At 65.8% G+C, this 41,183-nt stretch carries 35 protein-coding genes, 1 other RNA gene and 1 pseudogene (1 of these 37 cut by a window edge); 29 read left to right on the top strand and 8 right to left on the bottom strand.

Annotation, left to right across the window (positions count from 1 at the left end):
• The first annotated feature begins 380 nt into the window (after positions 1-380).
• The 5 genes from CK489_RS37665 (at position 381) to CK489_RS37645 (ending at position 6,259) form a co-directional block, all read left to right on the top strand.
• Positions 381-1,595: an extensin-like domain-containing protein gene (locus tag CK489_RS37665; RefSeq protein WP_095735876.1), complete on the top strand. Its 1,215-nt coding sequence runs from the start codon at positions 381-383 to the stop codon at positions 1,593-1,595.
• 115 nt (positions 1,596-1,710) lie between these two features.
• The gene (locus CK489_RS37660; RefSeq protein ID WP_050628336.1) at positions 1,711-2,094 is read left to right on the top strand and encodes a response regulator; all 384 of its coding nucleotides are present in this window, start codon (positions 1,711-1,713) and stop codon (positions 2,092-2,094) included.
• A gap of 140 nt (positions 2,095-2,234) precedes the next feature.
• Complete coding sequence (locus CK489_RS37655; RefSeq protein ID WP_050628337.1) at positions 2,235-2,429, top strand: hypothetical protein; 195 nt, start codon at positions 2,235-2,237, stop codon at positions 2,427-2,429.
• A 92-nt stretch (positions 2,430-2,521) separates the two neighbouring features.
• The gene (locus CK489_RS37650; protein ID WP_095735875.1) at positions 2,522-3,226 is read left to right on the top strand and encodes an SDR family oxidoreductase; all 705 of its coding nucleotides are present in this window, start codon (positions 2,522-2,524) and stop codon (positions 3,224-3,226) included.
• Between the two features lie 360 nt (positions 3,227-3,586).
• Positions 3,587-6,259, top strand: coding sequence for a flavin-containing monooxygenase (locus CK489_RS37645; RefSeq protein WP_095735874.1), 2,673 nt, complete (start codon positions 3,587-3,589; stop codon positions 6,257-6,259).
• A gap of 36 nt (positions 6,260-6,295) precedes the next feature.
• Here the strand turns inward: CK489_RS37645 and CK489_RS37640 are convergent, their stop codons facing one another.
• Both CK489_RS37640 and CK489_RS37635 read right to left on the bottom strand, forming a co-directional pair.
• A complete protein-coding gene (locus CK489_RS37640; RefSeq protein ID WP_095735873.1) occupies positions 6,296-7,138 on the bottom strand; it encodes a GNAT family N-acetyltransferase in 843 nt (280 codons plus the stop codon).
• Between the two features lie 195 nt (positions 7,139-7,333).
• On the bottom strand, positions 7,334-7,978 hold the full coding sequence (locus CK489_RS37635) for a TetR/AcrR family transcriptional regulator (protein ID WP_095735872.1): 645 nt from the start codon (positions 7,976-7,978) through the stop codon (positions 7,334-7,336).
• A gap of 191 nt (positions 7,979-8,169) precedes the next feature.
• On the opposite strand from CK489_RS37635, the gene CK489_RS37630 reads away from it, so the two are divergent.
• The 4 genes from CK489_RS37630 (at position 8,170) to CK489_RS37615 (ending at position 14,746) form a co-directional block, all read left to right on the top strand.
• Positions 8,170-9,483, top strand: coding sequence for an HlyD family secretion protein (locus tag CK489_RS37630; protein WP_095735871.1), 1,314 nt, complete (start codon positions 8,170-8,172; stop codon positions 9,481-9,483).
• Positions 9,484-9,531: 48 nt separating this feature from the next.
• Positions 9,532-11,121, top strand: a complete 1,590-nt coding sequence (locus tag CK489_RS37625) for a DHA2 family efflux MFS transporter permease subunit (protein ID WP_095735870.1) — start codon at positions 9,532-9,534, stop codon at positions 11,119-11,121.
• Positions 11,122-11,473: 352 nt separating this feature from the next.
• The gene (locus CK489_RS37620) at positions 11,474-13,276 is read left to right on the top strand and encodes an ABC transporter ATP-binding protein (RefSeq protein WP_095735888.1); all 1,803 of its coding nucleotides are present in this window, start codon (positions 11,474-11,476) and stop codon (positions 13,274-13,276) included.
• A gap of 84 nt (positions 13,277-13,360) precedes the next feature.
• Positions 13,361-14,746, top strand: a complete 1,386-nt coding sequence (locus tag CK489_RS37615; RefSeq protein ID WP_095735869.1) for an MATE family efflux transporter — start codon at positions 13,361-13,363, stop codon at positions 14,744-14,746.
• Between the two features lie 30 nt (positions 14,747-14,776).
• On the opposite strand, the gene CK489_RS37610 is transcribed toward CK489_RS37615, so the two are convergent.
• Positions 14,777-15,520 carry a sulfite exporter TauE/SafE family protein gene (locus CK489_RS37610; protein WP_095735868.1) on the bottom strand — a complete coding sequence of 248 codons (744 nt, stop codon included), beginning with the start codon at positions 15,518-15,520 and terminating at the stop codon, positions 14,777-14,779.
• 106 nt (positions 15,521-15,626) lie between these two features.
• Between CK489_RS37610 and CK489_RS37605 the strand changes: the two genes are divergently transcribed.
• Complete coding sequence (locus tag CK489_RS37605) at positions 15,627-16,343, top strand: alpha/beta fold hydrolase (RefSeq protein WP_050628345.1); 717 nt, start codon at positions 15,627-15,629, stop codon at positions 16,341-16,343.
• Between the two features lie 63 nt (positions 16,344-16,406).
• Here the strand turns inward: CK489_RS37605 and CK489_RS37600 are convergent, their stop codons facing one another.
• The 3 genes from CK489_RS37600 to rnpB form a co-directional block, all read right to left on the bottom strand.
• Positions 16,407-16,934 carry a hypothetical protein gene (locus CK489_RS37600; RefSeq protein ID WP_198961122.1) on the bottom strand — a complete coding sequence of 176 codons (528 nt, stop codon included), beginning with the start codon at positions 16,932-16,934 and terminating at the stop codon, positions 16,407-16,409.
• 67 nt (positions 16,935-17,001) lie between these two features.
• Positions 17,002-17,181 (bottom strand): hypothetical protein, encoded by a 180-nt coding sequence (locus CK489_RS37595; RefSeq protein WP_095735866.1) that lies wholly within the window; start codon positions 17,179-17,181, stop codon positions 17,002-17,004.
• A gap of 103 nt (positions 17,182-17,284) precedes the next feature.
• Positions 17,285-17,697, bottom strand: an RNA gene (gene rnpB, locus CK489_RS37590) — RNase P RNA component class A.
• A gap of 149 nt (positions 17,698-17,846) precedes the next feature.
• Here rnpB and CK489_RS37585 point away from each other — a divergent pair.
• Together CK489_RS37585 and CK489_RS37580 are read left to right on the top strand one after the other, a co-directional pair.
• Positions 17,847-18,206, top strand: a complete 360-nt coding sequence (locus CK489_RS37585) for a YciI family protein (RefSeq protein ID WP_021077249.1) — start codon at positions 17,847-17,849, stop codon at positions 18,204-18,206.
• Positions 18,207-18,275: 69 nt separating this feature from the next.
• Entirely contained in the window at positions 18,276-19,511 is a 1,236-nt protein-coding gene (locus CK489_RS37580; RefSeq protein ID WP_050628348.1) for an RNA polymerase sigma factor, read from the top strand.
• 39 nt (positions 19,512-19,550) lie between these two features.
• Here the strand turns inward: CK489_RS37580 and CK489_RS37575 are convergent, their stop codons facing one another.
• Positions 19,551-19,769 (bottom strand): hypothetical protein, encoded by a 219-nt coding sequence (locus tag CK489_RS37575; protein ID WP_050628349.1) that lies wholly within the window; start codon positions 19,767-19,769, stop codon positions 19,551-19,553.
• Positions 19,770-19,860: 91 nt separating this feature from the next.
• Positions 19,861-20,733 carry an N-acetylmuramoyl-L-alanine amidase gene (locus CK489_RS37570; protein WP_095735864.1) on the bottom strand — a complete coding sequence of 291 codons (873 nt, stop codon included), beginning with the start codon at positions 20,731-20,733 and terminating at the stop codon, positions 19,861-19,863.
• Positions 20,734-21,228: 495 nt separating this feature from the next.
• On the opposite strand from CK489_RS37570, the gene rsmH reads away from it, so the two are divergent.
• The 17 genes and pseudogenes from rsmH to ftsZ form a co-directional block, all read left to right on the top strand.
• A complete protein-coding gene (rsmH, locus tag CK489_RS37565; protein ID WP_095735863.1) occupies positions 21,229-22,224 on the top strand; it encodes a 16S rRNA (cytosine(1402)-N(4))-methyltransferase RsmH in 996 nt (331 codons plus the stop codon).
• 2 nt (positions 22,225-22,226) lie between these two features.
• Positions 22,227-22,676 carry a cell division protein FtsL gene (gene ftsL, locus CK489_RS37560; RefSeq protein ID WP_050628352.1) on the top strand — a complete coding sequence of 150 codons (450 nt, stop codon included), beginning with the start codon at positions 22,227-22,229 and terminating at the stop codon, positions 22,674-22,676.
• Positions 22,673-24,445 (top strand): peptidoglycan D,D-transpeptidase FtsI family protein, encoded by a 1,773-nt coding sequence (locus tag CK489_RS37555; RefSeq protein WP_502694168.1) that lies wholly within the window; start codon positions 22,673-22,675, stop codon positions 24,443-24,445. The genes ftsL and CK489_RS37555 overlap by 4 nt, the downstream gene beginning before the upstream one ends.
• 102 nt (positions 24,446-24,547) lie before the next feature.
• Positions 24,548-26,017 (top strand): UDP-N-acetylmuramoyl-L-alanyl-D-glutamate--2,6-diaminopimelate ligase, encoded by a 1,470-nt coding sequence (locus tag CK489_RS37550; RefSeq protein WP_095735861.1) that lies wholly within the window; start codon positions 24,548-24,550, stop codon positions 26,015-26,017.
• Positions 26,014-27,447, top strand: a complete 1,434-nt coding sequence (locus tag CK489_RS37545) for a UDP-N-acetylmuramoylalanyl-D-glutamyl-2,6-diaminopimelate--D-alanyl-D-alanine ligase (protein WP_095735860.1) — start codon at positions 26,014-26,016, stop codon at positions 27,445-27,447. Before CK489_RS37550 ends, CK489_RS37545 begins: the two co-directional genes overlap by 4 nt.
• A 10-nt stretch (positions 27,448-27,457) precedes the next feature.
• Positions 27,458-28,564, top strand: a complete 1,107-nt coding sequence (gene mraY / locus CK489_RS37540) for a phospho-N-acetylmuramoyl-pentapeptide-transferase (RefSeq protein ID WP_021077241.1) — start codon at positions 27,458-27,460, stop codon at positions 28,562-28,564.
• Positions 28,565-28,572: 8 nt separating this feature from the next.
• Positions 28,573-29,973 (top strand): UDP-N-acetylmuramoyl-L-alanine--D-glutamate ligase, encoded by a 1,401-nt coding sequence (murD, locus tag CK489_RS37535; protein WP_050628354.1) that lies wholly within the window; start codon positions 28,573-28,575, stop codon positions 29,971-29,973.
• 467 nt (positions 29,974-30,440) lie between these two features.
• Positions 30,441-31,592: a putative lipid II flippase FtsW gene (gene ftsW / locus CK489_RS37530; protein ID WP_095735859.1), complete on the top strand. Its 1,152-nt coding sequence runs from the start codon at positions 30,441-30,443 to the stop codon at positions 31,590-31,592.
• A 35-nt stretch (positions 31,593-31,627) separates the two neighbouring features.
• Entirely contained in the window at positions 31,628-32,728 is a 1,101-nt protein-coding gene (gene murG / locus CK489_RS37525) for an undecaprenyldiphospho-muramoylpentapeptide beta-N-acetylglucosaminyltransferase (RefSeq protein WP_095735858.1), read from the top strand.
• Positions 32,729-32,765: 37 nt separating this feature from the next.
• The gene (locus tag CK489_RS37520) at positions 32,766-33,605 is read left to right on the top strand and encodes a class I SAM-dependent methyltransferase (protein WP_050628452.1); all 840 of its coding nucleotides are present in this window, start codon (positions 32,766-32,768) and stop codon (positions 33,603-33,605) included.
• Positions 33,606-33,834: 229 nt separating this feature from the next.
• Entirely contained in the window at positions 33,835-35,238 is a 1,404-nt protein-coding gene (gene murC / locus CK489_RS37515) for a UDP-N-acetylmuramate--L-alanine ligase (protein ID WP_095735857.1), read from the top strand.
• A gap of 2 nt (positions 35,239-35,240) precedes the next feature.
• A complete protein-coding gene (gene murB, locus CK489_RS37510; RefSeq protein WP_095735887.1) occupies positions 35,241-36,158 on the top strand; it encodes a UDP-N-acetylmuramate dehydrogenase in 918 nt (305 codons plus the stop codon).
• On the top strand, positions 36,158-37,144 hold the full coding sequence (locus CK489_RS37505) for a D-alanine--D-alanine ligase family protein (protein WP_050628358.1): 987 nt from the start codon (positions 36,158-36,160) through the stop codon (positions 37,142-37,144). The genes murB and CK489_RS37505 overlap by 1 nt, the downstream gene beginning before the upstream one ends.
• A 71-nt stretch (positions 37,145-37,215) precedes the next feature.
• A pseudogene (locus tag CK489_RS42470) lies at positions 37,216-37,537 on the top strand (D-alanine--D-alanine ligase); the annotation flags it as partial.
• Positions 37,477-38,484 carry a cell division protein FtsQ/DivIB gene (locus CK489_RS37495; protein WP_095735856.1) on the top strand — a complete coding sequence of 336 codons (1,008 nt, stop codon included), beginning with the start codon at positions 37,477-37,479 and terminating at the stop codon, positions 38,482-38,484. The pseudogene CK489_RS42470 and the gene CK489_RS37495, both read left to right, overlap by 61 nt.
• A complete protein-coding gene (ftsA, locus tag CK489_RS37490; RefSeq protein WP_095735855.1) occupies positions 38,481-39,797 on the top strand; it encodes a cell division protein FtsA in 1,317 nt (438 codons plus the stop codon). The genes CK489_RS37495 and ftsA overlap by 4 nt, the downstream gene beginning before the upstream one ends.
• Before the next feature lie 89 nt (positions 39,798-39,886).
• A protein-coding gene (ftsZ, locus tag CK489_RS37485) for a cell division protein FtsZ (protein WP_095735854.1) crosses the window boundary here: on the top strand, positions 39,887-41,183 show its 5' portion. 494 nt of this gene lie beyond the right edge of the window; only the first 1,297 of its 1,791 coding nucleotides appear in the window; it begins with the start codon at positions 39,887-39,889; its stop codon lies beyond the right edge, outside the window.

The following is a 41,183-nucleotide window of genomic DNA, read 5'->3' as shown; positions in this document are numbered from 1 at the left end:
AAACAGACGCCGAATCAAGGCGTTGAAGCGGCCACAAATTTATTCCCGGGCGTTGCATAGGACGTATGTGCCACCAGTACCGGGTACCGTCAGTCAGGCCGCGGTATCGGTTGTGATATTGAAAGTTGCGATCTGAAGGTGAGATTAGCCCAGCATCGATTTTCGAATGCCAATGCATTCGCTCTCACGATATGAGCGCGACCTCATCGTGCCGCTGCGGCGTGATGCGGCGCGTTCTTCAGTTGCCGACCCAACAAGAACTGTGTGGCAAGGTGCGCGCGTTGCGTTGCCGGGTTCCAACGCATGGTTAAGAGCGCCTGAAATCATTCCGTCGAAATGCGTTGAAGAGTCTTTAATCAAATTCGCAGAACCTCCGCGCCATGACGCGTGGAGTTCGTTTGTATCTCGTCGGCTCCCTTGTCCTTGTGTCGCTTGCTGGTTGCGGCCGCGGTCTGTTCCAGACCGCCGAGCGCGAACCGTGGCGGGCCGAGGCCGAGGCCGCTTGCCTGAAATCAGGCGCGGTCAAGGAAGGGCCTGACATCGTCCGCATCGATCCGATTTCCGGCCCCGGTGTCTGCGGCGCCGAGTTCCCGCTCAAGGTTGCCGCGCTCGGCGAAGCCAGCTCGGCTTACGGATTTGCCGACGACAGCCTGCGTCCGCCGGCATCGGTCGGCGGCCAGCCGCGTTGGCCGATCAACCGGCAGCCCAGCCCGCCGCCTGCGCAGGCGCCGTATTCCGATCAGGCCGTCAGCCAGCCGCACTATGGCAGCCAGCCGAACGGACCGGTGTCCTTGTCGGCGCCCGGGGTGCCGCCGCAACAGGGTGAGATCGACCTGCCGCCGGAAGGTTCGCCCGATGCAAGCGGCGAGCGACCTTATTATCCGGGTCTGCCGCGCAATCCGCAGCGCGAGGGCGCCGCCGCACCTTATTCACCTGCGCCTTATTCCCAGCAGCCTCAGGACGCGCCGCCGCCGCGGCTCGGCCCGTCGAACGGCAATCAGGTGATGACGGTCGGCCCGGTCGCGGTGAAGCCGGCGGCAACACTGGCGTGCCCGATCGTCTCGGTGCTCGAACGCTGGCTCGCCGATTCCGTGCAGCCGGCGGCACAGCGCTGGTTCGGCGCGCGCGTCGTCGAGATCAAGCAGATCTCGGCCTATTCGTGCCGCGGCATGAACGGCAATTCGCACGCGCATATTTCCGAGCACGCCTTCGGCAACGCGCTCGATATCGCGGCCTTCATGCTGTCGGACGGCCGCCGCATCTCGGTGAAGGATGGCTGGAAGGGCCTGCCGGAGGAGCAGGGCTTCCTGCGCGATGTCCAGGCCGCCGCCTGCCAGCAATTCACCACCGTGCTGGCGCCGGGTTCCAACGTGTATCACTACGACCACATCCATGTGGACCTGATGCGCCGGGCCAGCCGGCGCCTGATCTGCCAGCCCGCCGCCGTGTCCGGCGAAGAGGTCGCGGCGCGTGCCGGCGGCCGTAACCCCTATGCAACGCGCGAACCTTATGTCACAGGATCGCTTGGCGGCAGAAAGCCGGCTCCGCGGGGTAAGGCGGGGGTCAACGAAGAAGACGAATTCGCCGACGAATAGGGACGCGTCTGATACCCGTATTTTTACTGGGTGACACCGTGCAAACGGTGGCCACTTTTATTCTGCATATGCTTCGGAGCCGGGAGCGCACCCGGCTGATTTCTGGGGGATAGCTTTGCAAGACGCTCCGATCATTCTCGTCATCGAAGACGATCGTGATCTTCAGATGATGGTGGAGGACGCCCTGAGGGATGGCGGCTACGAGCCGGCGATCGCAGGCTCGGGCGAGGAAGCCCTTACGCTGCTGAAGGCCTTCCGCACCAAATACAGTGCACTGGTCACCGACATCCGCCTGCTCGGCCGGCTCGACGGCTGGCGTGTGGCGCGCGGCGCCCGCGAGATCGATCCGTCGTTTCCGGTGCTCTACATCACCGGCGGTGGCGGCGACGAATGGCCGACGCGGGGCGTGCCGGACAGCGTGCTGTTGAACAAGCCGTTCTCGCCGGATGAACTCGTTGCGGCCGTCGCGAAACTGCTGAAGAACGGCGCGGCGGCCTGACGGCTGTTTCGAACGGCTTGCCGCACGCGGTGGGCTGTTCGCGGCAGGCACTTATTCCGTCTTTATAAGATCTCCTCGCGGTTCTTCTCGAATTCATACGCCCTCACGCTCATCTTCGCGGCAGCAGCCGGAGAGCGAAGATGACGACTTATCGCGCGTATATCGTCGGATTGCACAGCCGATCCATCGGCGTGGTCAACATGGATTGCAGCGACGACGATCAGGCCGTCATATCGGCCGGCCGTCTTGTCGACCGCCACGACATCGAGCTGTGGCAGTTGGACCGCCCTGTGGCCAGGTTCGATGCCGGATCGAAGCAGGTGTTCAGGAAGTAGTGCGACATCGCGAGGGCGCGCCGGGTGTCGCGCCGTCCGATCCCTGATGATAGACCTTGCACCAGCTTCGTCATCAACAGGGATATCAAGTCATGGCTTTGGAGAAGGTCGCACTCGTCACCGCGGGCGGCAGCGGCATGGGCGCGGCAGCGGCGCGGCGGTTGGCCGCAGATGGCTATCGAGTGGCGATCCTGTCGTCGTCGGGCAAGGGCGAGGCGCTGGCCAGCGAACTCGGCGGCCTCGGCTTCACCGGCTCGAACCGTTCCAACGACGACCTGAAGCGCACCGTCGACGGCGTGATGGCGCGCTGGGGCCGCATCGACGCGCTGGTCAACAGCGCCGGTCACGGCCCGCGCGCCGGCGTGCTCGAACTGACCGATGAACAGTGGCACACCGGTCTCGACGTCTATCTGATGAACGTGATCCGCCCGACGCGTCTGGTCGCACCTCACATGCAAGCGCAGAAGTCCGGCGCGATCGTCAACATCTCCACCGCCTGGGCCTTCGAGCCGAGCGCGATGTTTCCGACGTCAGCGGTGTTCCGCGCCGGGCTCGCCGCGTTCACAAAACTGTTCACCGACAGCTACGCCGCCAGCAACGTCCGTATGAACAATGTGCTGCCGGGCTGGATCGACAGCCTGCCGGCGACCGACGAGCGCCGCGACAGCGTGCCGATGAAGCGCTACGGCAAGGCGGAGGAGATCGCGGCAACCATCGCCTTCCTCGTCTCCGACGGCGCCGGCTACATCACCGGCCAGAACATCCGTGTCGATGGCGGTCTGATGCGGTCGATCTGAGGCGACCAGCAAACCCGTCATCCCCGGGGCAGCCAGTCTATGATTCATTGGCGGCTCCAAACATTCGAAGTCGTCCCGGCCTAGTGCGCAATTGCGCACTAGGCCGGGACGACACTGGGATGTGCGGCGCCGTTCCTGCCGTCACAGGATGTCGGATCTGGCTTCGCGCACTCGCTTCCTTCGCCGTTGTCGCAGCGTCGCCGCGACCTTGCAGCAAGCGACTTGTGTCTAAGCGCTGCGCGTCTCGTTCCAGGCCGCGCGCGTCACAATTGCGGCGACCTCAGATTGCGTTTGTCGTGATGACAAACCGAAAGCACAGGACTAGCCTTCCGCAAAATCAAAACATACGGGAGGAATGGCATGCCAGACGCAGCAGTTGCAGCACGCGCTTCGGACTCCAAGCACAGCGGAACGACGCAGCAAGTCGACGTCGCGGTCGTCGGCGCCGGTTTCGCCGGTCTTTATTTGCTGCATCGGCTGCGCAAGGCGGGCTTCTCGGCGGTTGCGCTCGAAGAGGGCGCCGATGTCGGCGGCACCTGGTACTGGAACCGATATCCCGGCGCGCGTTGCGACATCCAGACCATCGACTACAGCTACACGTTCGATCCCGAGCTCGATCAGGCATGGACCTGGTCGGAGAAATACGCCACCCAGCCGGAAATCCTGCGCTATCTCGGCTTCGTCGCCGACCGCTACGATCTGCGCCGCGATATCAGGTTCGGCACCAAGGTCACGCAAGCGACCTGGGACGACGCCACCGCACGCTGGCAGATCACGACCAACAACGGCGCCAGCGTCTCCTGCCGCTACTACATCATGGCAACCGGCTGCCTGTCGTCGCCGAAGCCGCCGGAGATCGACGGCGTCAAGGACTTCAAGGGCGAGATCTATTTCACCGGCCGCTGGCCGCATCAGGGCGTCAACCTCAAGGGCAAGCGCGTCGCCGTGATCGGCACGGGATCGTCGGGCATCCAGTCGATCCCGCTGATCGCCGAGCAGGCCGCGCAGCTCACCGTGTTCCAGCGCACGCCGAACTTCGCATTGCCCGCCGGCAACGGTCCGGCGCCGGAGGACCGCAAGACCTATTTTGAAACCGACCGCGCCGCCTATCGCGAGCAGGCGCGCTGGTCGATGGCCGGCGTGCCGTATCCGCAGCAGACCGTGGTGAGCTGGCAATTGAGCGATGCCGAGCGCCGCGAGCGGTTCGAGAAGGCGTGGGCGGCGGGTGACCTCGTCCACATCCTGACCCAGTTGTGGGCGGACCAGGCGGTCGATGTCGACGGCAACAGGCTGGTCGCCGACCTGATCCGCGAGAAGATCGGCGCCGTGGTCAAGGATCCGGAGACCGCCGCGGCGCTGGCCCCGCACGATCATCCGTTCGGCGCCAAGCGGCCCTGCCTCGATACCAATTACTATGCGACCTACAACCGTCCCAACGTGACGCTGGTGAATCTGCGGCAGGAGCCGATCAAGGCGATCACCGCCAGCGGCATCGCGACCGACAAGCGCAGCTTCGATGTCGACGTCATCGTGTTCGCCACCGGCTTCGACGCGATGACCGGCGCGATCATGGCGGTGCATCCGATCACCGGCCGCGGCGGCAAGTCGCTGTCGGATGTCTGGGCGCACGGACCGCAGACCTATCTCGGCGTTACCGTCGCGGGCTTCCCCAATCTGTTCATGATCACCGGTCCCGGCAGCCCGTCGGTGCTGTCGAACATGGCGGTCTCGATCGAGCAGCATGTCGACTGGGTGGTCGAGCGCATCGCCGCGCTGCGCGACGCCGGCTTCACCACGATGGAAGCAACCGACACCGCGCAGGCCGGCTGGGAACGCCACATGGCCGATTGCTCGACGCTGACGCTGCATCGGCTCGCCAACACCTGGTACACGGGCGCCAACGTGCCCGGCAAGCCGCAGGGCGTGATGCCCTATACCGGCGGCGTCGGGCCGTATCGCAGCATCTGCAACGAGGTGGTCGGCCGCGGCATGCTCGGCTTCAGGCTCACGGGTCCCAACATTGCCGAGCAATGCAATGACGGCGAGGTGGTGCGCCTGCAGCCCGACGTGCGGCTGGTGCTCGGCATGCTGGCCGAGATGAACCTGCCGCCGATCGAGACGATGGGCGCGCAGGGCGCGCGCGACTTCCTCACCGAGTTCAACAAGGGCCGTCCGGCGGGACGGCCGGTCGGCGAGGTCGGGACCGGCCTGCTGCAGGGCGCAGACGGCCCGCTGCCTTACAAGCTGTACCGGCCGGCGACGCCGGGGCCACACCCGATCGTGGTGTATTTCCACGGCGGCGGCTGGGTGCTCGGCGACGAGCTGTCGGACGATCCGTTCTGCCGCGATCTGTGCCGGCGCACCGGCATGATCATCGTCAGCGTCGGCTATCGCCACGCGCCCGAGCATCGCTTCCCGGCTGCGGCCGAGGACGGCTATGCGGCGACGCGCTGGATCGCCGCCCATACCGCCGAGCTCGGCGGCAGGGCCGGGCCGGTGCTGGTCGCGGGCTGGAGCGCCGGCGGCAACATCGCGGCCGTCACCTGCCAACTGGCGCGCGATCGCGGCGGGCCGGAGATCGCAGGCCAGCTCCTGATCTGCCCGGTCACAGACTCCTCGTTCGACCGGCAGTCCTATGTCGACAACGCGGCCGGCTACTTCCTGACCCGTGGCCTGATGTTCTGGTTCTGGGACCTGTACTGCTCGCCCGCCGACCGCACCGATCCGCGCGTCGCGCCGCTGCGCGGCAAGCTCGAAGGCCTGCCGCCGGCGTTCATCGCGACCGCGGAGTTCGATCCGCTGCGTGATGAGGGGAATGCCTATGGCGACGCGCTCGCGAAAGCCGGCGTCAAGGTCGAGCAGCTCAAGGGCAACGGCCACTTCCACTCGTCGTTCGTGATGGTCGATGTCATCATCACCGGCGTTGCCGGCCGCGTGAAGATGGCGAAGGCGCTGCGCCGGTTCGCCGGACTGTCCGAGGAGCTGGAGCAAGACAACGTCACTGCGCCGAAGGTCAACGCGGCGGCGAACTAGACTTGGAAGCGCTGCGGTTCGTTCGGAACCGCAGCGCTAGCCGAGCTCGAACGTCGTAACGCCGAACACGCGATCGATCCGCAACGGCGCGATCGCGCCGGTGTACATCCGTGCGGTCTCGAACACCGGTGAGAGCCCGAGGCCTTGCGCCAGCGCGACGGCGTCGCGATTGACCGCGGGGACATCGAGGAAGATGTCGCCGCCGCCTGCGCTCGCGAGCAAAGCTGCCACAATGGCCTCGGCATCCGCGCGGTCGTCGGCAATGAGCGGACCGATCTTGCGGCCGGTGCGGCACGGACGGACCACGCCCCAGCCGGCCAGCCTGCCGTCGCGCAGCAGCGCGCGTCCGACATGTCCTGGTGTGCTGATCCAGGCGCGCAGGAACGCCGGACGCGACGCCGGAAACACGGTGGCGTCATCGGCCTCGACCAGCGCCATCGGCACGTCGGTCAGCGCGACGACACGCCCGCTTGGTGGTGGGGGCGCTGCGACCGTGCCGCCGTAGCGCACATTGGCGTAAGCGAGCGCGAAGCCGGACTTTTGGTAGTTCGCCTGCTGCGTCACCACGCCATCGAGCCCGATCACGCGCGGGCGCGCATGCGCGATGGCCGCATTCCAGATCTTCAGGCCATGGCCACGACCGCGCAGATCCGGACGCACGATGTAGAAGCCGAGGAAGGAAAATTGCGCGCCGTAATTGACGCAGGAGATCACCGCTACGGGCCGCCCCTCGAGCTCGCCGATGAAGAATCCCTGCGGATCCTCGGCGGCGAAGCTGGGCGCATCGGCAAGTCCGGGATTCCACCCCTCCGCTGCTGCCCAGTCGATCGCAAGCGGAATCTGGTCCGGCCGCATCTGTCGGATGGTGAGGTCGTTCATGGCGGATGATCACCTCGAATTGGCGTCGCACTCGCCATGGTAGCGCGCCAATGCATCCCCGTCATTGCGATGAGCGATAGCGACGAAGCAATCCATCTCTGCGCGTATGGATTGCTTCGCGGAGCCTGTCATCGGGCGCGCGTTCGCGCGACCGTTGGCTCGCAATGACGGGCAGGGATGGCCGCGTCTTCTACGTTACCGATCAATCTTCGGCCGATACGCCGCAAAGAACACGCGCGTTGCGCTGTCGACGACGGTCGCGATCCGCTCCGGCGAGGGCGACGGATTGGCCTGGAAGATGAATGCCTGGAACAGCGTCGCCTGGCACATCTGCATGAACTGCCAGGCCGCAAGCTGGGTGTCCTCCATGACGAGTTCACCGAGCGCGGCGCGCGCCTCCAGATAGGCGGCGAAGCGGTCGACGGTGTGGGCGATCACGTGAGTGTAGAACCGGCTGCCGAGCTCGGGCATCCGCTCGGCGATCGCCATCACGGTGCGGATCGCCGAGCCGCCGCCCGGCCGGCACAGCAAGGCAACATAGGCGCGGCCGAATTCGGGGAGGGTGGTGTCGACGTCGCGCGCCGGATCGAAGTTGAAGGCGACCTTGCCCTGCTCGAGCTTCTCCTCCTCGACGATCGCCGCGAACAGTCCGGCCTTGTCGGGGAAGTACACGTAGAGCGTGCCCTTGGAGACGGCGGCGGCGCGGGCGATCTCGCCCATGCTGGCGCCATCGAAGCCGAGCTCCAGGAATACCTTACGGGCGCCGTCCAGGATCTGGCGGCGTTTCGACGATTCTTCCTCGCCGACGGCCTGGAGCGAGGTTCGGGGGGCTGCAACCATTGATTTAGCTTCTCGCGAAAGAACTCAACCCGGAATGAACCAACGGGAGAATCGAACCATTATAATCCGCCGGGTGGGAATATAGATTGACCGAACCGTTCGGTCAATGGTATTGGAGGGAGTGACGATGCGCCGCACGGCCCTCTTTCAGCCATTGCGGGCATCAACATTAATTGTGGGGAGCCTCGGCTATGGCCGCAGCACGGGATCAGGCTGCACGCATTGTTCGTTCCGGGCCTGAGGTCGCCGGGGACGCGATGGCGCGCGACGCATCGGCCGATCCCGGCGAGCAGGCGTGGGGCGACGAAGCCAAAGGGCTTGAAGCCAAAGGTCCCGCCGACAAGCGTCCCGCTGAAACGCCGCCCGCGTCTGCACCCGAGCAGCCGGCGGCCTCGCCCACCACCGCTGCGCCGAAATCCGGCAAGCGCAGATTCGTGTTGATGGGCATTGTCGGCCTGCTCGCGATCGCGGCCGCAAGCTATGCCGCCTATTACCTGATGGTCGGTCGCTTCTACATTTCGACCGACGACGCCTATGTCCGCGCCAACAACACCATGCTCGGCGCGCGCGTCGCGGGCCACATCGCGGCGATCCTGCCGGGCGACAATGCGCTGGTGCGCGCCGGCGATGTGATCTTCCGGATCGATGACGGCGACTATCGCATCGCGGTCGATGCCGCCCGCACCCGGATCGGGACGCAGCAGGCGACCATCGAGCGCATCGGCCGCCAGGTTGCGGCCGCGGTCAGCTCGGTCGAGCAGGCGCAGGCGCAGCTCGTCTCCGCCCAGGCCGGCCTGAAGCGCGCCGATCTCGATTACGATCGTCAGCAGGCGCTCAGCACCAAGGGCTTTGCCTCGCGTGCCACCTTCGAAGTGTCCGAAGCCGGCCGTGACCAGGGCGCGGCAGCGGTGCGCTCGGCGCAGGCGGCCTATGACGCCGCCAAGGACAATGTCGAGGTGACCAAGGCGCAGCAGGCCGAGGCCCGCGCCCAGCTCGCCGAATTGCAGACCCAGCTTGCCAAGGCCGAGCGTGACCTCGATTTCACCCAGGTGCGCGCGCCGGTCGACGGCACCTTCTCCAACCGCCTCGTCAACACCGGCGATTACATCAATGTCGGTCAGCGGCTCGGCAACGTGGTGCCGCTCGATGGTGTCTTCATCGACGCCAACTATAAAGAGACCCAGCTCAAGCGCATTCGCACCGGGCAGCGGGTGACGATCAAGGTCGACGCCTACGGTTTCCGCAAGTTCACCGGCATCGTCGACAGCATTTCGCCGGCGGCAGGCTCGGTTTTCACGCTGCTGCCGCCCGACAACGCGACCGGCAACTTCACCAAGATCGTGCAGCGCCTGCCGGTCCGCATCCGCGTGCCGAACAGCGTCGCCAGGCAGGGCCTGCTGCGCGCTGGCATGTCGGTCTACACCACGGTCGACACCCGCGAAGGTGCGGCCGATGCCGACGCCGATACCGACCTCGACTCGCCGATGATGATCCATCCGCAGTGATGTCTTGCAGCCTCGGACGCTGTCCAAGGCTCGGAGCCTGATGAGCCCATGGCCGACGCGACCACTGCTTCGCCTTCGATGATGACCGGCGCTTCGGAGACCGAGCGGCTCCAGCCCAAGCGGGTGGTCGCCTTCATCATCATGGTGTTCGGGATGTTCATGTCGATCCTGGACATCCAGATCGTCTCGGCCTCGCTCACCGAGATCCAGGCCGGCCTGTCGGCGTCGTCGACCGAAGTGTCGTGGGTGCAGACCGCCTATCTGATCGCCGAGGTGATCGCGATCCCGCTGTCCGGCTTCCTGTCGCGCGCGCTCGGCACAAGGCTGTTGTTTGCGATCTCTGCTTTCGGTTTTACCGTGTCGAGCCTGCTGTGCGGCTTTGCCTCCTCGATCGAGCAGATGATCCTGTGGCGCGCGCTGCAGGGCTTCCTCGGCGCCGGCATGATCCCGACCGTGTTCGCCTCGGCATACACCATCTTCCCGCGCTCCAAGTTCTACATCGTGGCGCCGATCATCGGGCTGGTCGCGACGCTGGCGCCGACCGTGGGCCCGACCGTCGGCGGCTACATCACCGATCTGATGTCGTGGCACTGGCTGTTCTTCATCAACATCGTGCCCGGCGTCATCATCACGACCGGTGTGCTGATATTGGTCGATTTCGACCAGCCGAACTTCGCGCTGCTCGATCGCTTCGACTGGTGGGGCCTGATCTTCATGGGCGGCTTCCTCGGCTCGCTCGAATATGTACTGGAGGAAGGCCCGCAATATGAATGGCTGCAGGACACCTCGGTGGCGGTCTGCGCCGCGATCGGCTTCGTCTCGGCGGTCGCCTTCTTCTGGCGGGTGCTGACTGCGGAGGAGCCGATCGTCGATCTCTATGCCTTCTCCAACCGCAACTTCGCGGTCGGCTGCGTGCTGCAGTTCTGCATCGGCATCGGGTTATATGGCCTGACCTACGTCTATCCGCGCTATCTCGCCGAGATCCGCGGCTACAGCGCGCTGATGATCGGCGAGACCATGTTCATCTCCGGCATGACGATGTTCTTCATGGCGCCGGTGGTCGGCCGGCTGATGCAGAAGGTCGATCTGCGCTACATCATCGCCTTCGGCCTCGTTACCTTCGCGCTCGGCTCCTGGCAGATGACCTGGATCACCCGCGAGTACGATTTCTACGAGCTGCTGGTGCCGCAGATCCTGCGCGGCATCGGCATGATGTGCGCGATGGTGCCGACCAACAACATCGCACTCGCGACGCTGCCGCAGGACCGCGTCAAGAACGCCTCCGGGCTGTTCAACCTGATGCGCAATCTCGGCGGCGCGGTCGGGCTCGCTGTGATCAACGAAGCGCTCAACGACCGCACCGACCTGCACATCTCGCGGCTGCAGGATCGTGTCACCTGGGGCAATGCGACCGCGGTCGAAACCCTCAACAATTTCGCCCAGCGCCTGCAGGGCATGGGCGATGCCACCACCATGGCGATGAAGCAGCTGTCGCAGCTCGTGCACCGCCAGGCGCAGGTGATGAGCTATGGCGACGCCTTCTTCATGCTGTCGCTGTTCTATGTCGGGCTCAGCCTGCTGGTGCTGTTCGTCAACAAGCCGCCGTCGATGACCGCAGGCGGCGGCGACGCGCATTGAGCCCATCTGCTTCGCCCGTTCGCGTGCAGAGCGTTGCATCGCCGACACATTGCCGCACTCACGCGCTTGTCATCTTGCCAATCGCGCGTGATGCATTTATAAGCAGCGCCATCCTTTCACGAACCGGGGAGATGCACATGATGTCGTTTGTTTCGCAGACCGTGCGCCCGCGTTCGATTTTGCTGGGCGCCCTCGCGCATTAGGTCCCAGCGCTGATCGGGCTTAATGCCCGATCATCCAAACTTCCCAACACGTTACCGATTGTTTTCAGCGACGCCTGCGGCCGGATTCCGTCCGCGCGTTGCCCCAGATGGAGCCGGCCGGCGCAGCGTATGCGTGGCCGGGATGTGCCATGAGCTCTCTAACGACCAAGCGACCGGCCGCGATCCGGATCGTGCTTCCCTTCGTGTTTCGCCATTGGCTGGAACAGCCGTTCCGCGCGTCGATCGTGACGGCGGGCTTCCTCGGCGCCACCGCGGCCGACCTGTTCATGCCGGTATTTTCAGGCCATCTGGTCGACGCGCTGACCGCGGGCGCCACCGACGCCGTCGCACGCCATGCGGCGATGCTGGCGTTCGGCGCCATCGTCGGCCTCGGTGCGCTATCGGTGCTGCTGCGGCTGATCGGCATCGAGACCATCGTGCCGTTCACGTTGAAGATGATGTCCGATATCGGGCAGCAGGCCTTCATGCGCGTGCAGCGCTTCTCGACCGACTGGCACGCCAATTCGTTCGCCGGCTCCACCGTGCGCAAGATCACGCGCGGCATGTGGGCGCTCGACCTGTTGAACGACACCATCCTGATGGCGCTGTTGCCGTCGCTCGTCGTGCTGGTCGGCTCGATGATCCTGCTGGGGCTGCACTGGCCGCAGCTCGGTGCGGTGATTGCCATCGGTTCAGTGATCTATGTCGCGATGACCATGGTGTTCCAGGTGCGCTACGTCGCGCCGGCCGCGCGCGTCTCCAATGCGTGGGACACCAAGGTCGGCGGCACGCTGGCCGACGCCTTGACCTGCAACCCGGTGGTGAAGTCGTTCGGAGCGGAAACGCGCGAGGACATGCGACTGGACGGCGTGATCAGCCGCTGGGGCCGGCGGGTGCAGCGGACCTGGTTCCGCTACAACCGCACCTCGACGGCGCAGCTGCTGGTGCTGTTGTGCTTCCGCGCCTCGGTGGTCGGCGGCGCGATCCTGCTGTGGGCGCAGGGTGCCGCCACGCCGGGCGACGTCACCTATGTGCTGACCAGCTACTACATTATCCACGCGTATTTGCGGGATGTCGGGATGCACATCAACAACCTGCAGCGTTCGGTGAACGACATGGAGGAGCTGGTGCAGATCCATGGCGAGCCGCTCGGCATCATCGATGCCGAGGATGCCAGGACGATCGATATCCAGGGCGGCCGCATCGTGTTCGACGACGTCACGTTCCACTATGGCGGCCATCGCCGGCCGCTCTATGACGGACTGTCGATCGACATCGACGCCGGCGAACGCGTCGGCCTGGTCGGGCGCTCCGGCTCCGGCAAGACGACCTTCGTCAAGCTGGTGCAGCGGCTCTACGACGTCACGGGCGGCAAGATCCTGATCGATGGTCAGGATATCGCCAAGGCGACGCAGCAATCGCTGCGCAGCCAGATCGCGATCGTGCAGCAGGAGCCGATCCTGTTTCACCGCACGCTGGCGGAGAACATCGCCTATGGCCGGCCCGGTGCCGGCATGGAGGCGATCGAGCAGGCAGCGCGGCTCGCCAATGCGCACGACTTCATCATGCGGCTGCCGAAAGGCTACGGCACGCTGGTGGGCGAGCGCGGCGTCAAGCTGTCGGGCGGCGAGCGGCAGCGCGTGGCGCTGGCGCGCGCCTTCCTGGCGGATGCGCCGATCCTGATCCTGGACGAGGCGACCTCGAGCCTGGATTCGGAATCCGAGGCGCTGATCCAGCAGGCGATGGAGCGGCTGATGAAGGGCCGCACCTCGATCGTGATCGCGCACCGGCTGTCGACCGTGCGCAGCATGGATCGCATCCTGGTGTTCGATCGCGGCGAGATCGTCGAGCAGGGCACGCATGAGGTGCTGGCGGCGCGTCCGGGCGGCATCTACCGCGGCCTGTTCGAGCGGCAGGCGACCGAGTTCGGCGAGGTCGCGGCGGCGGAGTAGAGCGATGGCGCGTGGCTGACGGGAGGTGTCTGCCAGCCACGCGCCGGAATCGATACGACAATCGATTTTGAGAATGGAATTGATATGAAGGACCTTACGCGCGGCTCCGTCGTGGGCCACATATTGACCATGGCGCCCCCGATCGTGGTCGGCATGATCACGATCATGATCTGCCAATTGGTCGACCTCTACTTCGTGGCGGGTCTTGGCGATGCCGCCGTTGCGGGCGTGGCGGCAGCGGGCAATGCGGGCTTTCTCGTCAACGCGCTGATGCAGGTGCTGGGCGTCGGTACCGTCGCGCTGATCGCGCATGCCGTCGGCCGCAAGGACCGCGCCGACGCCAACCTGGTGTTCAATCAGTCGATCGTGCTCTCGGTGCTGTGCGGCCTGTTGACGCTCGGCGCCGGCGCTGTGCTGTCGCGCCCCTATATGCGTTCGATCGCGGCCGACCAGGCCACTGTCGATGCGGGCACCACTTATCTGTTGTGGTTCATGCCGGCGCTGGCGCTGCAATTCCTCATTCAGGTGATGGCGTCAGCGCTGCGGGCGACCGGGATCGTGCGGCCCAGCATGCTGGTGCAGGCGGTCGCGGTCATCATCAACATCGCGCTGGCGCCGGTGCTGATCGCGGGCTGGGGCACCGGTCATGCGTTCGGGGTTGCCGGGGCAGGTCTGGCAAGTTCGATCGCCGTCCTCATCGGCGTGCTGATGTTGTTCGCGTATTTCCGCAAGCTGGAGCGCTATGTCGGGTTCGATCCCGCGCAGTGGCGCCCGCGACTCCGCCAGTGGACGCGCATCTTCAATGTCGGCCTGCCTGCCGGCGGCGAGTTCGCACTGATCTTTGCCTGGATGGGCGTGATCTACTACGTGCTGCGCGATTTCGGCCCGGCGGCCCAGGCCGGCTTCGGCATCGGGACGCGCGTGCTCGGCCTGATCCAGATGCCGGCATTGGCGGTCGCGCTCGCCGCCGGCCCGATCGCCGGTCAGAATTTCGGCGCCGGCAATGCTGGGCGCGTGCGGGAGACCTTCATCAAGGCGGTGTCGATTGGCACCGTCGTCATGATCGCGATCACGATCCTCGCGCAGTGGAAGCCGGGGCTGTTGCTCGACGGCTTCTCGAACGATCGCGAGACCATGGCGGTCGCTGCCCAGTTCCTGCACTTCGTCTCCATGAATCTGGTGGCGCAGGGCCTGGTCTTTACTTGCAACAGCATGTTCCAGGGCCTCGGCAACACCCGGCCAGTGCTGCTGAGCTCGTTCGTGCGCCTCTTCGCCTATGCGGTGCCGGTGATCTGGCTCTCGACGCGGCGCGGCTTCCGGATCGAGCACGTGTGGTATCTGTCGATCGTGTCGACGTGGCTGCAGGCTGGTCTGAGCTTGTGGTTGCTGCGTCGCGAATTCAGCAGGCGGCTCGCGCCGCCGGCGCGGGAAGCCACTCCGGAGCGCGTTGGTCTCGAGCCGGTCGGATGACCGGCTCAGCCAATGTGCGACGGCGGCTGATCATCGCGGCGCCAGCCCATTCCACACCAGCGCCACGCCGGACAGGAACAGCAGCACCAGCACGACGTCGGAGAAATTGCGGTCGCTGAGCGCGTGATAGAGTCGCGAGCCGAGCCACGCGCCGAGCAGCGTTCCCGGAAACGCACAGGCCACGAGCCAGATCAGCTCAGGTTTCACCAGGCCGCTTGCGATCTGGACCAGCAGCGCGGCGGCCAGAATGGTGAAGTTGAAGATCTGGAACACGCCGCGGCGCTGCTGCTTGCCCCAGCCGCGCACGCTCGCCCACAGGATCGGCAGCGGGCCGGACAGTCCGGCGAGGCCGCCGAGGATGCCGCCGGCAAATCCGATTGCGCCGTCGGCCCATTTGCCGCCGAACGAAATCGACATCGGCTTGCGCTGCAGGAACAGCAAGGTCGGAAACACCAGCAGGAAGACGCCGATCGTCAGCTTGAACACCTCGGGGTCGGCGCGGGCGATCAGCAGGATGCCGATCGGCACGCCGGCGAGGCCGCAGATGACGAACGGCCAGACTAGGCGGAAATCGATCGTCTTCCAGATCGACGGCAGCGTGGAAATCTGCGCGATGACCGAGCACACCAGCACCAGCGGCACCGCAAGCGTCGGCGGCAGCACATAGAGCCAGATGCCGAGCGCCATCAGCGCGGTGCCGAAGCCGGCGAGACCGGAGACGAAACCGCCCGCAAGCGCGCCGAAGAACAGGATGGCGTAGCTCGCCGGGGTCATCCTCATCTCGTTCTTATGATCGTTGCCGGGACGTTTACACGACGATGGCTGTGGGTACACTTCAAAATCGCGGCTCATCAACGATAATCGGAATGGAAGCGTGGCCATGACTGCGAATTCGCGAAAAACCTTTCTGGTCTGTCACGGCGCCTGGTCGGCAGGGTGGGCGTGGAAGAAGATGCATCCCTTGATGCAGGCCGCCGGGCATCGGCTCGTCACGCCGAGCTACACTGGGCTCGGCGATCGCGCGCACCTCGCGCATCAAGGGCTCGACCTGGATGCCCATATCAACGACATGCTCAACGTCATTTCATACGAAGACCTGCGCGACATCGTGCTGGTCGGCCATTCCTATGGCGGCATGGTCGCGACCGGCGTCGCCGACCGGGTGCGCGAGCGCGTCGCGCAGATGATCTACATCGACGCCTTCGTGCCGCGCGACGGCCAGTCGCTGTTCGATCTCAACGAAGTCGCTATCGCGAGCATGCGCGAGGCTGCGCGCACTGGCGATGGCTGGCGCATTCCACCGATGCAGACGCCACCGGATACGTCCCCCGCGGACGTCGAGTGGCTCAGCGCGCGCCGCGTCGCGATGCCGATCAAATGCTTCGAGCAGAAATTGCTGTTGAATCGCGGCGAGACCAATCTGCCGCGCAGCTACATCTACGCCACCCGCATCCCACCGGCGGATACGTTCGGCCAGTTTGCTGAACGCACGAAGCATGAGGCCGGCTGGCGCTACTTTGAGATCGATGCCAGCCACTCGCCGAACGTCACCGCGCCCGAGGCGCTGATGGCGTTGCTGCAAGAGATCGTTTCCTGACGAGCCGCCATTCCGGGACATGCGAAACATCGTCCCGGAATCAATCAGGTCCGCTTGTTCAGGTCATGCCCCCCGCGCGTCGCGCACGGCCTGAGCGACCTTCGTCGACTGCGACACCCGCCCGATTTTCGCGCCTGCAATGATTTTTCTACGGCGTTCGCTCGGCTTCGGCGCCATGCCTTCGCTCGCGGTGGCTCCGGCCGGTGGATGGGTCGTGAAGTTCGCGGCCCGGTGCAGCGCGAGGGCTTTTCGGGCCGCTTCGACATGCGCGGTCCGGGCCGCCAGATTGTGCTGACGCCTGAGCTCCGTGTTTACCCGCTTCAGCGCAGCCGCGAAGACCTGCTTTCGCTCGGACGCATGCGCGGCGGTTCCCGGAAAGCTCGTCCCGCGCGCGTCGGCCTTGCCGCGGCTCTCGCGCTGCTTGTGCCGGCCGACCGTTCGCTCCTTGTCACGCATCTTGCGCAAGCGGGGCCGCATCGCCTCGAGCTCAGCCACCTCGACGCCATAGATGGCGGGATGATGCGTCAGGCGGATTGCTTCATATTCTTCGTGGTTGAGAATGCTGCGCTCGAACTTGCAGGCGACCGACATTACCATTCCTCCCTTTGATTTTCTTGAATCCTGGGCAGAAGCACACGTCCGGTTCCAGCGAGCGGCCCTACTTTCCTGCTTCGTCGTCCTTGAGGCGAATCCCCTCAGTCCGCAAAGCCGCAAAGAGAGCCGCGATATCTTCGGGCTCCATATTGTTGGGACACATCCCGTTGAGTTGTTCGGTCGTGATCGTGCCGCTGCTCTTGGCGACGTCTCGGGCCTTCGCCATGATCTTCTGAAGATCCATCTGCGATCCTCCACGAAGCAGGCAGTCTAGCAGATGAGGCGCGATTGTGGTGCCGGATATGGCGAGGGGCCCGGCGTGCTGCGCCGAGCCCCTCATACTCCAAAATATCAGCCGGCCTGTAAGCCGGGTTCTGTAGGGCACCATTCTTTCGAATGGTACGCGACGGCCATTCCTCTGGGACAAGGTTTGCACCTTGCCTCGAGCAACCTACCCGGACAGCGGGCCTGACATCGCCCTGCGGTGTTATCGCGCATGCGCGAACTAACCGCGTTGCCGTCCCTATTCGGTTTTGCTCCCGGTGTGGTTTGCCATGCCGTCTCCGTTGCCGGAAACGCGGTGCGCTCTTACCGCACCTTTTCACCCTTACCTCGCCGAAGCGGGGCGGTTCGTTCTCTGTGGCACTTTCCCTGGGGTCGCCCCCGCCGGACGTTATCCGGCACCGCATGTCGATGGAGCCCGGACTTTCCTCCCCCGCGGCCTTTCGGCACCAGCGGGAGCGGCCGTCCGGCCGACTGACGTCCATGGCATGGGCGTTTCGGGCTGTCCCGTCAAGCCGGATTAGCCCCGCCAAGCCAGCCAAAATAATTTATCCTGAAGATGTCGTCCCGCCTGCCGCCCGTTCGACTGGGTGTTGGCGATCCAGCCGATCAAAGAGGAGAGATGAGATGCAGTACCTTTTGCTGATCTACCGGAGCGACGCGGAATATGGCCGCATGAATGCCGACGACCGCAAGGCGGTGACGGCGGAGTACGGCGCCTACACCCAGTCCATCATCCAGAGCGGGCACTTCAAGGCCGGCGACGGGCTGCAGCCGGTGTCGACCGCGACCACGGTGCGGGTCCGTGACGGCAAGACGCTGACGACCGACGGGCCGTTCGCCGAAACCCGCGAACAGCTCGGCGGCTACTATCTGGTCGAGGCCAAGGATCTCGACACTGCGCTCGGCCTCGCGGCACGGATTCCCGGCGCCAAGACCGGCTCGATCGAAGTCAGGCCTGTCATGATCTACGATAATCCGCGATAGCGCCGTCATCTCTGATGGACACAGCGGCCGCTGTCGCCCGGCGCAGCCGCTGTGCAATGATCGATGGTCATGACCCCGAGCCAGATCGAAAGAGTGTTTCGCGACGAGGCGGGCCGGGCGCTCGCCACGCTGATCCGCCTCGTCGGCGATTTCGATCTGGCCGAGGATGCGCTTCAGGATGCCTTCGCGGTCGCGTTGCAGCGCTGGCCGATCGGTGATTTCCCCGCCAATCCGCGCGCCTGGCTGGTCAATGTCGGGCGCAACAAGGCGATCGACCGCGTCCGCCGCGCGGTGACGTTTCGCGGCAAGCAGCAGGAGCTTACGCATCAATTGTTGCTGGATGCGGAGGCATCGCCCGAGCCGGCCGATGCGACGCTCGACGACGACATGCTGCGGCTGATCTTCACCTGCTGCCATCCGTCCTTTGCCGCCGAGGTGCAGGTTGCGCTGACCCTGCGCACGGTGTGCGGGCTGACGACGGCTGAGGTCGCGCGCGCCTTCCTGGTGAGCGAGGATGCCATGGCGCAGCGCCTGTTGCGCGCCAAGCAGAAGATCAAGCTCGCCGGCATTCCCTATGAGGTGCCGGAGCGCGAGGCACTAGAGCCGCGCCTCACCGGCGTGCTCGCGGTGATCTATCTCGTCTTCACCGAAGGCTATGCCGCGACCGCCGGCGAGGATCTGATGCGGCCCGATCTTGCGCGCGAGGCGATCCGGCTGGCGCGGCTGCTCGATGGGCTGATTCCGGCGCGCGGCGAGATCAAAGGCCTGTTGGCGCTGATGCTGCTGCACGATGCGCGCCGCGCCGGCCGGCAGACCGCCGGCGGCGACATCGTGCTGCTCGAGGAGCAGAACCGTTCGCTGTGGGATGTAAGGCAGATCGCCGACGGTGTCAGGCTGGTCGAGGAGGCGCTGCAAATGCCGGGCCGGCCGCAATCCTATGCGGTGCAGGCGGCGATCGCCGCGCTGCATGCACGTGCGCCGAGCTATGAGGATACCGATTGGCCGCAGATCGCCGGTCTCTATGAGGTGCTGCTGCGCATCAGCCCGTCGCCGGTGATCGAGCTCAATCACGCCGCTGCGGTGTCGATGGTCGACGGCCCGGCGCGCGCGCTCGATCTGATCGATGCGCTCGACGCGCGCGGAACCCTGAAGGGATACGACCAGCTGCCCGCGGTGCGCGCCGACCTGCTACGCCGCCTCGGCCGCAACGACGAAGCGCGGCAGGCGTATCTTGCGGCCACCGCCGCGACACAACTGGAGCCGCTGCGGCGGCTCTATGCGCGCCGCATCGCCGAGATGGGGTGACGTCACCTCATCTCGTGCGCTGCTCGTAAAGGAACGTGCTCAGTACCCGGTCTTGGCCTTGGCGCCACCGGTCGATTGCCCGGTCGTCGTTCCACTCGACATGCCGGTTGTGGTGCCGGGTGCCATCTTCTTCTGTGCGTGATGGACCTTGTGGGTCTTGTGCATGGACGACGTGGACTTGCCTTGGGTCGTCATAGCGGCTGCCGGCGCGGCGATCAGGCCAACGGCGACAGCTCCCGCGATGAGTGCTTTGAACATGGACGAATCTCCACTCAGAGCGCCCCAACGAAGAAAACCGCACGTGGCGAAAAGTTCCTGTTTGCGCGCTGCAATCAGGGAAAAATCGGCGCTATTTCGATGCGGCCGCGGCAGCCTTCGCTGCGTCCGGCGGCAGGGACTCGAGCAGCGCGTACAACGTCGCCATGGTGGAACGGTCGGCGATCCCGTCGACGCGCTCGGGGCGGAAGTGGCGCTGGAAGGCGGTGACGACCTCCATGGTCGGGCCGTCGAACTTGCCGTTGGTCGGGATGTTGTAGCCGTAACGGCGGAACGCGGCCTGCATGTTGGAGACGGCATCGCTGATCGTACCGAGCTGCAGCGCGTCGCCGCGCACGATCGGCGCCGGCTGCACCCAGTGCCCGACGCCGGAATTGGCCAGCGAGTGCCACGGGAATTTCTCGCCGGGATCCTTCTTGCGCCCCGGCGCCACGTCGGAATGGCCGAGCACGCGATGCGAGACCACATTGCGACGAAGCATGATGCCGCGGCACAGCGCGATGACGGCCGCGATCTGGCGCAGCGGGAAGTCGGGATAACCCCAATCGTGGCCACGATTGACGATCTCGACGCCGATCGAGCAGGAATTGATGTCCTCCTCGCCGGCCCAGGCCGAGACGCCGGCGTGCCAGGCGCGCTTGCTCTCCGGTACGCACTGCACGATGCGGCCGTCCTCGAGCACGATGTAGTGCGCCGAGACCTCGGTGCCGGCGGTGCAGAGCTGGGCGATCGCGCCCTCCACATCGGGCATGCCGGTGTAATGCAGCAAGATCATGTCGGGCTGCCGGTCGCCCGCGCGGTCGCCGAAATTGACCGACGGGATCACGTCGGAGGCAACAGAGGAATCCGGTGTGAACGTCTTCACGTCGGCCACGCCCTTCGGAACAGGAAGGACGCGCTGACGCTTCGGATCAGCGTTGCCGGACGAGGACGAACCAGAAGCCATACGAATCACTCAAACCCAAACCTGGAGAAAGCATTTTGACATATGGATAAACAAATAGGCGTTTACTATTCCTTTACCGTGCGGGGCCGCGCAATCGGCCTCTCGGGTTCCATCGGCTGCAAGATGCCCGTGCGATGATGCCCGAAGCAAAAGCCGAGGCTACCACTCGAAAGCGGATCAAAGTCGCGCGATTCTGCTAACCGATCGTCAACGTTTTCTTAACGTTAAGTGCCGTTACTGAGAGGTGAAGTGCCGAACCGGTTTCGGGGGACGGCCACAGGACGCTGAGCCCCGCTGTTTGCGCGAAATCCCATGGAAACCCTCCAAATTCCGGTCGGATATCAGGATTTGCGGCCGAGGAGGGGAGTTGGCGCTGTCATCACGCGGAGGCATTTTCGCCGGAACGGCACGGGCTCCAGCGAGGATTCGAGACGCAATGGATCGGCGCGCAGCCAGCTTGCATGCCAGTTACGCGGCCCTGCCTGGGGACCGCGCATGAGCGAGCGCGCGCCGCGTCACATTTCGGTGCTGGGCCGCGAGGCGGTCGCGTATCTCGCGCCCCGCGCCGGCGGCATCTATGTCGACGCGACTTTCGGCGCCGGCGGCTACAGCCGCATGATTCTCGATGTCGCTGAGGCGCGCGTGATCGGCATCGACCGCGACCGTACGGCGATTGCGGGCGGCTTCGATCTGGTCGACGGTGCCGGCGGCCGGCTGACGCTGGTCGAGGACCGCTTCTCCGAACTCGCCGAGGTCTGTGCCGCGCAGGGCGTGGATAGGGTCGACGGCGTCGTGATGGATGTCGGCGTCTCTTCGATGCAGCTCGATCAGGCCGAGCGCGGCTTTTCGTTTCGTCTGGGCGGACCGCTCGACATGCGGATGGGCCAGAGCGGCCCGACCGCGGCCGAGGTGGTCGCGACCGCGACCGAAAAGCAGCTCGCCGACATCATCTACATCTTCGGCGAGGAGCGCCATTCGCGCGGCGTTGCGCGCGCCATCGTCGCCGCGCGGAAGGATGCGCCGATCACGACGACGGATGCGCTTGCCGACATCGTTGCGAAAGTCGTGCGCGCCAAGCCGAACGAGATCCATCCGGCGACGCGGACCTTTCAGGCGCTGCGCATCTTCGTCAATGAAGAGCTCGACGAGCTCTATTTGGCGCTCGCGGCGGCCGAGCGCGTGCTGAAGCCGGGCGGCCGGCTCGCCGTGGTCTCGTTCCATTCGCTGGAAGACCGCATCGTGAAGAATTTCCTCAGCGAGCGCGGCAAGGTCGCGGCCGGGTCGCGGCATCTGCCCGAGGTCGCGCAGGCCGCGCCGAGCTTTCAAATCCTGACCAAGCGCCCGGTTGTGCCCGGAGAGGCCGAGATATCGGCCAATCCGCGCGCGCGCTCGGCCAAGCTGCGCGCCGCCGAACGCACCGCAGCGCCCGCGCATGCGGACGACGATTTGCCGTCCTGGCCGCGTCTCGCCGACCTGAAGCGGGGAGGCTGACGATGCGCCTTCTCCATCTCCTCGTCATCGGCATGCTGATCTTCGCGGCGTCCTATGTCTACCGCATCAAGATGGAATCGACCGCGCGGGTCGAGCGCGTGCTGCAGCTCAATGCCGAGATCCGCGAGCAGCGCAACGCGATCGCCACCCTGCGCGCCGAATGGGCCAAGCTCGATGCGCCGCTGCGACTGCAGGGGCTTGCCGAACGCCACCTGCCGCTGAAGCCGCTCAACGCCAATCAGTATGATTCCCTGAAGAACCTGCCGGAGCGGCCGCCGAGCTTCACGCGGCCCGGTTCGCGCGATCCGATCGGCGCGATGATCGACACCATCGAGGCCGCAGCCGCGCCCGACAGCACGACCGGATCGATCGACAAGGCGGCGACCGACCAGCCGGCCGCCGACCAGCCCGCGTCCGACGATTCCGGGCAAGGCGGGGGAGACCAGCAATGACGGGACCAGCCATGACCGATCCGGCGCCCGCCAACAAGCCGGCAGCGAAATCCTCCGAGCCGCTGCGCCAGCGGTTGATCCGCTCGCTGTTGTACGGAAGCAATGTCGACCGTGCCGCCAAGGCGCGCGCGCGTGTCGGTCTTGCGATCCTCGCGTTCGCCGCGGTCTATTGCGTGCTGGCCGGACGGCTCGTGCTGTTCGCCGTCGGCGCCGACAGCCACGGCGCGCGGCGCACCGCCTCGCAGGACGCGATTGCAACCGCCAGGCCCGACATCACCGATCGCAACGGCGAAATTCTCGCGACCGACGTCAAGGCGCCGAGCCTGTTCGCCGAGCCGCGCCGCCTGATCGACAAGGACGAGGCAATCGAGCTCTTGACCGGGGCCTTGCCCGATCTCGACACCAGCGAGGTGCGCGACCGCCTGTCGTCGCGCAAGGGCTTCGTCTGGCTGAAGCGCGAGATCACGCCGAAGCAGCAGCTCGATATCCATCGCCTCGGCCTTCCCGGCGTCGGCTTCCTGCGTGAGAACAAGCGTGTCTATCCGACCGGCAACGAGGTCGCCCACCTGATCGGCCTGGTCAATATCGACAACCAGGGCATCGCCGGCATGGAGAAGTGGCTGGACAATAACGGTCTGGCCGATCTGCATCGCGCGGGCTTCGCCACCGACCGGCTGCAGAAGCCGGTGGAATTGTCGATCGACCTGCGCGTCGAGCACGCGCTGCGCGACGAGCTGATCAAGGCCAAGGAGAAGTTCAAGGCCAAGGCGGCCTCGGGTCTCGTCTCCAACGTGCGCACCGGCGAGATCGTCGCGATGGTGTCGCTGCCGGATTTCGATCCGAACAATCCGAAGGAGGCGCACGATCCCGACCGCATCAACCGCCTGACCACCGGCGTCTACGAGATGGGCTCGACCTTCAAGGCGTTCACGCTGGCGATGGCGCTGGATAGCGGCCGGTTCGACCTCAACTCGATGTGGGACGCGCGCGGCCCGCTGCATTACGGCAAGTTCGCGATCCATGACGATCACAACCTGGGCCGCATGATCAACATGAAGGAGGTGTTCTACTATTCCTCCAACATCGGCGCCGGGCGCATTGCGCTTGCGATGGGCGTCGACGCCCACAAGGCCTTCCTGCGCAAGATGGGGCAACTCGAGCGGCTGCGCACCGAATTGCCGGAGAGCGCCTCGCCGATCGTGCCGAAGAAGTGGGGCGAATTGAACACCGTCACCATCTCGTTCGGTCACGGCATCGCGGTGGCGCCGCTGCAGGCGGTGATGGGCATCGACGCGTTGGTCAATGGCGGCTATCTGATCCCGCCGACCTTCCTGAAGCGCACCGAGCAGGAGGCGATGGCGATGGCCAAGCGGGTCATCAAGCCCGAGACCTCAGACAAGATGCGCTATCTGATGCGGCTCAACGCCGAGGTGGGCACCGCGAAGAAGGCCGACGTCAAGGGCTACTATATCGGCGGCAAGACCGGCACCGCGGAAAAGGTGATCAACGGCCGCTATGCCAAGAAGCGTGTGCTCAACGCCTTCACCGCGATCCTGCCCGCCGACAATCCGAAATACCAGCTGCTGATCATGCTCGACGAGCCGCAGCCGCTGAAGGAGACCTATGGATTCATCACCTCGGGCTGGAACGCGGTGCCGACCGGTGGCAATGTGATCGCCCGAATTGCGCCGCTTTTGGGCGTCGAGCCGCGCTTCGACCTGCCGCCGTCCGACCGCCTTATTCTTGCGGCATCGAGAGCAACCCAGTAAGGCGTATATTCACAGCATGATCCGGAGAAGTGCACAGCGATTCTCCGGGCAGATCGTGCTCAAATAGCGGCGCCAGAACGGCGCTGGCCAGACTGGAAGATCATGAGACTTCGCGACCTCTTCAGCGCCGATGCGACGATCGATCCAGAAATCGATCCAAGTGTCGATGCCACAGTCGTCGGCGGGCTTGCGGTCGACAGCCGCGCGGTGAAGCCGGGCGACCTGTTCTTCGCGTTGGCCGGCAGCAAGACCGACGGCGCGCGCTTCATCGATGCGGCGATCGCCGCAGGCGCGGTCGCGATTGCCGGCGACCATCCGCCGCAGGTGCCGCTTCGTGTTCCGTTTGTCGCAACGCCCAATCCGCGCCGTACGCTGGCGCTTGCCGCCGCCAGATTCTACCCACGCCAGCCGGCGACGATCGCGGCGGTGACCGGCACCAGCGGCAAGACCTCGGTCGCCGCCTTCACGCGTCAGATCTGGCAGCGGCTCGGGCACTCCTCGGCGAGCATCGGCACCATCGGCCTCGTCTCCGACAAGCGCACCGTCTACGGCTCGCTGACGACACCCGATCCGATCGCGCTGCATCGCCAGCTCGACGAGATCGCACGAGACGGCGTCACGCATCTGGCGTTCGAAGCTTCCTCGCATGGGCTCGACCAGTATCGTCTCGACGGCGTGCGCATCGCGGCCGGCGGCTTCACCAACCTGTCGCGCGACCACATGGATTATCATCCCGACGTCGCGCATTACCTGAACGCAAAACTCCGACTGTTCCGCGATCTCGTCGCCGATGGCGGTGCTGCGGTGATCTCCGCCGATCACGACTGCTCGGCCGAAGTGATCGATGCCGCGCGCGTGCGCGGCCTGCGCATCATCACGGTCGGCCGCAAGGGCGATGCGGACGAGGGCATCAAGCTCATCGATGCTGCGATCGAAGGCTTCGCCCAGAAGCTCGTCATCGCGCATCGCGGGCGCAACTGCGCGATCCGGCTGCCGCTGGTCGGCGAATTCCAGATCGAAAATGCGCTGGTCGCGGCGGGTCTCGCGATCGGCACCGGCAGCGCTGCCGATGATGTGTTCGGCTCCCTCGAACATCTCGAAGGCGCCAAGGGCCGGCTGGAGTTCGTCGGCGAGCGCAATGGGGCGCCGATCTTCGTCGACTACGCCCACAAGCCGGATGCGCTCGCCAAGGCGCTGCAGGCGCTGCGGCCCTATGCGAAGCGCAGGCTGGTCGTGATCTTCGGCGCCGGCGGCGACCGCGACGCCGGCAAGCGTCCGATCATGGGCGCGATCGCGGCCGAGAATGCCGATCAAATCATCGTCACCGACGACAATCCACGCAGCGAGAAGCCCGAGGCGATCCGTGCCGCGATCATGGCGACCGCAAAAGGCGCGCGCGAGATCGGCGACCGCGCCGAAGCGATCCGAGCCGGGATCGCCGGCCTCGAGCCGGGCGATGCGCTGGTCGTGGCCGGCAAGGGCCACGAGGTCGGGCAGATCGTCGGCGGCATGACGCTGCCGTTCAGCGATCATGAAGCGGTCGCTGTCGCGTTAGCAGCGGAGGGCAAATGAGCACGATGTTGTGGACCTCGGATGCGATGGCGTCGGCGATGCGCGCCGCCACGCAGGGCACGCTGCCGGACGGCGTCACCGGCCTCTCGATAGACAGCCGCACCGTCGCGCCGGGCGAGGCGTATTTCGCGATCAAGGGCGACGTCCATGACGGCCATGCCTTTGTCGAAGCTGCGCTGAAGGCCGGCGCCGGACTCGCCGTGGTCGAGGCCGCGCAACGCGACAAGTTTCCCACCGATGCGCCGCTGCTGGTGGTCGACGACGTGCTCGCCGGCCTCGTCGAGCTCGCGCACGCCTCGCGTGCGCGGCTCAATGCGAAGATCATCGCGGTGACCGGTTCGGTCGGCAAGACCTCGACCAAGGAGGCGCTGCGCCGCGTGCTGTCGGTGCAGGGCGAGACCCATGCCTCGGTCGCCTCCTTCAACAATCACTGGGGCGTGCCGCTGTCGCTGGCGCGCTGCCCGGCGAGCACGCGCTTTGCGGTGTTCGAGATCGGCATGAACCATGCCGGCGAGATCACGCCGCTGGTGAAGATGGTGCGGCCGCACGTCGCCATCATCACCACGATCGAGCCGGTACATCTGGAATTCTTCTCCGGTATCGAGGCGATCGCCGACGCCAAGGCGGAGATCTTTTCCGGACTCGAGCCGAATGGCGCCGTCGTGCTCAACCGCGACAATGGACAATTCGCGCGGCTGCAGAAGCAGGCGAAGAAGGCCGGCATCTCGCGCATCGTCTCGTTCGGCGCCGACAAGCGCGCCGAGGCGCGGCTGATCAACCTCTCGCTGCATGCGACCTGCTCAGCGGTGCACGCCGATATTCTGGATCACGACATCACCTACAAGATCGGCATGCCCGGACGCCACATGGCGATGAACTCGCTCGCGGTGCTCGCGGGGGCCTCGCTGCTCGGCGCCGATATCGCGCGCGCGGCGCTGTCGCTGTCGCAGCTCGAGGCGCCGACCGGCCGCGGCCTTCGCCGCACGCTCGAGGTCGGCCATGGCGAGGCGACGCTGATCGACGAGAGCTACAACGCCAATCCGGCTTCGATGGGCGCCGCGCTCAATGTGCTCGGCCAGGTTCCGACCGGGGCGCATGGCCGGCGCATCGCCGTGCTCGGCGACATGCTCGAACTCGGGCCGACCGGGCCCGAACTGCACCGCGGCCTCAACGAGGCCGTGACCGCCAACCGCATCGACCTCGTATATTGTTGTGGTCCGCTGATGCGGAATTTGTGGGATGCCCTTTCCACCGGCAAGCGGGGAGGCTATGCCGAGAGTTCGGCGGCGCTCGAGGCGCAGGCTGTCGCCGCGGTCCGTGCCGGTGACGTGATCATGGTGAAGGGCTCGCTGGGATCGAAGATGAAGCGCATTGTCAGCGCGCTGGAAAAGCGCTTCCCCGACAAGGCCGCGCACGAAGAAGCGGTATAGGACCCTTTGAATGTTCTACTGGTTGATCGAGCTGTCCAACACCGTTCCGGGGTTTGGCGCATTCCGTAGCGCCCTGAACGTGTTCCGCTACATCACTTTCCGCACCGGCGGTGCGATGGTGACCGGCGCGCTGTTCGTGTTCCTGTTCGGGCCCTGGATCATCGATCATTTGAGGCTGCGGCAGGGCAAGGGCCAGCCGATCCGCACCGACGGTCCGCAGTCGCATCTGATCTCCAAGAAGGGCACGCCCACCATGGGCGGGCTGATGATCCTGTCCGGGCTCGTGGTGTCGACGCTGCTCTGGGCCAACCCGCTCAACCCGTATGTCTGGATCGTGCTGGCGGTGACGCTCGGCTTCGGCTTCGTCGGTTTCTATGACGATTATCTGAAGGTCACAAAGCAGTCACACAGCGGCTTCGCCGGCAAGCTCCGCCTGCTGATCGAGGCGGTGATCGGGCTCGCCGCCACCTATGCGCTGGTCCGGCTCGGCCGCGACGTGTCGTCGACCTCGCTCGTGATTCCGTTCTTCAAGGACCTCGTGATCAACTTCGGCTGGTTCTTCGTCATCTTCGGCGCCTTCGTCATGGTCGGCGCCGGCAATGCGGTGAACCTGACCGACGGCCTCGATGGGCTTGCCATCGTGCCGGTAATGATCGCGGCGGCGAGCTTCGGCATGATCTCGTATCTCACCGGCAACGCGGTGTTCTCGGAATATCTGCAGATCAATTACGTCGCCGGCACCGGCGAACTGGCGGTGTTATGCGGCGCGGTGCTCGGCGCGGGCCTGGGCTTCCTCTGGTTCAATGCGCCGCCGGCCTCGATCTTCATGGGTGACACCGGCTCGCTCGCGCTCGGCGGCATGCTGGGGGCCACCGCGGTTGCGGTGAAGCACGAGATCGTGCTCGCGGTGATCGGCGGCCTGTTCGTGCTGGAAGCGGTTTCGGTCATCGTCCAGGTCACCTCGTTCAAGCTGACCGGCAAGCGCGTGTTCCGGATGGCGCCGCTGCACCATCATTTCGAGCAGAAGGGCTGGACCGAGCCGCAGATCGTGATCCGGTTCTGGATCATCTCGGTGATGCTGGCGCTGGCCGGCCTCTCCACCCTCAAGCTGCGCTGAGCCCCGCCATGATCCCGGTCACCTCCTTCGCAGGCAAGACGGTCGCGGTGTTCGGGCTCGGCGGCTCGGGCCTTGCGAGCTGCCACGCGCTGAAGGCCGGTGGTGCGGAGGTGATCGCGGCCGACGACAATGCCGACAATGTCGCGAGGGCGGCGCAGGCCGGCTTCACCACCGCTGACCTGCGCGCGGTGTCGTGGGCGAACTTCGCCGCGCTGATCCTGACCCCCGGCGCGCCGCTGACCCATCCGGCGCCGCACTGGAGCGTGCTGAAGGCGCGCGAGGCGGGTGTCGAGGTGATCGGCGACGTCGAATTGTTCTGCCGCGAGCGGCGCCGTCACGCGCCGAACGCGCCGTTCGTCGCCATCACCGGCACCAACGGCAAATCGACCACGACGGCGCTGATCGCGCATCTGATGAAGGTCGCCGGCTACGACACCCAGATGGGCGGCAATATCGGCACCGCGATCCTGTCGCTGGAGCCGCCGCGGATGGGCCGTGTCCATGTCATCGAGATGTCGTCCTACCAGATCGATCTCGCACCGTCGCTCGATCCCTCGGTCGGCATCCTGATCAACATCAGCGAGGACCACATCGATCGCCACGGCACGCTGGAGCACTACGCCGCGGTCAAGGAGCGGCTGGTTGCCGGCGTGCAGCAGGGCGGCACCGCGATCACCGGCGTCGACGACATCTGGTGCCGCAACATCGCCGACCGGCTCGATCGCGCCGGCAAGCAGGTGGTGCGCATCTCGGTCAAGAACCCGCTGCCCGACGGCCTCTATGTCGAGCACGAGACCATCGTGCGTGCGTCGGGTGCCGCACGCAGCGAGATCGCGCGGCTCGGGGGCATCGGCTCGCTGCGCGGCCTGCACAATGCGCAGAACGCCGCCTGCGCCTCGGCCTGCGCGCTGGCGATCGGCGTCGCCACCGACGTCTTGCAGGACGGCCTGCGCAGCTTCCCGGGCTTGGCGCACCGCATGGAGCAGGTCGGCCGCCGCGGCAACGTGCTGTTCGTCAACGACTCCAAGGGCACCAACGCGGATGCGGCGGCGCATGCGCTATCATCCTTCGCCGACATCTACTGGATCGCCGGCGGCAAGCCGAAGGCCGGCGGCATCACGGGCCTGACCGAGTATTTCCCGCGCATCCGCAAGGCCTATCTGATCGGCGAGGCGGCGGCCGAATTCTCCGGTACGCTCGGCGAGCGCGTCCCGCACGAGATGTCCGGCACGCTCGACGTCGCGGTATCGAGCGCCGCGCGCGATGCTGAGGCGTCTGGGTTGAGTGAAGCCGTCGTGCTGCTGTCGCCGGCCTGCGCCTCGTTCGACCAGTACCGCAATTTCGAAATCCGCGGCACCGCCTTCCGCGACATTGTCCAGGCGCTGCCCGGCGTCAAGCCGGTGGTGTGAGCACTATTTCGCCGTCATTCCCCGATGCGCAAATGCGCATCTGACGACGCGCGAAGCGCGAGCCCGGAATCCATCGGGCCGCATCCCCATCTGTCATCGCCCGGCTCGACCGGGCGATCCAGTACGCCGCGGGCCCTCGGCTCAAGCACGACCGTCTCTGGAATACTGGACCACCCGCTTTCGCGGGTGATGACACCAGTTGTTTGACATCTTGAATCGCGAACCATCCCCACCGCCGTCCCGGCGAAAGCCGGGACCCATTACCCCAAATGAGAATTGTTGCGCGAGGCTGGGGCCACAATCCCGTTCATCATCGAATGCTGTGGTTATGGGTCCTGGCTTTCGCCGGGACGACGGTGTGCTTGGGACGACAAATCCACCTCCCTCAAAAGTTACCCGACCTGTTAACCCCTTGGAAACCATCCTGCGCCACGAATGGACGTTATCTCTGCCATCTGGGGACGCCCATGCTCGCCCGTGACCAACGCACCCCGTTCTCGGACTGGTGGTGGACCGTCGACAAGTTGCTGCTTGTCGCGATCGCCGCGTTGATGCTGGCCGGCGTCATCCTGTCGCTGGCGGCGAGCCCGCCGGTCGCGACCCGGATCGGGCTCGATCCGTTCCATTTCTTCAACCGCCACGTCATGTTCCTGGTGCCGTCGCTGATCGTGCTGATCGGGGTGTCGTTCATGACGCCGCGGCAGATCCGGCGCACCGCGCTGATCGTGTTCGTGGTCTCGATCGCGCTGATCGTGCTGACGCTCTTGGTCGGACCGGAGGTCAAGGGCTCGCGGCGCTGGATCACGCTGCTCGGCGTCAACATCCAGGCCTCCGAAGCCGCCAAGCCCGCCTTCGTGATCGTCGCAGCCTGGCTGTTTGCGGAATCCACCAAGCGGCCGGAGATGCCGGCGACCTCGATGGCGCTGGTGCTACTGCTGATGCTGGTTACGCTCTTGGTGATGGAGCCCGACTTCGGCCAGACCATGCTGATCCTCACCGTGTGGGGCGCGCTGTTCTTCATCGCGGGCATGCGGATGATCTGGGTGTTCGGACTGGCCGGCGCGGCCGGAGCGGGCCTGTTCGGCGCCTATCTGCTGGTGCCGCACGTCGCCGGGCGCATCAAGCGCTTCATGAATCCGGCCTCCGGCGACACCTTCCAGGTCGACACCGCGATGGAGGCGTTCTGGAACGGCGGCTGGTTCGGGCTCGGTCCGGGCGAGGGCATCGCCAAGCGCAGCCTGCCGGACAGCCACACCGACTTCGTGTTCGCGGTGGCGGCGGAGGAGTTCGGCATCATCCTCTGTTTGATGCTGGTCGCGCTGTTCGGCTTCATCGTGATCCGCACGCTGACCCGCGCCTATGCCACCGAGGACATGTTCTCGCGCTTTGCGGCCTCCGGGCTCGCGATCCTGTTCGGCGTGCAGGCGACGATCAACATGGCGGTCAATCTGCAACTGATCCCGGCCAAGGGCATGACGCTGCCGTTCATCTCCTATGGCGGTTCCTCGTTCGTCTCGCTCGCCTATGGCGTCGGCATGATGCTGGCGCTGACCCGGCAGCGGCCGCGGACCGAGATCGAATCGATGGAGGGCGCCAGCGCGCAGCGCGCCTACGCGTAGGTGACTGTGACTGCGGCGTCGGTTATCTGGAAACCATGGACAACCCGCCCCTGATTCTGCTGGCGGCCGGCGGCACCGGCGGCCACCTGTTCCCGGCCGAAGCGCTCGCCGTGGAATTGATCAGGCGTGGCCTGCGGGTGCGGCTTGCAACCGACGGCCGCGCGCTGCGCTACTCCGGCCTGTTCGGCAAAGAGAGCATCGAGCTGGTGCCGAGCGCGACCGTGCGCAGCCGCAACCCGATCTCGCTGGCGCGGACCGTGCTGATGCTCGGCTACGGCACGCTGGTCGCCGTCAATGTGGTGCGCCGGCTGAAGCCTGCGGCCGTGGTCGGCTTCGGTGGTTACCCGACCTTGCCGCCGCTGGTGGCGGCGCGGCTGCTCGGCGTTCCCGGCATCATTCACGATGCCAATGCGGTGCTCGGCCGTGCCAACCGTTTCCTCTCCAGCCGCGTCAACGCGATCGCGACCTCGCTGCCCGGCGTGCTCGATCGCGATCCCGCGCTCGCCGGCAAGGCCACCACCGTCGGCACGCCGATGCGCCCCGCCATCCTTGCAGCAGCCGCGGTGAAATACACGCCGCCCGAGGTAAACGGGCCGCTGCGCCTGCTGGTCGTCGGCGGCAGCCAGGGCGCGCGGGTGATGAGCGACATCGTGCCGCCGGCGATCGAGAAGCTCGATCCCGCGCTGTGGAGCCGTCTGATCATCACCCAGCAGGTGCGTGAAGAGGACATGGCGCGGGTGCGCGCGGTGTACGACCGGCTCAAAATCAACGCCGAGCTGGCGCCGTTCTTCGCCGACCTGCCGGCTCGCCTGGCCTCGAGCCAGCTCGTGATCTCGCGTTCCGGCGCCGGCACCGTGGCCGAGCTCGCGGCGATCGGCCGGCCCTCGATCCTGGTGCCGCTGCCGGGCGCGATCGATCAGGACCAGTTCGCCAATGCTGGCGTGTTGTCGCAGGCGGGCGGCGCGCTGCGCATCACGCAAAGCGACTTCAAGCCGGAGCGGCTCGCGGCCGAAATCTCGGCCTTCGCCGCCGAGCCCCAAAAATTGACTGCGATGGCGGACGCCGCGCGCAGTGTCGGGCGGCTCGATGCCGCCGAGCGGCTTGCCGATCTGGTTGCCAAGGTGGCAGGGATTTGATGCGCCAATCCGGCAGCAGGCCGGGGGAGACTTGAGCATGACGGGTCTTTTGATTCACTCCGTCTCGGAATTCTCGGACCTGATCCTCGAAGCACTGCGCCTGGCGGATGCGCAAAATATCGTCGAGGTCGGCGCGGAGTATGGCGGCATGTCGGCGCTCCTCGCCGATCACTGCCGGGCCCGCGGCGGCCAGCTCACCAGCGTCGATCCCGCGCCGAAGCGCGAATTCCTTGATTGGGTGGCTGGCAATCAGGACGTGCGCCATGTGGCAAAGCCGAGCCTCGATGCGTTCGGCGAACTCGATGCCGCCGATGCCTGGATCGTCGACGGCGACCACAATTGGTACACGGTCTATCACGAGCTCCGGCAGATCGAGGCCATCAGCCGCCGCGCCGGCAAGCCCGTGCTCGTCTTCCTCCACGATGTCGGCTGGCCCTGCGGGCGACGCGACGCATACTACGCGCCCGAGCAAATTCCCGCCGAGCATCGCCATCCGCACAGTTACGACGCGGGCGCCACGCTGGATCGCGAAAGTCTGGTGCAGGGTCGAGGATTTCGCGGCATGGGGCAGTTCGCGTTTGCAACTCAGGCCGGCGGCGCGCGCAACGGCGTCATGACCGCGATCGACGACTTCCTGGCGGAGGAGCTGGCGCAGGGCAGGGAGTTCGGCTTCGCCGAGATCCCGGCCGTGTTCGGCCTTGGCGTGCTGTTCGACATGAACGCCGCCTGGAGCGCCCGGCTCGCCGAGCTCGTACTGCCCTATCACCAGAACAAGCTGCTGCGCGCGCTCGAGACCAACCGCCTGCGCAATTATCTCCGCGTGATCGACATCCAGGATGAAATTGCCGCGCGCGCTGCGCGATCGGGAGCGGCGTAGCCGCCGGGGTCGACATGGAGACATCCGTGACCTCAGGTCACCAGCACCGGCCGGTAGCTGACAACAGCGACATTTCCACGGCCGCGGGATGGAAAAAGCCCTTGTCACGCGGGGGAAAAGCGGGGCATCCAGTGGTCTGCGCCAGCCATGCGAGGCGTACAGCGAAGCTAAATCAGCCGCCCTGCAGCGCAGTTCGCACAGGGCGGATGACGATATCAGGAACCGGATCATGAGACTGCCGCGCGAGATCGGACCCATTCACTTCGTCGGGATCGGCGGCATCGGCATGAGCGGCATCGCCGAGGTGCTGATCAATCTCGGTTACACCGTGCAGGGCTCCGACGCCTCGGATAATTACAACCTCGATCGCTTGCGCAAGAAGGGTGCGAAAGTCTCGGTCGGCCACGCCGCCGAGAATGTCGACGGCGCCGACGTCGTCGTGGTTTCGACTGCGATCAAGCGCGACAATCCCGAGCTGATGGCGGCGCGTGAGCGGCGCATTCCGGTGGTGCGGCGCGCCGAGATGCTGGCGGAATTGATGCGGCTGAAGAGCTGCGTCGCGATCGCCGGCACCCATGGCAAGACCACCACGACCACGATGGTGGCGACATTGCTCGATGCCGGCGGGCTCGATCCGACCGTGATCAATGGCGGCATCATCAATGCCTACGGCTCCAACGCGCGGCTCGGGGCCGGCGACTGGATGGTGGTCGAGGCCGACGAGAGCGACGGCACCTTCCTGAAGCTGCCGTCCGACGTCGTCATCATCACCAACATCGACCCCGAGCATCTCGATCACTTCAAGACCTTCGAGGCGATCCAGGATGCGTTCCGCAATTTCGTCGAGAACGTTCCGTTCTACGGCTTTGCCGTGATGTGCACCGATCATCCGGTGGTGCAGAGCCTGGTCGGCAAGATCGAGGATCGCCGCATCATCACCTATGGTCAGAATCCGCAGGCCAATGCGCAGCTGCTGGACCTGACGCCGATGGGCGGCGGCTCGAAATTCAAGGTTGCGATCCGCGATCGCAAGACCGGCGCGACGCATGAGATCGCCGACATCACGCTGCCGATGCCGGGACGCCACAACGCGTCCAACGCGACGGCGGCGATCGCGGTTGCGCATCAGCTCGGCGTGTCCGACGACGTGATCCGCCAGGCGATGGCCGGCTTCGGTGGCGTCAAGCGGCGCTTCACCAAGACCGGCGAGACCAATGGCATCACCGTGATCGACGACTACGGTCATCATCCGGTCGAGATCGCAGCCGTGCTGAAGGCCGCGCGGGAATCCACCAACGGCAAGATCGTCGCCGTGGTGCAGCCGCATCGCTACACCCGCCTGCAATCGCTATTCGAGGAATTCTGTACCTGCTTCAACGACGCCGATGCGGTGGTGGTCGCCGAGGTCTATCCGGCCGGCGAGGCGCCGATTGCCGGCATCGACCGCGATCATTTCGCCGCCGGCCTGCGCGCCCACGGCCATCGCAACGTGGTCCCGCTGCCGAGCGCGGATGAGCTCGCCAAGATCGTTCACGGCCTTGCCAAGTCCGGCGACCTCGTGGTCTGCCTCGGTGCCGGCAACATCACGCAATGGGCCTACGCGCTGCCCGGCGAATTGAAGGCGTTGGGGTGATCGTGAGCTTCCCTGACATCACGCCCGACCTGAAAGCCGCGATGCCGGAGCTGCGCGGGCGGCTCCTCGCCAACCAGTCGCTGGCCGAGCTGACCTGGTTTCGTGTCGGCGGCCCGGCGCAGGTGCTGTTCACGCCGGCCGATGAAGACGATCTCGCTTACTTCCTGAAACGCCTGCCGCAGGAGCTGCCGGTCTATGTCGTCGGCGTCGGCTCCAATCTGATCGTGCGCGACGGCGGCATGCCGGGTGTGGTGATCCGGCTGGCGCCGCGTGCGTTCGGCGAGACCAGTGCTGACGGTGATGTCGTCACCGCCGGCGCCGCCGCACTCGACAAGCGCGTCGCGGAGACGGCGGCGGCAGCTGGTATCGGGGGCATGGAATTCTTCTTCGGCATCCCCGGTACGGTCGGCGGCGCGCTGCGCATGAATGCCGGCGCCAATGGCGGCGAGACCAAGGATGTGCTGATGGAGGCGACCGGCGTCAGTCGCGACGGCACCAAGCACACGTTCGGCAATGCCGACATGAAGTTCGTCTATCGCAACAGCGGCGTCGATCCGTCCGTTATCTTCACCTCGGCGCGCTTCCGCGGCCGGATCACCAATGCGGATGCGATCCGCGCTCGCATGAACGAGGTGCAGACCCATCGCGAGACCGCGCAGCCGATCCGCGAAAAGACCGGCGGCTCGACCTTCAAGAATCCGCCCGGCAACAGCGCCTGGAAGCTGATCGACGCGGCAGGTTGCCGCGGCCTCAAGGTCGGCGGCGCGCAGGTGTCGGAGATGCACTGCAATTTCCTGATCAACACCGGCAACGCCACCGGGCACGATATCGAGACGCTCGGCGAGACGGTGCGTGAACGGGTCAAGCAGAGCAGCGGAATCGAGCTGCACTGGGAAATCAAGCGGATCGGAAACAGCTGATGCAGGTGACCATTCTGTTCGGCGGCACCAACAAGGAGCGGCTGGTTTCGGTGGCGAGCGCGCAGGCGCTGCACCGTGCGCTGCCGGGCGCGGAGCTCTGGTTCTGGGACGTCGACGACACCGTGCATGCGGTGACATCCGAACAGTTGCTCGGCCACGCGCGGCCGTTCGAGGTTGATTTCAAGCCGCCCGGTCATGGCATCGCGCTCGACCAGGCGCTCGACAAAGCAAGCGCCGAGCAGCGCGTGCTGGTGCTCGGCCTGCACGGCGGCCGCGCCGAGAATGGCGAATTGCAGGCGATGTGCGAGATGCGCGGCGTCGCGTTCACCGGCTCCGGCTCGGCGTCGTCGCACCTGGCGTTCGACAAGCCGTCGGCGAAGCGCTTTGCTGCGATCGCAGGCATCAACGCGCCGCAGGGGATCGCCGTCGAACAGATCGACGAGGCATTCGCGAAATACGGCAAGCTGATCGCAAAGCCCGCCAAGGACGGATCGAGTTACGGGCTGATCTTCGTCAACGCCAGGCAGGATCTCGACGCGGTCCGCAATGCGGCCAAGCATGAAGACTATCTGATCGAGCCGTTCGTCTCGGGTGTCGAGGCGACCTGCGGCGTGCTGGAGCAATCCGACGGCTCAGTGTTCGCGCTGCCGCCGATCGAGATCGTGCCGGCGGAGGGCGGCTTCGACTACACAGCCAAATACCTCCTGAAATCGACCCAGGAGATTTGCCCCGGCCGTTTCGCGCCCGAAATCAGCGCCGCGATCATGGATCATGCATTGCGGGCGCACCGCGCATTGTCCTGCACCGGCTACTCGCGCAGCGATTTCATCGTGTCGGCCAATGGCCCGGTCTACCTCGAAACCAACACGTTGCCCGGGCTGACCGCGGCATCACTTTACCCTAAGGCCTTGAAAGCACAGGGCATCGCCTTTGCCGACTTCCTGCAGGACCAGATCGAGCTCGGCCGCCGCCGCGCCAAGCGTTAAGGCCGTCCAGGTAGGGAACCCGCACGGCTCGACCGGATGGAACCCGGCGCTGTTGCTAAAATGCTAATGGGTTCGCGGCAAAGTACTCAAAGCGTTGATCAAAATACACTCCAGGCCGAACTCATTTACCGTTTGTTTACCAGGAAGCCCGAAGGTTAACGCTGGCGGCGCATGTAGCGCTTGGCTGCCGGGGCGTGAGCTGTCGCGGATTACCGCTTCGAGGATCGCAACCAGGGAACAGGGGGCCACTCTAATCCCACCGGTCTAGCCGAGACGTGATTTGTGCCGGGACCCGCGGGGTTTGCGGGCACAACATGTGACGAGCTCGTGCAATGGATGGTGCAGGACGCCTCACTCGATCGGTGCGATCGCTGGGGCCTCAAGCTGACCTGAGAGCAGCCGCTATTGGAGCGGCGGTGCTGTTGCGCGAGTATGTCGGCGCCCATCTCGCTCGCCGCCGGCAGCGTCCCGCCAAGCGGCCGCAGGTAATCGATCGCGAGCCGCCGAACCGCTACATCCAGATGGTCGAGCGCTATCTGCCGCGCCGCATCGGGCTGGTCGCGACACTCGCGATCCTGTTCGGCAGCCTCGGCTTCGGCATCGTCCGGGGCGGCCATGTCGAGGAGTTCACCACCGCGCTCAGCGACACCCGCAACGCGCTCGCCAATTCCGCAGGCTTCCGCATCACCACCGTCGGCATCAACGGCCGCAAGCAGCTGAGCCAGGACGAGGTGCTCGCGATCGGCGGCGTCAATGGCCGCTCCTCGCTGCTGTTCCTCGATGCCGATACCGTGCGCGCCAAGCTCAAGGCCAATCCCTGGATCGCGGATGCCACGATCCTGAAACTCTATCCGGGCCGGCTGCAGATCGACATCGTCGAGCGCACCGCCTTCGCGCTGTGGCAACAGAACGGCCGCCTGTCGGTGATCGCCTCCGACGGCGCGGTGCTGGAGCCTTACGTCACGCGCCGCTTCCTCAATCTGCCGCTGGTGGTGGGCAAGGGCGCCGACACACGCGCTCAGGACTTCCTGGCGCTGCTCGACCGCTATCCGCAGGTGCGTTCGGTGACCAAGGCCGCGATCTTCGTCGGTGAGCGGCGCTGGAACCTGCGCCTCAAGGACGGCCTCGACGTTCGCCTGCCGGAGAACGATGTCGGCAATGCGCTGGCCGCGCTCTCCAAGCTCGACAAGGACGAGAAGCTGTTCTCGCGCGACATCGTTGCCGTCGACATGCGGCTGCCCGATCGGCTGATCGTGCAATTGTCGGAGGAAGCCGGCAAGGCGCGCGACGAGCTGTTCAAGGACAAGAAGTCCAAGAAGAAGGCCGGTGACTCCGCATGACCGGCCTCGATCGCAATTTGACCCCGAAGACCCGCCCGATGCAGAAGCGCACCGCGATGGTGGCTTCGCTCGACGTGGGCTCCAGCAAGATCGCCTGCATGATCGCGCGGCTCAAGCCGTCGCCGCCGAACGAGGCGCTGCGCGGGCGCACCCATGCGGTCGAACTGATCGGCTACAGCCAGATCCAGTCGCGCGGCGTCAAGGCCGGCTCCGTCGTCGATCTCGCCGAATGCGAGAAGGCGGTGCGCCATGCCGTGGCGCTGGCCGAGCGCATGGCCAAGGTCCGTGTCGAATCCGTCCTGCTGTCGGTCTCCGGCGGCAGGCAGCATGGCCAGCTGGTCGAGGCCGCGGCCGATATCCGCGGCGGCTCGGTGACCGCGGACGACATCAGCCGCGTCACCTCCGCCGGCATGCGTCATGCCGCCGGCGCCGGCCGCACCGTGCTGCACGCGCTCCCGGTCGGTTACGCGCTCGACGGCGTCAAGGGTATCCGCGATCCCAAGGGCATGGTGGCGCGCCAGTTCGGCGTCGACATGAACGTGGTGACGTCGGACGCGACCGTCGCCAAGAACCTGATGCTGGTGGTCGAGCGCTGCCATCTCAACGTCGAAGCCATGGCGTCGAGTCCCTATGTCGCGGGCCTGTCGGTGCTGACCGATGACGAAGCCGACCTCGGCGCTGCCGTCGTCGAGATGGGCGCGGGCTCGACCACGATCGCGACCTATTCCGGCGGCCGCCTCGTGCACGCATCCGGATTTGCGCTCGGCGGGCAACACATCACGATGGATCTTGCGCGCGGCATCGGCGCGTGCATTGCGGATGCCGAGCGAATCAAGACTTTATACGGCACGGTGCTGACCGGCGGTTCGGACTCGCGCGAGCTGATGTCCGTTCCCACTGCAGGCGATGATCGGGAGACCCCGCAAATCGTATCTCGCGCCACGATTGCGAACATTGTCCGGCATCGCGCCGAGGAGATTTTCGAAATGGTCCGTGACCGGCTCGCGGATTCCCCCTTTGCGGCAGAGCCGAGGGCGCGCGTCGTGCTCAGCGGCGGCGCGTCGCAGCTGACCGGGACCGTCGAACTTGCCACCCGCATCCTGAACCGCCAGGTCCGCATCGGCCGACCGCTCGGCTTCGGCCGGCTGCCGAACGAGGCGAAGGGCGCCTCGTTCTCGGTGCCGACGGGCCTGCTCGTCTATCCGCAATACGCTCACCTTGAACATGTCGAACCGCGGCGCACGCGGCAGCTCAGGACAGGGACAGACGGTTACTTCGGAAAGGTCGGACGATGGCTTCGCGAGGGCTTCTGATGACCGCACCCCGGCTCATTGCATTTTCACCAGCTCCTGCGGCCAGCGGCCGGGACGAACCAACGCGCGCATAATCGAGAGAGGCAACCATGGCACTCAATCTGACACCCCCTGACATCAGCGAGCTGAAACCGCGGATCACCGTCTTTGGCGTCGGCGGCGCGGGTGGTAATGCCGTCAACAACATGATCACCGCCGGGTTGCAGGGCGTCGACTTCGTCGTCGCCAACACCGACGCACAGGCGCTGACGATGTCGAAGGCGCAGCGCATCATCCAGATGGGCACCCAGGTCACCCAGGGCCTCGGCGCCGGTTCGCAGCCCGATGTCGGTGCTGCGGCCGCGCAGGAAGTCATGGACGAGCTTCGCGACCATCTCACCGGTGCCAACATGGTGTTCGTCACCGCAGGCATGGGCGGCGGCACCGGCACGGGCGCTGCGCCCGTGATCGCCAAGGCCGCGCGTGAAATGGGAATCCTCACCGTCGGCGTGGTGACGAAGCCGTTCCACTTCGAAGGTCAGCGCCGTATGCGCACCGCCGAGCACGGCATCTCCGAGCTCCACAAGGTGGTCGACACGCTGCTGATCATCCCGAACCAGAACCTGTTCCGGGTCGCCAACGAGAAGACCACCTTCGCCGACGCGTTCGCGATGGCCGACCAGGTGCTGTACTCGGGCGTCGCCTGCATCACCGACCTGATGGTCAAGGAAGGCCTGATCAACCTCGACTTCGCCGACGTCCGCGCCGTGATGCGCGAGATGGGCAAGGCGATGATGGGCACCGGCGAGGCGACCGGCGAGAAGCGCGCGCTGACCGCCGCCGAAGCTGCGATCGCCAACCCGCTGATCGACGACTCGTCGATGAAGGGCGCCCGCGGCCTGCTGATCTCGATCACGGGCGGCAAGGACCTGACCCTGTTTGAGGTCGACGAAGCCGCAACCCGCATCCGCGAAGAGGTCGACGCCGACGCCAACATCATCGTCGGCGCCACCTTCGACGAATCGCTCGACGGCATCATCCGCGTCTCGGTGGTCGCGACCGGCATCGAGCAGGCCGCGATCGCTTCGCGTGCCCAGGCGCCCGCGCAGCAGCAGGGCGGTTCGCCGGAGAGCCGGCTGGCCGACCTGACCGCCCGCCTGCGTGCCGACAATCAGCGCATGGCCGAGCGTGCCCAGAAGCTGGAGCCGTCGACCGGCGTGACGGTTGCGCCGGTTGCGCCGCAGGCCGCGGCGCCGCAGCAGCGTCCGGCGGTCGAGCGCGCCGCACTTGCGGCGATTGCCGCCGCGGTTGCCCCGGACAGCATGCCGGCCGCTCAGGCGCCGATGCAGCCGGCTTCCTACGGTGACGTCACCGTGCGGCCGATCGCCCAGAAGCCGACATTGTTCC

The organism is Bradyrhizobium sp. UFLA03-84, from assembly GCF_002289535.1.
Classification (GTDB): domain Bacteria; phylum Pseudomonadota; class Alphaproteobacteria; order Rhizobiales; family Xanthobacteraceae; genus Bradyrhizobium; species Bradyrhizobium viridifuturi.
The sequence above is the reverse complement of the archived record's forward strand: the minus strand, read 5'-3'. Positions and strand labels throughout refer to the sequence as shown.

Coding starts and splice junctions, on each gene's coding strand:
- CK489_RS37600 (WP_198961122.1), bottom strand. CDS start 16,934: ATGTCGGTCGCCTGCAAGTTCGAGCGCAGCATTCTCAACCACGAAGAA.
- mraY (WP_021077241.1), top strand. CDS start 27,458: ATGTTCTACTGGTTGATCGAGCTGTCCAACACCGTTCCGGGGTTTGGC.
- CK489_RS37630 (WP_095735871.1), top strand. CDS start 8,170: ATGGCCGCAGCACGGGATCAGGCTGCACGCATTGTTCGTTCCGGGCCT.
- rsmH (WP_095735863.1), top strand. CDS start 21,229: ATGAGCGAGCGCGCGCCGCGTCACATTTCGGTGCTGGGCCGCGAGGCG.
- CK489_RS37640 (WP_095735873.1), bottom strand. CDS start 7,138: ATGAACGACCTCACCATCCGACAGATGCGGCCGGACCAGATTCCGCTT.
- murC (WP_095735857.1), top strand. CDS start 33,835: ATGAGACTGCCGCGCGAGATCGGACCCATTCACTTCGTCGGGATCGGC.
- CK489_RS37495 (WP_095735856.1), top strand. CDS start 37,477: ATGGATGGTGCAGGACGCCTCACTCGATCGGTGCGATCGCTGGGGCCT.
- CK489_RS37585 (WP_021077249.1), top strand. CDS start 17,847: ATGCAGTACCTTTTGCTGATCTACCGGAGCGACGCGGAATATGGCCGC.
- ftsW (WP_095735859.1), top strand. CDS start 30,441: ATGCTCGCCCGTGACCAACGCACCCCGTTCTCGGACTGGTGGTGGACC.
- CK489_RS37665 (WP_095735876.1), top strand. CDS start 381: ATGACGCGTGGAGTTCGTTTGTATCTCGTCGGCTCCCTTGTCCTTGTG.
- murD (WP_050628354.1), top strand. CDS start 28,573: ATGATCCCGGTCACCTCCTTCGCAGGCAAGACGGTCGCGGTGTTCGGG.
- CK489_RS37625 (WP_095735870.1), top strand. CDS start 9,532: ATGGCCGACGCGACCACTGCTTCGCCTTCGATGATGACCGGCGCTTCG.
- CK489_RS37615 (WP_095735869.1), top strand. CDS start 13,361: ATGAAGGACCTTACGCGCGGCTCCGTCGTGGGCCACATATTGACCATG.
- CK489_RS37520 (WP_050628452.1), top strand. CDS start 32,766: ATGACGGGTCTTTTGATTCACTCCGTCTCGGAATTCTCGGACCTGATC.
- CK489_RS37570 (WP_095735864.1), bottom strand. CDS start 20,733: ATGGCTTCTGGTTCGTCCTCGTCCGGCAACGCTGATCCGAAGCGTCAG.
- ftsL (WP_050628352.1), top strand. CDS start 22,227: ATGCGCCTTCTCCATCTCCTCGTCATCGGCATGCTGATCTTCGCGGCG.
- CK489_RS37620 (WP_095735888.1), top strand. CDS start 11,474: ATGAGCTCTCTAACGACCAAGCGACCGGCCGCGATCCGGATCGTGCTT.
- CK489_RS37505 (WP_050628358.1), top strand. CDS start 36,158: ATGCAGGTGACCATTCTGTTCGGCGGCACCAACAAGGAGCGGCTGGTT.
- murG (WP_095735858.1), top strand. CDS start 31,628: ATGGACAACCCGCCCCTGATTCTGCTGGCGGCCGGCGGCACCGGCGGC.
- CK489_RS37610 (WP_095735868.1), bottom strand. CDS start 15,520: ATGACCCCGGCGAGCTACGCCATCCTGTTCTTCGGCGCGCTTGCGGGC.
- CK489_RS37580 (WP_050628348.1), top strand. CDS start 18,276: ATGACCCCGAGCCAGATCGAAAGAGTGTTTCGCGACGAGGCGGGCCGG.
- CK489_RS37605 (WP_050628345.1), top strand. CDS start 15,627: ATGACTGCGAATTCGCGAAAAACCTTTCTGGTCTGTCACGGCGCCTGG.
- CK489_RS37595 (WP_095735866.1), bottom strand. CDS start 17,181: ATGGATCTTCAGAAGATCATGGCGAAGGCCCGAGACGTCGCCAAGAGC.
- CK489_RS37645 (WP_095735874.1), top strand. CDS start 3,587: ATGCCAGACGCAGCAGTTGCAGCACGCGCTTCGGACTCCAAGCACAGC.
- CK489_RS37655 (WP_050628337.1), top strand. CDS start 2,235: ATGACGACTTATCGCGCGTATATCGTCGGATTGCACAGCCGATCCATC.
- CK489_RS37575 (WP_050628349.1), bottom strand. CDS start 19,769: ATGTTCAAAGCACTCATCGCGGGAGCTGTCGCCGTTGGCCTGATCGCC.
- CK489_RS37635 (WP_095735872.1), bottom strand. CDS start 7,978: ATGGTTGCAGCCCCCCGAACCTCGCTCCAGGCCGTCGGCGAGGAAGAA.
- CK489_RS37650 (WP_095735875.1), top strand. CDS start 2,522: ATGGCTTTGGAGAAGGTCGCACTCGTCACCGCGGGCGGCAGCGGCATG.
- CK489_RS37545 (WP_095735860.1), top strand. CDS start 26,014: ATGAGCACGATGTTGTGGACCTCGGATGCGATGGCGTCGGCGATGCGC.
- CK489_RS37555 (WP_502694168.1), top strand. CDS start 22,673: ATGACGGGACCAGCCATGACCGATCCGGCGCCCGCCAACAAGCCGGCA.
- ftsA (WP_095735855.1), top strand. CDS start 38,481: ATGACCGGCCTCGATCGCAATTTGACCCCGAAGACCCGCCCGATGCAG.
- CK489_RS37550 (WP_095735861.1), top strand. CDS start 24,548: ATGAGACTTCGCGACCTCTTCAGCGCCGATGCGACGATCGATCCAGAA.